This window comes from Streptomyces sp. NPDC047706 (assembly GCF_043204795.1).
GTDB lineage: Bacteria > Actinomycetota > Actinomycetes > Streptomycetales > Streptomycetaceae > Streptomyces.
The window spans coordinates 57672-112832 of sequence record NZ_JBIDCW010000024.1 but is presented as its reverse complement, the minus strand read 5'-3'; the positions used below and the strand labels follow the sequence as shown (position 1 = coordinate 112832).

At 71.8% G+C, this 55161-nt stretch carries 54 protein-coding genes and 5 pseudogenes (1 of these 59 cut by a window edge); 27 read left to right on the top strand and 32 right to left on the bottom strand.

From position 1 onward, the window contains the following. Positions 1-307: 307 nt before the first annotated feature. Entirely contained in the window at positions 308-475 is a 168-nt protein-coding gene (locus ACGF8A_RS26255; RefSeq protein WP_393112228.1) for a hypothetical protein, read from the top strand. Continuing rightward, positions 463-1152: an ATP-binding cassette domain-containing protein gene (locus ACGF8A_RS26250; RefSeq protein WP_344555638.1), complete on the top strand. Its 690-nt coding sequence runs from the start codon at positions 463-465 to the stop codon at positions 1150-1152. Before ACGF8A_RS26255 ends, ACGF8A_RS26250 begins: the two co-directional genes overlap by 13 nt. Positions 1153-1269: 117 nt before the next feature. On the opposite strand, the gene ACGF8A_RS26245 is transcribed toward ACGF8A_RS26250, so the two are convergent. Both ACGF8A_RS26245 and ACGF8A_RS26240 read right to left on the bottom strand, forming a co-directional pair. Beyond that, positions 1270-1569, bottom strand: a complete 300-nt coding sequence (locus tag ACGF8A_RS26245) for a metalloregulator ArsR/SmtB family transcription factor (protein ID WP_344555636.1) — start codon at positions 1567-1569, stop codon at positions 1270-1272. Positions 1570-1727: 158 nt separating this feature from the next. Beyond that, on the bottom strand, positions 1728-2087 hold the full coding sequence (locus ACGF8A_RS26240) for a metalloregulator ArsR/SmtB family transcription factor (RefSeq protein WP_024886038.1): 360 nt from the start codon (positions 2085-2087) through the stop codon (positions 1728-1730). 163 nt (positions 2088-2250) lie between these two features. On the opposite strand from ACGF8A_RS26240, the gene ACGF8A_RS26235 reads away from it, so the two are divergent. The 4 genes and pseudogenes from ACGF8A_RS26235 (at position 2251) to ACGF8A_RS26220 (ending at position 5966) form a co-directional block, all read left to right on the top strand. Beyond that, entirely contained in the window at positions 2251-3636 is a 1386-nt protein-coding gene (locus ACGF8A_RS26235; protein ID WP_393112225.1) for an NAD(P)-binding domain-containing protein, read from the top strand. Positions 3637-3702: 66 nt separating this feature from the next. Then, complete coding sequence (locus tag ACGF8A_RS26230; RefSeq protein WP_393112223.1) at positions 3703-4161, top strand: ArsI/CadI family heavy metal resistance metalloenzyme; 459 nt, start codon at positions 3703-3705, stop codon at positions 4159-4161. Positions 4162-4305: 144 nt separating this feature from the next. Then, a pseudogene (locus ACGF8A_RS26225) lies at positions 4306-5394 on the top strand (MFS transporter); the annotation flags it as partial. Between the two features lie 191 nt (positions 5395-5585). Then, the gene (locus ACGF8A_RS26220) at positions 5586-5966 is read left to right on the top strand and encodes an ArsR/SmtB family transcription factor (protein ID WP_393112221.1); all 381 of its coding nucleotides are present in this window, start codon (positions 5586-5588) and stop codon (positions 5964-5966) included. Positions 5967-6040: 74 nt separating this feature from the next. Here the strand turns inward: ACGF8A_RS26220 and ACGF8A_RS26215 are convergent, their stop codons facing one another. From ACGF8A_RS26215 to ACGF8A_RS26205, 3 genes are all read right to left on the bottom strand, one after another. Beyond that, complete coding sequence (locus ACGF8A_RS26215; RefSeq protein ID WP_393112219.1) at positions 6041-7105, bottom strand: ArsO family NAD(P)H-dependent flavin-containing monooxygenase; 1065 nt, start codon at positions 7103-7105, stop codon at positions 6041-6043. A gap of 196 nt (positions 7106-7301) precedes the next feature. After that, positions 7302-8408, bottom strand: coding sequence for an ACR3 family arsenite efflux transporter (gene arsB / locus ACGF8A_RS26210; protein ID WP_393112217.1), 1107 nt, complete (start codon positions 8406-8408; stop codon positions 7302-7304). Next, complete coding sequence (locus ACGF8A_RS26205; RefSeq protein WP_393112215.1) at positions 8405-8713, bottom strand: ArsR/SmtB family transcription factor; 309 nt, start codon at positions 8711-8713, stop codon at positions 8405-8407. The genes arsB and ACGF8A_RS26205 overlap by 4 nt, the downstream gene beginning before the upstream one ends. Before the next feature lie 92 nt (positions 8714-8805). On the opposite strand from ACGF8A_RS26205, the gene ACGF8A_RS26200 reads away from it, so the two are divergent. Both ACGF8A_RS26200 and trxB read left to right on the top strand, forming a co-directional pair. Further along, complete coding sequence (locus tag ACGF8A_RS26200) at positions 8806-9219, top strand: arsenate reductase ArsC (protein ID WP_393112213.1); 414 nt, start codon at positions 8806-8808, stop codon at positions 9217-9219. Continuing rightward, the gene (gene trxB / locus ACGF8A_RS26195) at positions 9216-10202 is read left to right on the top strand and encodes a thioredoxin-disulfide reductase (protein WP_393112211.1); all 987 of its coding nucleotides are present in this window, start codon (positions 9216-9218) and stop codon (positions 10200-10202) included. The genes ACGF8A_RS26200 and trxB overlap by 4 nt, the downstream gene beginning before the upstream one ends. Here trxB and ACGF8A_RS26190 read toward each other — a convergent pair. Continuing rightward, positions 10192-10803, bottom strand: coding sequence for a hypothetical protein (locus ACGF8A_RS26190; RefSeq protein WP_393112209.1), 612 nt, complete (start codon positions 10801-10803; stop codon positions 10192-10194). The two genes, trxB and ACGF8A_RS26190, sit on opposite strands and share 11 nt — an antisense overlap. A 699-nt stretch (positions 10804-11502) precedes the next feature. Between ACGF8A_RS26190 and ACGF8A_RS26185 the strand changes: the two genes are divergently transcribed. From ACGF8A_RS26185 to ACGF8A_RS26170, 4 genes are all read left to right on the top strand, one after another. Continuing rightward, positions 11503-12312: a helix-turn-helix transcriptional regulator gene (locus tag ACGF8A_RS26185; RefSeq protein ID WP_393112207.1), complete on the top strand. Its 810-nt coding sequence runs from the start codon at positions 11503-11505 to the stop codon at positions 12310-12312. 468 nt (positions 12313-12780) lie between these two features. Then, positions 12781-13773 (top strand): dihydroxyacetone kinase subunit DhaK, encoded by a 993-nt coding sequence (gene dhaK, locus ACGF8A_RS26180; RefSeq protein ID WP_393112205.1) that lies wholly within the window; start codon positions 12781-12783, stop codon positions 13771-13773. Positions 13774-13812: 39 nt separating this feature from the next. After that, a complete protein-coding gene (dhaL, locus tag ACGF8A_RS26175) occupies positions 13813-14412 on the top strand; it encodes a dihydroxyacetone kinase subunit DhaL (protein WP_393112203.1) in 600 nt (199 codons plus the stop codon). Beyond that, complete coding sequence (locus ACGF8A_RS26170; protein ID WP_393112201.1) at positions 14405-14815, top strand: PTS-dependent dihydroxyacetone kinase phosphotransferase subunit DhaM; 411 nt, start codon at positions 14405-14407, stop codon at positions 14813-14815. The genes dhaL and ACGF8A_RS26170 overlap by 8 nt, the downstream gene beginning before the upstream one ends. Positions 14816-15115: 300 nt before the next feature. Here the strand turns inward: ACGF8A_RS26170 and ACGF8A_RS26165 are convergent, their stop codons facing one another. Beyond that, positions 15116-15817, bottom strand: coding sequence for a glycoside hydrolase family 75 protein (locus tag ACGF8A_RS26165; RefSeq protein ID WP_393112199.1), 702 nt, complete (start codon positions 15815-15817; stop codon positions 15116-15118). A gap of 371 nt (positions 15818-16188) precedes the next feature. Between ACGF8A_RS26165 and ACGF8A_RS26160 the strand changes: the two genes are divergently transcribed. Both ACGF8A_RS26160 and ACGF8A_RS26155 read left to right on the top strand, forming a co-directional pair. Next, positions 16189-17169, top strand: a complete 981-nt coding sequence (locus tag ACGF8A_RS26160; RefSeq protein ID WP_393112197.1) for a fibronectin type III domain-containing protein — start codon at positions 16189-16191, stop codon at positions 17167-17169. 168 nt (positions 17170-17337) lie between these two features. After that, on the top strand, positions 17338-17871 hold the full coding sequence (locus ACGF8A_RS26155) for a hypothetical protein (protein WP_393112195.1): 534 nt from the start codon (positions 17338-17340) through the stop codon (positions 17869-17871). 31 nt (positions 17872-17902) lie between these two features. Here the strand turns inward: ACGF8A_RS26155 and ACGF8A_RS26150 are convergent, their stop codons facing one another. From ACGF8A_RS26150 to ACGF8A_RS26140, 3 genes are all read right to left on the bottom strand, one after another. After that, positions 17903-18454: a PadR family transcriptional regulator gene (locus ACGF8A_RS26150; protein ID WP_393112193.1), complete on the bottom strand. Its 552-nt coding sequence runs from the start codon at positions 18452-18454 to the stop codon at positions 17903-17905. A gap of 29 nt (positions 18455-18483) precedes the next feature. Then, a complete protein-coding gene (locus ACGF8A_RS26145) occupies positions 18484-20499 on the bottom strand; it encodes an FAD-dependent oxidoreductase (RefSeq protein WP_393112191.1) in 2016 nt (671 codons plus the stop codon). A gap of 100 nt (positions 20500-20599) precedes the next feature. Continuing rightward, entirely contained in the window at positions 20600-20974 is a 375-nt protein-coding gene (locus ACGF8A_RS26140) for a hypothetical protein (protein WP_393112263.1), read from the bottom strand. Positions 20975-21285: 311 nt separating this feature from the next. Here ACGF8A_RS26140 and ACGF8A_RS26135 point away from each other — a divergent pair, with 311 nt between their 5' ends. Beyond that, positions 21286-23364, top strand: coding sequence for a SpoIIE family protein phosphatase (locus tag ACGF8A_RS26135; RefSeq protein WP_393112189.1), 2079 nt, complete (start codon positions 21286-21288; stop codon positions 23362-23364). Between the two features lie 114 nt (positions 23365-23478). On the opposite strand, the gene ACGF8A_RS26130 is transcribed toward ACGF8A_RS26135, so the two are convergent. Beyond that, positions 23479-24261: a putative protein N(5)-glutamine methyltransferase gene (locus ACGF8A_RS26130; protein ID WP_393112187.1), complete on the bottom strand. Its 783-nt coding sequence runs from the start codon at positions 24259-24261 to the stop codon at positions 23479-23481. Between the two features lie 506 nt (positions 24262-24767). Here ACGF8A_RS26130 and ACGF8A_RS26125 point away from each other — a divergent pair. The 6 genes and pseudogenes from ACGF8A_RS26125 to ACGF8A_RS26100 all read left to right on the top strand — a co-directional run bounded on the left by ACGF8A_RS26125 (position 24768) and on the right by ACGF8A_RS26100 (position 29285). Next, positions 24768-25373: a sulfite oxidase-like oxidoreductase gene (locus ACGF8A_RS26125; protein WP_393112185.1), complete on the top strand. Its 606-nt coding sequence runs from the start codon at positions 24768-24770 to the stop codon at positions 25371-25373. Next, positions 25366-26121, top strand: coding sequence for a ferredoxin reductase (locus ACGF8A_RS26120; protein WP_393112183.1), 756 nt, complete (start codon positions 25366-25368; stop codon positions 26119-26121). Before ACGF8A_RS26125 ends, ACGF8A_RS26120 begins: the two co-directional genes overlap by 8 nt. Positions 26122-26258: 137 nt before the next feature. Continuing rightward, the gene (locus ACGF8A_RS26115) at positions 26259-26843 is read left to right on the top strand and encodes a hypothetical protein (protein WP_393112181.1); all 585 of its coding nucleotides are present in this window, start codon (positions 26259-26261) and stop codon (positions 26841-26843) included. Positions 26844-27090: 247 nt separating this feature from the next. Next, the gene (locus ACGF8A_RS26110; protein ID WP_393112179.1) at positions 27091-28059 is read left to right on the top strand and encodes an acetylxylan esterase; all 969 of its coding nucleotides are present in this window, start codon (positions 27091-27093) and stop codon (positions 28057-28059) included. A gap of 31 nt (positions 28060-28090) precedes the next feature. Then, positions 28091-28387 (top strand): annotated as a pseudogene (locus ACGF8A_RS26105) (serine hydrolase); the annotation flags it as partial. A 151-nt stretch (positions 28388-28538) separates the two neighbouring features. Continuing rightward, a complete protein-coding gene (locus tag ACGF8A_RS26100) occupies positions 28539-29285 on the top strand; it encodes a GntR family transcriptional regulator (RefSeq protein WP_393112177.1) in 747 nt (248 codons plus the stop codon). A 42-nt stretch (positions 29286-29327) separates the two neighbouring features. Here the strand turns inward: ACGF8A_RS26100 and ACGF8A_RS26095 are convergent, their stop codons facing one another. Beyond that, positions 29328-30053 (bottom strand): class I SAM-dependent methyltransferase, encoded by a 726-nt coding sequence (locus tag ACGF8A_RS26095; protein ID WP_393112175.1) that lies wholly within the window; start codon positions 30051-30053, stop codon positions 29328-29330. 345 nt (positions 30054-30398) lie between these two features. Between ACGF8A_RS26095 and rho the strand changes: the two genes are divergently transcribed. Next, positions 30399-31544, top strand: a complete 1146-nt coding sequence (gene rho, locus ACGF8A_RS26090) for a transcription termination factor Rho (RefSeq protein ID WP_393112173.1) — start codon at positions 30399-30401, stop codon at positions 31542-31544. A 119-nt stretch (positions 31545-31663) separates the two neighbouring features. Next, positions 31664-32500 (top strand): annotated as a pseudogene (locus tag ACGF8A_RS26085) (D-alanyl-D-alanine carboxypeptidase family protein); the annotation flags it as partial. An 80-nt stretch (positions 32501-32580) separates the two neighbouring features. Here ACGF8A_RS26085 and ACGF8A_RS26080 read toward each other — a convergent pair. The 8 genes and pseudogenes from ACGF8A_RS26080 to ACGF8A_RS26045 all read right to left on the bottom strand — a co-directional run bounded on the left by ACGF8A_RS26080 (position 32581) and on the right by ACGF8A_RS26045 (position 39750). Beyond that, positions 32581-33939 (bottom strand): glycosyltransferase family 87 protein, encoded by a 1359-nt coding sequence (locus tag ACGF8A_RS26080; protein ID WP_393112171.1) that lies wholly within the window; start codon positions 33937-33939, stop codon positions 32581-32583. Beyond that, entirely contained in the window at positions 33936-35330 is a 1395-nt protein-coding gene (gene mptB / locus ACGF8A_RS26075) for a polyprenol phosphomannose-dependent alpha 1,6 mannosyltransferase MptB (protein ID WP_393112169.1), read from the bottom strand. Before mptB ends, ACGF8A_RS26080 begins: the two co-directional genes overlap by 4 nt. Positions 35331-35420: 90 nt before the next feature. Then, a pseudogene (locus ACGF8A_RS26070) lies at positions 35421-36030 on the bottom strand (glutaminase); the annotation flags it as partial. A 126-nt stretch (positions 36031-36156) separates the two neighbouring features. Continuing rightward, positions 36157-37173, bottom strand: a complete 1017-nt coding sequence (locus ACGF8A_RS26065) for an asparaginase (RefSeq protein ID WP_393112167.1) — start codon at positions 37171-37173, stop codon at positions 36157-36159. A 65-nt stretch (positions 37174-37238) separates the two neighbouring features. Beyond that, entirely contained in the window at positions 37239-37916 is a 678-nt protein-coding gene (locus tag ACGF8A_RS26060) for a FadR/GntR family transcriptional regulator (protein ID WP_393112261.1), read from the bottom strand. Between the two features lie 287 nt (positions 37917-38203). Beyond that, positions 38204-38578, bottom strand: a complete 375-nt coding sequence (gene crcB, locus ACGF8A_RS26055; protein WP_393112165.1) for a fluoride efflux transporter CrcB — start codon at positions 38576-38578, stop codon at positions 38204-38206. 52 nt (positions 38579-38630) lie between these two features. Continuing rightward, positions 38631-39092: a fluoride efflux transporter CrcB gene (gene crcB, locus ACGF8A_RS26050; protein ID WP_393112163.1), complete on the bottom strand. Its 462-nt coding sequence runs from the start codon at positions 39090-39092 to the stop codon at positions 38631-38633. A gap of 349 nt (positions 39093-39441) precedes the next feature. Further along, positions 39442-39750, bottom strand: a complete 309-nt coding sequence (locus ACGF8A_RS26045) for an ArsR family transcriptional regulator (protein ID WP_393112161.1) — start codon at positions 39748-39750, stop codon at positions 39442-39444. A gap of 379 nt (positions 39751-40129) precedes the next feature. On the opposite strand from ACGF8A_RS26045, the gene xerC reads away from it, so the two are divergent. Continuing rightward, positions 40130-40882 (top strand): tyrosine recombinase XerC, encoded by a 753-nt coding sequence (gene xerC / locus ACGF8A_RS26040; RefSeq protein WP_393112159.1) that lies wholly within the window; start codon positions 40130-40132, stop codon positions 40880-40882. Positions 40883-41027: 145 nt separating this feature from the next. Here the strand turns inward: xerC and ACGF8A_RS26035 are convergent. The 6 genes and pseudogenes from ACGF8A_RS26035 to ACGF8A_RS26010 form a co-directional block, all read right to left on the bottom strand. Further along, positions 41028-41297: pseudogene (locus ACGF8A_RS26035) on the bottom strand (redoxin domain-containing protein); the annotation flags it as partial. Positions 41298-41593: 296 nt separating this feature from the next. Beyond that, complete coding sequence (locus ACGF8A_RS26030; protein ID WP_393112157.1) at positions 41594-42310, bottom strand: Crp/Fnr family transcriptional regulator; 717 nt, start codon at positions 42308-42310, stop codon at positions 41594-41596. Positions 42311-42495: 185 nt separating this feature from the next. Further along, positions 42496-42981: a hypothetical protein gene (locus ACGF8A_RS26025; protein WP_393112155.1), complete on the bottom strand. Its 486-nt coding sequence runs from the start codon at positions 42979-42981 to the stop codon at positions 42496-42498. 116 nt (positions 42982-43097) lie between these two features. Next, a complete protein-coding gene (locus ACGF8A_RS26020) occupies positions 43098-43889 on the bottom strand; it encodes a class I SAM-dependent methyltransferase (RefSeq protein WP_393112153.1) in 792 nt (263 codons plus the stop codon). After that, positions 43886-45787 carry a radical SAM protein gene (locus tag ACGF8A_RS26015; protein WP_393112151.1) on the bottom strand — a complete coding sequence of 634 codons (1902 nt, stop codon included), beginning with the start codon at positions 45785-45787 and terminating at the stop codon, positions 43886-43888. The genes ACGF8A_RS26020 and ACGF8A_RS26015 overlap by 4 nt, the downstream gene beginning before the upstream one ends. Further along, positions 45771-46229: a MauE/DoxX family redox-associated membrane protein gene (locus ACGF8A_RS26010; protein ID WP_393112149.1), complete on the bottom strand. Its 459-nt coding sequence runs from the start codon at positions 46227-46229 to the stop codon at positions 45771-45773. Before ACGF8A_RS26010 ends, ACGF8A_RS26015 begins: the two co-directional genes overlap by 17 nt. Positions 46230-46492: 263 nt before the next feature. On the opposite strand from ACGF8A_RS26010, the gene ACGF8A_RS26005 reads away from it, so the two are divergent. Next, entirely contained in the window at positions 46493-47056 is a 564-nt protein-coding gene (locus tag ACGF8A_RS26005) for a DUF3179 domain-containing (seleno)protein (RefSeq protein ID WP_393112147.1), read from the top strand. Positions 47057-47291: 235 nt separating this feature from the next. Here ACGF8A_RS26005 and ACGF8A_RS26000 read toward each other — a convergent pair whose 3' ends face one another. After that, positions 47292-47861: an SRPBCC family protein gene (locus tag ACGF8A_RS26000; protein WP_393112145.1), complete on the bottom strand. Its 570-nt coding sequence runs from the start codon at positions 47859-47861 to the stop codon at positions 47292-47294. Between the two features lie 144 nt (positions 47862-48005). On the opposite strand from ACGF8A_RS26000, the gene ACGF8A_RS25995 reads away from it, so the two are divergent. After that, positions 48006-48296, top strand: coding sequence for an alkylmercury lyase (locus ACGF8A_RS25995; protein WP_393112143.1), 291 nt, complete (start codon positions 48006-48008; stop codon positions 48294-48296). A 213-nt stretch (positions 48297-48509) separates the two neighbouring features. Here ACGF8A_RS25995 and ACGF8A_RS25990 read toward each other — a convergent pair whose 3' ends face one another. The 5 genes from ACGF8A_RS25990 to ACGF8A_RS25970 all read right to left on the bottom strand — a co-directional run bounded on the left by ACGF8A_RS25990 (position 48510) and on the right by ACGF8A_RS25970 (position 54676). Next, positions 48510-49316: an MBL fold metallo-hydrolase gene (locus ACGF8A_RS25990; protein WP_393112141.1), complete on the bottom strand. Its 807-nt coding sequence runs from the start codon at positions 49314-49316 to the stop codon at positions 48510-48512. Between the two features lie 163 nt (positions 49317-49479). After that, positions 49480-49884: an SseB family protein gene (locus ACGF8A_RS25985; RefSeq protein ID WP_393112139.1), complete on the bottom strand. Its 405-nt coding sequence runs from the start codon at positions 49882-49884 to the stop codon at positions 49480-49482. A gap of 960 nt (positions 49885-50844) precedes the next feature. After that, positions 50845-52911: a discoidin domain-containing protein gene (locus tag ACGF8A_RS25980; RefSeq protein ID WP_393112137.1), complete on the bottom strand. Its 2067-nt coding sequence runs from the start codon at positions 52909-52911 to the stop codon at positions 50845-50847. A gap of 237 nt (positions 52912-53148) precedes the next feature. After that, positions 53149-53799: a DUF4360 domain-containing protein gene (locus ACGF8A_RS25975; protein ID WP_393112135.1), complete on the bottom strand. Its 651-nt coding sequence runs from the start codon at positions 53797-53799 to the stop codon at positions 53149-53151. A 475-nt stretch (positions 53800-54274) separates the two neighbouring features. Continuing rightward, positions 54275-54676, bottom strand: coding sequence for a hypothetical protein (locus ACGF8A_RS25970; RefSeq protein WP_393112133.1), 402 nt, complete (start codon positions 54674-54676; stop codon positions 54275-54277). A gap of 264 nt (positions 54677-54940) precedes the next feature. Between ACGF8A_RS25970 and ACGF8A_RS25965 the strand changes: the two genes are divergently transcribed. After that, positions 54941-55161: the beginning of an ABC transporter substrate-binding protein gene (locus tag ACGF8A_RS25965; protein WP_393112131.1), read on the top strand. It continues 1366 nt past the right edge of the window; the window shows 221 of its 1587 coding nt (coding positions 1-221); the start codon lies at positions 54941-54943; its stop codon lies beyond the right edge, outside the window.

The following is a 55161-nucleotide window of genomic DNA, read 5'->3' as shown; positions in this document are numbered from 1 at the left end:
CCCCGTTCCACCTCGTCCCACGTACCGCGGTCACGCACGAAGGAAGGGCTTCAGCAATGTTCAGCAAGAATCGCCGCCGCGCATGCCTCGTCACCTCGGCTCTGGCGGTCGTGTCCCTGGCAGGCTGCGCCGACGGCGGAGCCGGAAAGGGCGGTGCCCTGCAAATCAGCGGGTCGACCACCGTAGCGCCGGTGGCCGCGGACGCGGCCGAGGCCCTCAAGGCCGACGGACTCGACATCACCGTGCCACTCAGGGTGGCTCGGCCGGCGGCATCTCCCAGCTCGCAGCGGGCCAGATCAACATCGCGTTGAGCTCGAAGCCTCTGGCCGAAGAGGACAAGGCCGCATCGGGTGACCCCCAGGCCGTCACCCAGGCATGGGGAAGCGCGATGGTGCTGGTCCTGATCACGGCAGTACTTCTCAGCGCGGCGGTCGCGCTGCGCAACCGCTTCGAGGGGGAGCGATGGACAACATAATCAGCGTGCGCGAGCTCCGCGTACGCAGCCGCGAGAAGACCCTGGTCGGGCCCGTCTCGTTCAGCCTCGAACACGGTTCCACCACCGGGTTGTGCGGACCGTCGGGGGTGGGCAAGTCCACCGTCCTGCGCGCCTTGGTGGAACTGCTGCCCAACGGGCTGAGCCGTGACGGGGAACTGCGGGTGCTCGACCGGACGATCGCGCCCGGCAAGGGAGACGCCGATCTGAGGGCCAAGATCGTACTTGTGCCCCAGACACCGGTCGTCTTCGGCGGCAGCATCCTCGACAACGCCCTGTTCGGTCTCCGCCATGTTCTGCGGGCCTCCCAGGAGGCCCTGCGGGAGCGGGCAGAGCAGGCGCTGGAGGAGGCCGGACTGTGGAAGGAGGTTGCCGACCGGCTCGATTCGCCCGCGCAGAACCTGTCCGCAGGGCAGCGCCAGCGGCTCTGCCTTGCCCGCGCCCTGGCTCTGGAGCCGGCGGCACTGCTGCTCGACGAGCCCACCAGCGCACTCGACGAACGCAGCAGGGACAAGGTCGAAGAGTCCATCGCCGCACTGCACGGCCGCCGAGCGGTCCTGCTCGTCTCCCACGACCCGGCGCAGGTGGAGCGCCTGTGCGACACGACCGTTCACCTGGATCAGCCCACGGTGGCATCCGCGGCTGCCGCCGTGGGCTGATCACCGGCGTTCGGAAAGCGCGCACCACCGGGCTCCCCGGCTCGGCCTTTGGCCTCGGACCGTGGTGTCCGATCTCGGTGGTGCGAAGCCGGAGTGCTGACCCCGCTCGGATGCTGGTCACGCGCCGACCTGGCTGCGCTGATGCAGGATCTGCATCAGCGCAGCGCGTACGCCCTCACCCAGTCGGTAGTAGACGAGGCGGCCTTCACGTCTGCTCTCGATCAGACCGATGCAGCGCAGCCGTTTCAGGTGGTGGCTGACGGTCGCCGGGGACACCCCGACGTCCGCCAGTTCATGCACCGCGGCCTCGGCTCCGGCCCGTTCCGCAAGCTGCATCAGCAGCTGCAGGCGAACGGGGTCCCCGAGGGTTTTGAACACGTTGGACCACCAGACCATGTCGGCTGCGCTCAGCTTCAAGCACGTACCGTCACAAGTGGCGCCGGCCCCTTTCTGACACATGGCGTCTCCCCTCCCAGCGTCCCTTCTGGGATCCGTTACCGGTGGGCATGTCCACGCGCCCGGGAGCCGCTGTATCCGGCCGGAGCATCCACCTGCGGACGGCCGCCGTCGATTGTTCAGGTGCTCTGCGACAGCAGGCCCGCCATGGCCGACAGCACCCCGGGCGCCACGCGGTAGTACACCCAGCTGGCACGGCGCTCGGACTCGAGAAGCCCGGCCTCTCGCAGCTTGCGCAGGTGGTGGCTGACCGTGGGCTGGGAAACGCCGACGTCCTGGATGTCACAGACGCAGGCCTCTCCGGCCGGCTGAGCCGCGATCTTCGAGAACAGCCGCAGTCGGACGGGATCGGACAGTGCCTTGAAGATCATGGCGATCTTCTCCGAGTCCGCAGCGGACAGTTCTTCCTTGCCCAGAGGCTGGCAGCACCATGACGCGGTGGCGTGCAGGTCGGTGGAGCCCATAGCCAGATTAGACATACCTCTATGTTGACAGGCATCTAATCATTTGCCAAGCGGCAAGCGGAACCCCTACGTGCCCGAACGGGCGCAGATTCGATGAACTTCTATGTTGACGGGCGTCGATCTCGGATGCATGCTGGTCGGTATCGACAAACATCGAAGCCGAGGAGTCGTCGCAACCATGTCCACCGCCTCTGTTCCGCCCGTGGTCGTCATCGGCGCCGGTCCCATCGGCCTGGCCGCCGCGACCCACCTCTCCGACCACGGCCTGAACCCCCTCGTTCTCGAGGCGGGCCACACCGCCAGCACCGCCGTGCACGACTGGGCGCACGTACGCCTGTTCTCCACCTGGGGCGAGGTCGTCGACCCGGCCGCCGAGAAGCTCCTCGCCCCGACGGGCTGGAGCAAGCCCGACACCAGCACCTACCCGAGCGGCGGCGACTGGATCGAGCACTACCTGCGGCCACTCGCCGCCGTTCTCGGTGACCGGGTCCGTTACGGCGCCCGGGTCACCGGCGTCTCGAAGGCCGGCCGTGACCGCATCGTGGACGCCGACCGCGACACCCAGCCCTTCGTCGTGCACGTCCAGCACGCCGACGGGCGCGAGGAACGGATCCTCGCCGCCGGCGTGATCGACGCCTCGGGCACCTGGGCCCGGCCCGCTCCGGCCGGGGGCAGCGGTCTGAGGGCCCTCGGCGAGCGGGCGGCGGCCGACCGCATCAGCTACCGCATCCCCGACCTCACGGACCCGGCCGTCCGTGACCGTTACGCGGGCAAGCGCACCGCCGTCATCGGCTCGGGCGCCTCCGCGTTCACCGCCCTCGCCGCACTGGCCGAGCTGGCACGCTCCCAGGACGACACGGCGACGAAGACGGTGTGGGTGCTGCGCCGCGGCATCTCCGGATCCACCTTCGGCGGCGGAGACGCCGACCAGCTGCCCGCGCGCGGTGCTCTCGGCCTCGCGGCCAAGGCCGCCGTCGACGACGGCCACGCCGAGGCGGTCACCGGCTTCCGGACCGAGGCCGTCGAACGCGACGCGGACGGCCGGCTGGTACTGGTGGCCGAGGATGGCCGGCGTCTGCGGGACGTGGACGAGCTCATCGTCCTGACCGGATTCCGCCCCGACCTGTCCTTCCTCTCCGAGGTACGTCTGCGCCTGGACGAACGCCTGCAGGCACCGGTGGAGCTCGCTCCACTGATCGACCCCAACCAGCACTCCTGCGGCACCGTCTACCCGCACGGCCACCGGGAACTGTCCCACCCGGACTCCGGTGTCTACCTGGTCGGCATGAAGAGCTACGGACGCGCTCCCACGTTCCTGGCGATGACCGGCTACGAGCAGGTCCGCTCCGTCGCGGCCGCCCTGGCGGGCGACACCGAAGCGGCCGACCGCGTGGACCTGGTCCTGCCGGAGACCGGTGTGTGCGGCGGCTCCGGACTGTTCGACACCGCCGACGCCTCCGAGACCGACGCGGGCTGCTGCACGACTCCTGCCCCGCAGCCGGTCCAGCTCATCACCGTCTCCCCCAGCCCGGTCACCGCATCCGGCGGTTGCTGCAACGCCTGAACGCCCCGCCCAACGCCGTCACGGCCGCGGGCCGCGTGCACCACCCAACCAGCAGAAGGAGCTCTCATGTCCCGGGTACAGCTCGCCCTGCGAGTACCTGATCTGCAAGCCGCGATCGCCTTCTACAGCAAGCTGTTCGACACCGCACCGGCCAAGTTCCGTGACGGCTATGCCAACTTCGCGATCACCGAGCCTCCACTCAAGCTTGTCCTCATCGAAGGAAAGGACAGCGAGGACACACGCCTGGACCACCTCGGCGTCGAGGTGGCCTCCACCGAAGACGTCCAGACGGCCGCCGCCCGGCTGGCCCAGGCGGGGCTGGCCACCGCGGAGGAGAAGGACACCGCCTGCTGCTACGCCCTGCAGGACAAAGTCTGGGTGACCGGCCCCGGCCAGGAGCCGTGGGAGGTGTACGTGGTCAAGGCCGACGCCGACACCCTCGCCAAGCAGGCCGGCAGCACCTGTTGCAGCCCCGCAACCGCCGCCCGGCCCGAACAGCGGCCCGACGCGGCTGGTTGCTGCTGACGGCACATGAGCTACCTCTCCACGGCCTCTTCCGCGACCGCGGCGTTCAACAGACCGACGCGGCCGCGGAAAGCCCTGCCCGCCCTGTGCCTGACCCAAATCACCAGCTGGGGCATCGTCTACTACGCGTTTCCTGTCCTCAACCCGCAGATAACCAGCGCCACCGGCTGGAGCGCGGCCATGACCACGGCCGCGTTCTCCGCCGCTCTGCTCGTCTCCGCCCTGGCCGGCATCCGCGTCGGCCGCATTTTGGATACCCGCGGCCCCCGCACGGTCATGACCACCGGATCCGTCATCGGCACAGCCAGTCTGGTCATCATCGCGACCGCACCCAACCTGGCCCTGTTCACAGCCGGATGGCTACTGGCCGGGCTCGCCATGGCCTCCACGTTCTACCAGCCCGCCTTCGCCGCACTCACGCGCTGGTGGGCCCCCGACCATGTACGCGCCCTGACCATCGTCACTCTTGCCGGCGGCCTGGCCTCCACCGTCTTCGCACCCCTGACCGCCCAACTGGCCGGCCACTTCAGCTGGCGGCACACCTATCTGATCCTCGCTGCCGTCCTGGCCGCCGTCACCGTACCCGCGCACGCCTTCGCCCTGCGCGGTCCCTGGCCTCCTGCCCCGCCCCCGGCCGCAGTCGGCGCAACCGCCACTACGGCGGTCATCACGCGCAGCCGTCCCTTCCTGCTCCTGGCCACCGCGCTGACTCTTTCGGCGTTCGCGATGTACGCCGTGGTTGTCACCCTCGTCCCCCTGCTGCTCGACCGCGGCTACTCCCCTACCCAGGCCGCCTGGGTTCTGGGACTGGGCGGAGCGGGCCAGACTCTCGGTCGTACTCTGTATGCCGCCCTGGCCCGCCGAAGCTCACCCGCCCTGCGCGCCACCGCCCTCATCGGCCTCGGAGGAGCGACCACCGCCGCCTTTGCGCTCATTACCGGCCCCTACCTTCTGCTGGCAGTCCTGGCCGTCATGGCCGGTACCGTCCGCGGCAACCTGACCCTGTTGCAGGCCACCGCCATCACCGACCGGTGGGGCGCCAACCGCTACGGCCGCCTCTCCGGCATCCTTGCCGCCCCCGCGACGACCGCCTCCGCACTCGCCCCGTTCGCCGGCACCGCCCTGGCCGTTCCCCTCGGCGGATACCCCCACCTGTTCATCGTCCTCGCACTGGCTTCCGCTGCTGCCGCACTCGTCGCCTGGCACACCACGCCAACCGGCGGCACCATCTGACAGCCCCGGCCAGAGGAGCAGGACCATCCCCGAGGCCGTCTCTCCTCGTCCGCGGCGCGCCCCTCCACACCGATCAGCCCGTCCGCCGCCGTGTCGATGCCGTCCCCAACAGCTGTCCAACCTCCGTTGAACGCACGGTGCGGCCACTTTCGATCGTGTCAAAGTGATCACACGGCGTATATGGTCAACGGGTGGCTGTCATAGATCTGCAAGCGTCGGAAAACGGTTTCTTCGAGGGGGGTTCGTGCGGGCCGGGGCTGAACTGCAAGCCTATGGAGCGCTCCGAAGCCGAACAGTTGTCCGCGATGCTGAGAGCCATCGCCGAGCCCACCCGGTTGCAGTTGTTCCGGCTACTGGAGCAGGCGCCTGAGGGTGAGGCTTGCGTATGCGACCTCGCCGACAGTCTGGAGTTGCGGCAATCCACTGTCAGCCATCACCTCAAGATCATGACCGAGGCCGGGCTCCTGGACCGCGAACGGCGCGGCACTTGGGCCTGGTTCTCCGTGAACCACGAGGGACTGCAGCGGATTCGGTCCATCCTGGACCCGGCGCCCCGGACTTCATGCGACTGACCGCCGTACATCAGGACCGCCCATCTCGATGCCCTGCCGGGTGATCAGCGCCCTGGGCCGACGTTTCGCCCGGATCACCCTCCGGCGGCGAGGAGCCCGACGATCTCACGGACAGCGTCGCGGGCCGGTCGTCCGACGCCGATCAGCGTGGCGGAGGCGGGGCCCGTCCAGTCGCCGTAGCCGAGGAGGTGCAGCCGAGGCTCCTGCACGGAGCGGGTGCCCTGGGTGGCGATGTGGCCGCGCGGGCCGCGCAGGCCGAGGGGCGACAGGTGCGAGAGGGCCGGCCGGAAGCCGGTGCACCAGATCACCGCGTCGGCGAACGCCCTCGTACCGTCGGCCCAGACGACACCGTCCCGGTCGAGGCGTACGAACATGGGCGATGCCTTGAGCCGCCCGGCGTCCCTGGCCTCACGCACCGACGGTACCGCGACGATGTCCCCCAGTGAGGCGACGCCTCCGGTGTCGGTGCGGCCCTCGTCGAGGGCGCGGCGGCGGGCGGTGGCCGCATCGAACAGGGCACGGCCGTCGATGTCGTCGGCGAGGTAGCGGGGCGGCCGTTGGGTCACCCAGGTCAGCTCGGTCTCGTGGGCGAGGTCGGCGGCGATCTGCGCGCCCGAGTTGCCGCCTCCGACGACGATCACCCGGCGGCCCGTGAAGTCCTGTGGCTTCCGGTAGGAAACCGTGTGCAGTTGCCGCCCTCCGAAGTCCCCTCGGCCCGGGACGGCGGGGAGGAAGGGGCGCCACCAGGTACCGGTCGCACTGATCACCGCGCGGGCGTGCCACGTGCCGGAGTCGGTCTCCACCCTCAGGAGCCTTCCGTCGTCGTGCACGCCGTGCACCCGGACCGGCCGCAGCACGGGCAGGTCGTACCGCTTCTCGTAGTCGCTCAGGTACGCCACCACGTGCCCGGCGTCCGGGTACTCCTCCCCTGGCTGCGTCGGCATGAGGCGGCCGGGAAGGGAGGAGAAGGCTGCCGGGGAGAACAGGTGCAGCGAGTTCCAGGTGTGCTGCCAGGCCCCGCCAGGGGTGGCCTGGGCGTCGAGGACGACGAAGTCCAGGCCCTGGCGGCGCAGGTGGTAGCCGGCGGCGAGCCCCGCCTGGCCACCGCCGATCACCACCACGTCGGTCCGCTCCGTCATGCCGCCCGCCCTGCCGCGCCGGTGCTGCACAGTACGGTGCGGGCCATGGCCTCGCCGGGGCGTCCGGGAAGGGAACGCTCAGGCGTGTGGCGGTTCGTGAGGCGCGGGTGCTCGTGGCGGACGGCGATCCTGCGATCACGGCGAAGGCCTGCGGCCGTGCTGGTCGTTCCCTCGGCGCGGCAGCCGGGACGGCGCATCAGAGATCCCTTCCCCCGGTGGTCACGGCGGACGGGGCGAACCTGTTGCGCCAGGCCAAGGACACGTAGACCAGGCCGATCAGGACGGGGACTTCGATGAGCGGTCCTACGACGCCGGAGAGGGCCTGGCCGGAGGTCACGCCGAAGGTGGCGATGGCGACCGCGATGGCCAGTTCGAAGTTGTTGCCGGCGGCCGTGAAGGCGAGGGTGGCCGTGCGGTCGTAGGCGAGGCCGATCGCCTTGCCCAGGAGGAAGGTGCCGGCCCACATCACGGCGAAGTACACCAGCAGCGGCAGCGCGATGCGGGCCACGTCCAGCGGCTGCGAGGTGATCGTCCTGCCCTGGAGGGCGAAGAGGACGACGATCGTGAAGAGCAGGCCGTACAGCGCCCACGGGCCGATCTTCGGCAGGAAGCTGGACTCGTACGTCTCACGGCCGAGCTTCTTCTCTCCAAGACGGCGGGTGAGGAAGCCAGCCAACAGCGGGACACCGAGGAAGATGACGACGTTCAGAGCGATCTTCCACATGGAGATGTCCAGGTGCTCGCCGTCGCCCAGACCAAGCCAGCCGGGCAGCAGGTCGAGGTAGAACCAGCCCAGCAGGCCGAACGCCAGCACTTGGAAGACCGAGTTCAACGCGACGAGTACGGCCGCCGCTTCGCGGTCGCCGCACGCGAGGTCGTTCCAGATGATGACCATGGCGATGCAGCGGGCCAGGCCGACGATAATCAGGCCGGTGCGGTACTCGGGCAGGTCCGGCAGGAAGATCCACGCCAGGGCGAACATCACTGCTGGGCCGACGATCCAGTTGATCACCAGTGACGAGGCCATGAGTCTGCGGTCGCCCGTGACGGCGTCGAGCCTGTCGTAGCGGACCTTGGCCAGGACCGGGTACATCATGATCAGGAGGCCGATGGCGATCGGGAGGGAGATACCACCGATCTCGACCTTGGCGAGGGCGTCGTTCAGGCCCGGAACGGCTCGGCCCAGGCCGAGCCCGACGGCCATGGCAAGGAGGATCCACACGGCGAGGAACCGGTCGAGCGTGGACAACTTCGCGACGACCGACGACTCCTGGGTGATCGCGGGGGCTTCGGTGCGGGTCACGGACAGGCCCTCTTGTTGTCGGCGGCGTTGCGGGCGGACTCGGCCAGGTCGGCGAACTGACCGGCGAGGGATGCGAGGACGTCCGGGCGGAGCTTGTAGTACGTGTAGCGGCCGCACGGCTCCGTCTCGACCACACCGGCCTCGCGCAGCACTCTCAGGTGGTTGGAGAGGTTGGTCTGCCGGGCGCCGGTCTCCTCCACGAGGTGGGTGGTGCACAGCGTCTCTTGGGCGAGCAGGGTCACGATCTGCAGCCTGACGGGGTCCGCCAGAACCCGGATCAGGTCAGTGTCGACTGACGTCATCATGCGCTGATACTCTCATATCAGTGGTGACTGACACCACCGGGCGCTGAAGTCATTCGTGCCTGATGTCTTCGTGAGACAAGTGAGACCTCCTGATGTCCGACAAGCCCTCCGTGCTGTTCGTCTGCGTGCACAACGCCGGCAGGTCCCAGATGGCCGCCGCATGGCTGACCCACCTGGCCGGGGACCGTGTCGAGGTCCGTTCCGCCGGCTCCAACCCGGGGGACGACGTCAACCCCGCCGCCGTCGAGGCGATGCGCGAGGTGGGCATCGACATCTCCGCGGAGGTGCCGAAGATGCTGACCGTGGACGCGGTCAGGGAGTCGGACGTCTGCATCACCATGGGCTGCGGCGACACGTGCCCGGTCTTCCCCGGCAAGCGGTACTTGGACTGGCAGTTGGAAGACCCGGCCGGCCAGGGTGTCGAGGCCGTCCGTCCGATCCGCGACGAGATCAAGGTGCTGGTCGAGGGCCTGATCGCGGAGATCGCGCCGGAGCCGCAAGCATGAACACCACCACGGACATCCGCGACGTCATCATCATCGGCTCGGGCCCTGCGGGCTACACCGCCGCGCTCTACACCGCACGCGCCAGCCTCAGCCCCCTCGTCTTCGGTGGCGCGATTTTCGTCGGTGGCTCGCTGACGACCACGACCGAGGTCGAGAACTTTCCCGGATTCCCGACCGGCGTCCAGGGCCCCGAGCTCATGGAGAACATGCGGGCCCAGGCTGAGAAGTTCGGCGCCGAGATGGTCGACGACGACATCGTCGCCGTCGACTTGACTGGCGACGTCAAGACCGTCACCGACACCGCCGGAACCGTTCACCGCGCGAAGACGGTGATCGTCGCGACGGGCTCCGGCTACCGCAAGCTCGGCCTCCCCAAGGAGGACGAACTGTCCGGGCGGGGCGTGTCCTGGTGCGCCACCTGCGACGGCTTCTTCTTCCGCGACCGCGACATCGTGGTCGTCGGTGGCGGCGACACCGCCATGGAGGAGGCCACCTTCCTCACCCGCTTCGCCAGGTCCGTGACCGTCGTGCATCGTCGCTCCACCCTGCGCGCCTCCCAGGTCATGCAGAACCGCGCCTTCTCCGACGACAAGATCTCCTTCGCCTTCGACAGCGAAGTCGCCGGACTCCACGAGGAGAACGGCATGCTGTCCGGCATAACGCTGCGCGACACCCTGACCGGAGAGACACGCAAGCTGGCCGCAACCGGCCTGTTCATCGCGATCGGCCACGACCCGCGCACCGAACTCTTCAAGGGTCAGCTGGACCTCGACTCCGAGGGCTACCTGACGGTTGAGTCACCCTCGACCCGCACGAACGTCCCGGGCGTCTTCGGCGCCGGCGACGTCGTCGACCACACCTACCGCCAGGCCATCACCGCGGCCGGCTCCGGCTGCGCCGCCGCGCTCGACGCCGAACGGTATCTCGCGGCCCTGACCGACGCGTCCGTGGCAGCCGATTCCATGGGGGTCTTTAGCCCCTGACCCGCTCCTTACTCGGCCAACGCCTGGTAGGCCGAGAAGTAACAGTTGCCTGTCTGGTTGGCGTAGCGCTACTTCCGGCCCAGCGCTGTCGATTCTCCATCTGCCGCAGCTCCAGGAACTGGTCCTTGAGCGCGGCAAGCTTGCCCGCGAAGCCCTGAGTGGCCTCGATCTCCGCCCTCCGCTCAGCCAACTCCGCGGCTATGACCTCCTGTTCCACCACCAGGTCCTGGTGCTTGTCCGTCCAACTTCGCAGAGCGGCCACTGCTTCCTCAGCCGCTGGCACCAGCACAGCGGCGTCAGCATGACGCTTGAGACTCGGGAAGGTGTCCATCTGAGCGACTTCGAGCATGATGCTCAAAGTCAGATCCCGGTACTGCTCCTCGTCAGCCATCAATCGGTCGACGAATTCCTCAGCAAAGGCCCGCTTGTAGTCCTCGTAGTCAAGACCCGCTACCAGGGCGGGGCGACCCGCCGCCCGAGTCTCGATGAACTTCTTCAGGTCCTTCTTGTACCAGTAGATGGAGGCGAGCGCCTCTATGAGGGCGTTGTACGCTCCTGGGTGGATTTTCTTGCCTCGCCCTGGCGACTGACTGGTGGTCACGCTGACCAGCCTCCCATCCGCTCGAGACCGCACCGTCGCCACGCCTCGACCAAATGATGTTACCGAGCTGCCCCGACAAACTCTTGGCTTCCAGCTCGGCCAGCGAACATCGCTCTGTGCAAGCAACGTGCGTACTGCAGATGCGGGGCGCCGCCGGTAGAAATCAACGGCACACGACCATCGGCCAACGCACCTCGGTCTGATCGCGCACACGCGTAGCCGGGCAAACCGCCCCGTTCCCCCAGGCCGCGGGCGGCCTCGGCACCATCGGCACCCACCCGTCACACGATCCGTCGAACATGCCTTAGCGCCAGTAGTCTGCCCGGAGCCGAACCCGACCTCCGGCGGCAATAGGCGCCAGTTGATGTCCTACAAGAAGTCCGAAAAGCCGTCGGGTCAGATGATCCAGGCCTTTTACAGCGCCTTCGAGCAGCTCCTCATCGCCGAGGGCGACCAGCGCCGTGTGCGCATCGAACTGCGCAAGCCCGAGCCCGAGGAGCAGTCCGCGACCGTCCTCGCCATCGCCGACTGCAAGAAGGTTTTCGGGCTGAGCCAGGGAGTGCGGCCGCGTCGGGACGTGAGGGGATGCGCCCGGCGCGGCCAACGATCACTTGTTGCCGCTTCGCTTCACTTCATCGCGCACTGCGCGAAGAGAGCGAATGGCCGTGATCATCTTCTACGGTACGAAGGAGAGGACCCATGGAGATCGATCGGGCCGGGCTGGCCGCCTCCCTCCGGCGCCGGCGGGAGCTGCTGCAGCCCGAGGACGTCGGGCTCCCGCGGGGACAGCGCCGCAGGACCAGCGGCCTGCGCCGCGAGGAGGTGGCGGCGCTGTGCCACATGTCGACCGACTACTACGCGCGGCTGGAACGGGGACGCGGCCCGCAACCCTCCGAACAGATGATCGCCTCGATCGCGCAGGGCCTGCATCTGTCACTCGACGAGCGTGACCATCTGATCCGTCTGGCCGGACACAACCCGTCCGTCCGCGGCACGGCCGGCGAACACGTCGGCCCCGGCCTGCTGCGCATCCTCGATCGCCTGGCCGACACCCCCGCCGAGATCGTCACCGAACTCGGGGAGACCTTGCGCCAGACCCCGCTCGGCGTGGCCCTGACCGGCGACACCACCCGGTTCACCGGGCCGGAATGCAGCATCGGCTACCGCTGGTTCACCCTCCCGGCCACCCGCGCGCTGTACGCACCGCAGGACCATGACCTGCTCTCCCGCATGTTCACGTCCGGACTGCGCCAGGTCGCCACACTGAGAGGCCCGGACTCCCGCGCGGCCCACTACGCCGACCTCCTCCTGGAGCACAGCGAGGAGTTCCGGAGATTGTGGGCCACGCATGAGGTGGGCGTCCGCCCCGGCCAGGTCAAACGCTTCCTCCACCCCGAGGTCGGGTCCCTGGAGCTGAACTGCCAGTACTTCCTCGACCCCGACCAGTCACACCACCTCGTCGTCTGTACCGCCTCCCCCGGCATACACGGACCAACGCCCTACCTATAGCTAACCCGACCTTCGCTTTCCCTGGTCGCGATGCCATACATGGCGCACCACCAGCAGCCGAAGAATGTGCTGACGTAGGACCGCGGTTAACCCGAGCGGCTGGGGCCGCCTCACAGGCGCTTCCGACACAAGCAAGGCCTGAAGGATCCCTCATAACAGCTGTCGACGAGGCGCAGCGTGCTAAGACGCCGACATCCGGTACATCCTGGTTCGGGACCGGGGCGCGCCCATGCCGTTCTCGCGCGTGACCTTTGCTGCCGCAAGACCGATACTGCCGACAGCGGCATCCCGACCAAGCCTCACCCAACCGTCCGACCAACCTGACGATCCGTCATCTAAGTCAGCATCAGTACCGTCAGAACCCGCTTCCGGCCGCCATGGACCGCCAAGATCACAAACCTCACACTCACTTTGACCAGCAAAGACGCAGTTCAGTGACTGCCCTGTTAGGCTACCCAGGAGACACCCATGAAGATGCTCATCAACGTCCCGGAGACCGTCGTCGCGGACGCGCTGCGAGGTATGGCGGCGGCGCATCCGGAGCTGACCGTCGATGTGGAGAACCGGGTGATCGTGCGGCGGGACGCACCCGTCCAGGGGAAGGTCGGGCTCGTCTCCGGCGGCGGCTCGGGGCACGAGCCGCTGCACGGCGGATTCGTGGGGCCCGGGATGCTGTCGGCCGCCTGTCCGGGCGAGGTCTTCACCTCCCCGGTGCCCGACCAGATGCTGCGGGCCGCTGCGGCCGTGGACAGCGGGGCCGGGGTGCTGTTCGTCGTGAAGAACTACACCGGTGACGTGCTCAACTTCGACATGGCGGCCGAGCTCGCCGAGGACGAGGGCATCCAGATCGCCAAGGTGCTGGTCAACGACGACGTGGCCGTCACCGACAGCCTCTACACCGCAGGGCGGCGGGGCACCGGCGCCACGCTGTTCGTGGAGAAGATCGCCGGTGCCGCCGCCGACGAGGGCCGGCCGCTGGAGCGGGTCGAGGCGATCGCGCGGCAGGTCAACGAGAGCTCGCGCAGCTTCGGTGTGGCGCTGAGCGCCGTCACCACGCCCGCCAAGGGCACCCCCACCTTCGATCTGCCCACGGGCGAGCTGGAGTTGGGTATCGGCATCCACGGCGAGCCGGGCCGGGAGCGGCGGGCGATGATGACCTCGCGCGAGATCGCGGACTTCGCGGTGAACGCCGTACTGGAGGACCTCGGCCCGCGCAATCCGGTGCTGGTCCTGGTGAACGGCATGGGGGCGACTCCGCTGCTGGAGCTGTACGGGTTCAACGCCGAGGTGCAGCGGGTGCTCACCGAGCGCGGGGTCCCCGTCGCCCGCACCCTGGTCGGCAACTACGTGACCTCCCTCGACATGGCGGGCGCCTCGGTCACCCTGTGCCAGGTCGACGAGGAACTGCTCCGGCTGTGGGACGCGCCGGTGAGCACGCCGGGGCTGCGCTGGGGCATGTGAGACGGGACGATCGACGCACCTACCACGCGAGGAGGCCCAGTGCTCGACGCCGACTTCTTCCGCCGTTGGATGACGGCGACGGCCGCGTTTGTGGACCGCGAGGCGGAACGGCTCACGGCCCTCGACTCCCCCATCGGGGACGCCGACCACGGCAGCAATCTGCAGCGCGGGTTCACCGCCGTGACGGCGGTTCTGGAGAAGGAGGCCCCGGCCACGCCGGGCGCCCTCCTGATCCTGGCGGGACGGCAGCTGATCTCGACGGTCGGCGGGGCCTCCGGGCCGCTGTACGGCACCCTGCTGCGCCGCACCGGCAAGGCGCTCGGCGACGCCGCCGAGGTCGACCGGGCACAGCTCGCCCAGGCACTGCGGGAGGGCGTGGACGCCGTGATGACGCTCGGCGGGGCGGCGCCCGGCGACAAGACGATGATCGACGCCCTCGTACCGGGCGTGGACGCGCTCGCCGACTCCTTCGCCGCCGGGCGCGAGGCCGCCGAGCAGGGTGCGCTGGCGACCACGCCGTTGCAGGCCCGCAAGGGCCGGGCGAGCTATCTGGGCGAGCGGAGCATCGGGCACCAGGATCCGGGCGCCACGTCGTCGGCGTTGCTCGTCGCGGCACTCGCGGAGGCCGCCGGTGAGTGACGGGAAGCTGGTCGGGATCGTGCTGGTGTCGCACAGCGCGCAGGTGGCCGTGTCCGTGGCCGAGCTGGCGCAGGGGCTCGCGGGCGGCGGTACGGCGGTGCCCGTCGCCCCGGCGGGCGGCACCGAGGGCGGTGAGCTGGGCACGAGCGCGGAGCTGATCGCCGCCGCGGCAGCCTCCGTGGACCGTGGGGCCGGAGTCGCCGTCCTCACCGACCTCGGCAGCGCCGTCCTCACCGTGAAGACACTGCTCGCCGAGGGCGACGAACTCCCTGCCCGGACCCGGCTGGTGGACTGCCCGTTCGTCGAGGGCGCCGTCGCCGCGGTCGTCACGGCGAGCACGGGAGCCGACCTGGACGCGGTGGCGGCGGCAGCCTCCGAGGCGTACAGCTACCGGAAGGTCTGAAGCCCGGACCCGGCCTCGCGGGCGACGGCGGAGAGGGCACGGTCGGCCACCCCCGCTCGCCCCGTCGCCGCCGCCCGACCGGCAGCCGCCCGACCGGCTGCCGCCACGCACGCCGAGCCGCCCGCGCGCGAACTCCGCGGCCGGCGGGGCAGGCCCCCGCCGGTGCGGTGGGCGCGGCCCGTGCCGTGGCGACGCGGCCGGTCGAGCGACACGCCGGAAGACGGTCGCCATCGGCAACCCGGCGGGGCCGAAGCTCCAGACGACCGGGCCGCGGCCCCGCTCGTGGGTGAACCCGCCCGCTCAGCCGCCGTCCACGAACCGCCGCGCCAGCCGCTGCCCCTCCGCCACGGCGGCGGCGTGGTCCTCGATGGGCGAGATCCGCGAGCCCTTGAAGACGACGTAGGTGACACCGGAGTCCGTGCCGCCGCCACGGGGGTCGGGCGGGATGCCGAGGGCCTTGGCGGCGGCGTACGACGCCTCGCCGATGACCTCGCGCGGCCCGGTGTCGCCGACGACCGCGTACTGCACCCGGCCGCGGTGGACGAGGGCCACCACCGCACCGCCGCGCACCCCGTGCTCGCGGTGGTCCCAGATACGGCTCGGCACGGGTACGACGACGAAGGGGAGGTGTTCGGCGTTCAGAGGGCGGCCGTCGGAGGCCTGGAAGGCCGTGCCGGCGGAGAAGTACGGGTCGGTGCGGCGGTTGCAGTGACGGCCCGGGCGGCCGTCGCAGTCGATGTCCAGGTCGGCCGTCCAGAAGACGGCGTCGCGGGTTGCGCAGACGCGTACGGTCGCCGGCCGGCCGGCGTCGGTGCGGTAGCGGCCCTGGGACACGGGGTCGCAGTGGCGCACCCTGGCCAGCAGGTCGGCCGCGCGGACGGTGCTGTCGGCGGATCTCTCGTGCCGGGTGCGGGGTTCCTTGGGAGGGTGGGCGGTCGTGGACGTCGCCGGGGCGAGCAGGGCGGCACTTGCCGCGGCCAGCGCGAGGGACTGGACACGCACGATAAGGAGCTCTCTGCTGGGGGACACTGACGGTCACTCAGCACCATCCGATGCTGATTCCGATCATGGGGCCACCCGAGGGGTCCGGACGGCGCACGCCACGCCCGCCCACCTGTGGACCCGGGGGCCCGGGGGCCCGTGCAGGGCTTTCGGGCCGCCGGGCCGCCCCGGCCCGGCGCGGGATCAGCGACGACAGCGGTCCGCACCGGGGAGCACGAACTCCCGCCCTCCCGGGGAGAGTTCGGCCGTGCTCGCTTCAGCATACGGAACGGCGCGAGGTGCTCGGTACGGCCCGCCCTCTTGATGTGATCGCATCAGTGGGCGCATATTGGTCCGGACCATTGCCGCCTGCCGTCCCTGGAGGCCGAGTCGTGCGACGCGTTCCCGTGCCCGCTGCCCTGGCCCTCGGTGTGCTGCTGTCCGTGCCGGCCTGCGGCCGGGGTGGCGCGGCGGACGGCGACGAGGGGCGGCTGCCCGCCGCGCCGACGGGGGTCACCGCGGCGGCCGGGAGCGCGACCAGCGTCCACGTGATGTGGAACGCGGTGTCCTCGGAGGGCGTCGCCGGCTACGAGGTGTACCGCGGCGCCACCAAGGTCCAGGAGGTCGACGCAGCCGCGCACATGGTGGACGTCACCCGGCTCCGGCCCTCGACGACCTACGTCTTCACCGTGCGGGCCCGGGACACCGAGGGGCGGCTCGGGCCGCGCAGCCGTCAGGTGCGGGCACGCACCCCCGCGGCCGTCGCGGCCGACGCCTCGGCCCCCTCCCGCCCCGGCGAGGCACGGGGGCGGGCCGCCGGCAGCCGGGCCGTGCAGCTGTCCTGGGCGGCGTCGACGGACGATCGGGGCGTGGCGTCGTACGACGTCTACCAGGGGGCCGCGAAGATCCACAGCGTGGGCGGAGCACAGACCGCGACGGTGGTGACGGGTCTGCGGCCGGGCACCCGCTACACGTTCACCGTCCGGGCGCGAGACGCCGCGGACAACCTCTCCCCCGCCAGTGCCGCCGTCCGGCTCACCACCGCGCCGGGCACGGACGAGGGGCGGGACACCGCGCCGGCCGCCTTCCGCGCGACGACCCGGCGCGCCGACGGGGCGTACCACATCGACCTCTCGTGGGTGCCGCCGAAGGTGGACGGAGTGATCACCGAGTACCAGGTGCAGCTCGACGGCCGTCCGGCCACCTCCTTGGTCTTCGGCGGGACGGCGCCCCGGGACAAGGCGGCGTACAGCTTCTACATCGGGCAGGAGGCCGGCGTGAGTCACCGGGTGCGGATCCGCCCCCGGCTCCCGGACGGCACCTGGGGCGGCTTCTCGGCGGAACGGACGGTGACGACCGGCGAGGCGCTCTGAGAGCCCTTCCCGTCCCCCGGACGACGGGGTGCGTCACCTGGGCGGGTGCGGTCCGCATGCGGGAGGGGCCGGGGCCGCGTTGGCTTCCTTTGTGAGGCAGCACGGGCGTTCCCCGACCCAGGCGGCGCAAGGGATGTACCGCCAACCGTGCCGCCGGAGGGCAGTCCCATGCGTACTTCTCAGCCTCTCCTCGGGGCGGCCGTGGCAGCCGCCGCGCTGCCGCTGGCCCTGGTCGCAGGGCCGGCCGCCGCGAACACCGGGATCTCCGTGAGCACCAGCGGCTCCACGGTCTCGGTGACCACCAGCGCCTGCACCCAGCTGAACGGCAGATGGGGCACCGCGTCGATCCTCAACAGCAGCCAGACGAACTTCGCCCAGGGCCGCCAGGTGGCGCTGACCGGTTCGAGCGCCCTGCAGGGCTCGGCCTGGACGAACGTCACCCCGGGCACGTACACGGTCATCGTCATGTGCTCCAACGGCAACACCGCCGGCACCCAGTCCGTCATCGTCGCCGCCGGGTCCACGCCGACCATCTCGGCGACGACCACGCCCTCACCCACCCGGGGCGTCGTCGGTGGCGTCGGCGGCGGCACGCGGGACTACGGCGCGCTGACGCTGGTGGGGGGCGGGGCGCTGGTGGGCACCGCGGTGATCGCCACGGTCTGGTTCCTGCGCCGCCGCTCGAAGCCGTACCGCCTCTGAGCCACCGGCTCCAGGACCTGCCGGACAGGCCCTAGCGGTCCTGCTCCGGGGGCAGTTCGGCGAGCTCCGCCAGCGCGTGCTCCAGCCAGCGGGTCCAGAAGGTCTCCAGGTCGATGCCGGCCCGCAGCACCAGGTGCTGCAACCGGTCCTGGGGGCTGTCCTTGCCGGGCGGGAAGTCGCGCCGCTCGATCTCCTCGTACTCCGCCAGCTGGACCCGGTGCAGGTCGAGGTGGCGGCGCAGATCGTCCCGCAGACCCGCCGTGCCGACCACGGCCGCCGCGCGCAGCCGCAGCAGCAGCGTGTCCCGCAGCGGCTTGGGCTCCTGCGCGGCGGCGGTCCAGCGGACCAGTTCGGCACGGCCCGCGGGCAGGACCTCGTAGCTCTTCTTCTGCCCGCGTGCCGGCTGCTCGGCCGGCAGGGCCCGGATCAGTCCGTCGGCCTCCAGCTTTCCCAGCTCGCGATAGATCTGCTGATGCGTCGCCGACCAGAAGTAGCCGATCGACTTGTCGAAGCGGCGGGTCAGCTCCAGCCCCGAGGACGGCCTTTCGAGCAGGGCGGTGAGAATCGCGTGCGGGAGTGACATGGTGGCCATCCTAGGGACGGCCCCGGCGCCTACAGGGCGGCCGCCAGTTCGGTGCCCTGCTTGATGGCGCGCTTGGCGTCCAGTTCGGCGGCGACGTCGGCACCGCCGATCAGGTGCGCGCTGCACCCGGCGGCGACCAGCTCGTCGTAGAGGTCGCGGCGCGGCTCCTGCCCGGTGCACAGCACGATGGTGTCGACCTGAAGGACCGTGCTGGTGTCGCCGACGGTGACGTGCAGTCCGGCGTCGTCGATACGGTCGTAGCGCACGCCGGGGACCATGGTGACGCCGCGGTGCCTCAGCTCGGTGCGGTGGATCCAGCCGGTGGTCTTGCCCAGGCCCGCGCCGACCTTGGTGGACTTGCGCTGGAGCATGTGGACCGTGCGCGGCGCGGCCGGGCGCTCGGGGGCGGCGAGGCCTCCGGGGCCCTCGTAGTCCATGTCGACACCCCACTGACGGAAGTACGTCGCCGGGTCCTCGTGGGCCTTGTCGCCGCCGTCGGTGAGGTATTCGGCGACATCGAAGCCGATGCCGCCGGCGCCGAGGACGGCGACGCTGTCGCCGACGGGCGCCCCGTCGCGCAGGACGTCGAGGTAGCCGAGCACCTTGGGGTGGTCGACGCCGGGGATGTCCGGGGTGCGCGGGGTGACGCCGGTGGCGACGACGACCTCGTCGTAGCCGGCCATGTCGGCGGCCGCCACGCGGGTGTTCAGGCGTAGGTCGACGCCGTGCGCGTCGAGCTGGTGACGGAAGTAGCGCAGCGTCTCGTCGAACTCCTGCTTGCCGGGGACCTTGCGGGCGACGTTGAGCTGCCCGCCGATCTCGCCGGCGGCGTCGAACAGCGTGACCTCGTGGCCGCGTTCGGCGGCGCTCACGGCACAGGCGAGGCCGGCCGGGCCCGCGCCGACCACGGCGACGCGCTTGCGCAGCCGGGTCGGGGACAGGACCAGCTCGGTCTCGTGGCAGGCGCGCGGGTTGACCAGGCAGGAGGTGATCTGCCCGCTGAAGGTGTGGTCGAGGCAGGCCTGGTTGCAGCCGATGCAGGTGTTGATGGCCTCGGGGCGGCCGGCCTGCGCCTTGGCGACGAAGTCGGGGTCGGCCAGCATCGGGCGGGCCATGGACACCATGTCGGCGCACCCGCCCGCCAGCAACTCCTCAGCCAGTTCCGGGGTGTTGATGCGGTTGGTGGTGACGAGCGGGAGCGACACCTCGCCCATCAGGCGCTTGGTGACCCAGGTGTAGGCGCCGCGCGGCACGGAGGTGGCGATGGTCGGGATGCGCGCCTCGTGCCAGCCGATACCGGTGTTGATGATGGTCGCCCCGGCCGCCTCGACCGCCTTGGCGAGGGTGATGACCTCGCCGAGGGTGGAGCCGCCGGGCACGAGGTCGAGCATGGACAGCCGGTAGATGACGATGAAGTCCGCGCCGACCGCCTCACGCACCCGCCGGACGATCTCGACCGGGAAGCGCATGCGGTTCTCGTACGAGCCGCCCCAGCGGTCGGCGCGGTGGTTGGTCTGCGTGGCGATGAACTCGTTGATGAGGTAGCCCTCGGAGCCCATGATCTCCACGCCGTCGTATCCGGCCTGCCGGGCGAGACGGGCGGCGCGGGCGTAGTCGTCGACGGTCCGCTCGATGTCGGCGTCGGTCAGCTCACGGGGCGGGAAGGGGCTGATCGGGGCCTGGAGGGGGCTGGGGGCGACCAGGTCCCGGTGGTAGGCGTACCGGCCGAAGTGCAGCAGCTGCATCGCGATCCGGCCGCCCTCGCGGTGCACGGCCTCGGTGATCTGCCGGTGCCGGCGGGCCTCGTCGCCGGTGGTCAGCTTGGCGCCGCCCTCGTACGGCCGGCCCTCGTCGTTGGGCGCGATGCCGCCGGTGACGATGAGGCCCACTCCCCCGCGGGCCCGGGCGGCGTAGAACTCCGCCATCCGCTCGAAGCCGCGTTCGGCCTCCTCGAGACCGACGTGCATGGAGCCCATCAGGACGCGGTTGGGCAGGGTGGTGAAGCCCAGGTCGAGCGGGCTCAGCAGATGCGGGTAACGGGTCATGGCCCCTCCGTGCGCGGTGACGTGCCTCTGTTGTAGAGGACCGCGCCCGGTTTATGCAACTAGTTGCACAATGGAGGGGCTGTCCGTTGCGCCACACCGGTCAGCGGCTCTCCAGGCGCACGTGCAACTCACGCTCCTGGTCACCGGAGGCCGTGCCGAGGTCGTGGACGTCGAACAGGTCGTGCAGGGTGGTGCGGAAGCGGTCGATCGCCCAGTAGCCACCGTGCGCGTCGGCCTCGACGGAGGCGGAGAGCCGGGGGGTGGGGGGATGCGCGCCCTCGTGCGGCGCGGAGACCTCGAAGGTGCCCAGCCACACCGTCGGCCTGACCTCGTGCCAGTCGCGCGGTACGTCCTCGGAGCAGCGGTCCGAGTCGAAGTAGGCGCACAGGCTGTCGAACACGATCCGGGCGTCTTCCTTGCTGCACCCGCTGATCTCCAGGGAGACCGATTCCGGATGCGCTCGCTCGGTGTCCATCATGGTGGCTCCTCTCGTGGGCGCGCTGCGGTACGGCGGCGAGTTCCCACACGACGCCGTGCCGCACTCCCAGAAAACCACCACATTCCCGGATGTACAGCTCGACATGTGCACGCCAGTGAGGGGCTGCGGCCGCACTCCCCCTCGGATGGACCATTTCGATCCCGTCCCATCGACAGACACCCCCAGTCATGTTGAGGGATGGTGGAGTAGGGCGGTCGTGGCGTAAGAGAGATGGTTGAGCGCGGAACGGCAAGGGGAGTCGGCACGGGACGGCGTGCCGTTGGCGGACGGCGAAGGCGGTGCGTGGGATGGGAGCAACCGGGCCACCGGTGGCCGACGGGACCGAGCCGGGCAGTGGACCGGAGCGGCCCAGCGGCCTGCTCGACGTGCTGGGCGTGGCCTCGGTGGTGCTGGACGCCGAGGGCCGCATCGTGCTGTGGAGCCCCCAGGCCGAGGAGCTGTTCGGCTACCCGGCACAGGAGGCGCTCGGCGCCTACGCCGCCCGGGTGATGGTGCACGAGGAGCACCTCGATCTGGTCAGGAAGCTGTTCGCCGACGTCATGGCCACCGGCCGGGGCTGGGCCGGCGCCTTCCCCGTGCGCCGCAAGGACGGCAGCACCCGCCTGGTGGAGTTCCGCAACATGCGGCTGCTGGACGACCAGGGCGACGTCTACGCCCTCGGTCTCGCCGCCGACCAGTCGACCGTGCGCAAGCTGGAGCAGGACGTCGCCCTGTCCACCCGGATGATCGCGCAGTCACCGATCGGACTGGCCGTCCTGGACACCGGGCTGCGCTACGTGTCCGTGAACGCGGCACTGGAGCGGATCAACGGCGTCCCGGCCGAGGAGCACGTCGGCCGGACCATCGGCGAGGTGCTGCCCATGCTGGACGTGGCCGCGCTGGAGACCGCCCTGCGCCACGTCCTCGAGACCGGGCAGCCGCTGGTCGGCCACCCCGTCACCGGGCGTACCGCGGCCGACCCGTACGAGGACCACACCTGGTCGGTGTCGCTGTACCGGCTGGACGACTCCCTCGGCACGGTGCTGGGCGTCGCCAAGTCGGTGGTGGACGTCACGGAACAGCGCCGGGCGGGCGTCGAGGCGGAGACGGCGCGGCGGCGGCTGGCGCTCATCGCGGACGCGTCGGCGAGGATCGGCACCACGCTCGAGCTGGAGCGCACCGCCAGCGAACTGGCCGACGTCGCGGTGCCGGAACTGGCGGACGTGGCCGCCGTCGACCTGCTGGACTCGGTGATCGGCGGCCGGCGCAGCAGCGCCGATCCGTGCGAGCCGGCCGTGATCCGGGCGCTGGCCGTGCGGGCGGACGACGCGCCCGAGGCGATGCAGGCGGCCGACCCGCCGGGACAGGTGGCCCGCTACGGTCCCGACCGTCTGGTCACGGAGTGCGTACGCTCGGCGCGGCCGGTGATGATCCCGCAGGTCAAGGACGAGGACCTGCCGCGCATCGCCCGTTCGCCGGAGGCCGCCGCCCTGCTCGCGCGCGCCGGCGTCCACTCCTACCTCGCCGTCCCGCTCATCGCGCGCGGGGAGGTGCTCGGCGCCCTCGACCTCAAGCGCATCCACAACCCGCTGCCGTTCGGCGAGGACGATCTGCTGCTCGCCCGTGAGCTGGCCGCACGCGCGGCGGTGCAGATCGACAACGCCCGCTGGTACCAGAACGCCCGCGACACCGCCATCACCCTCCAGCGCAGCCTGCTGCCCACTCATCCGTCGGTCACCGGCGGCCTGGAAGTCGCCTCCCGCTACCAGCCGGCCGGCGCCGCCACCGAGGTCGGCGGCGACTGGTTCGACGTCATTGCCCTGGGCGAGGGCAGGACCGCGCTCGTCGTGGGCGACGTGATGGGCAGCGGCATCACGGCCGCGGCGACCATGGGACGGCTGCGCACCGCCACCAACACCCTGGCGTCCCTCGGCCTGGACCCGGCGGTGCTCCTCGAACACCTCGACCGGATCACCTCCGAGCTGGACCACTCCATCGCCACCTGCCTGTACGCCGTCCACGACCCCCGCCGTCGGCGCTGCCTGATCGCCAACGCGGGTCATCTGCCGCCGGTCCACATCCGGCGGGACGGCGGGCGGGAGCTGCTCGACCTGCCGACCGGGGCGCCGCTGGGCGTGGGAGGCGTCGAGTTCACCACGACCGTCTTCACCTTCGGCCCCGGCGACGAACTCGTCCTCTACACCGACGGCCTGGTCGAGACCCGCAGTCACTCCCTCGACGAACGCCTGGACACACTGCTCGGCCTCCTCGACGACCCGGCCCGCCCCCTGGAGGAGGTCTGCGACCTTCTCGTCCGCACCCTGCACCATCCCGACAACCACGACGACGTGGCGGTCCTCATCGCCCGGGCGCGGACGGGGGACTGACGGCGGCGCGCGGACGGCCACGCGCCGCCGGCCGGGCCCACCGGGGCCCGTCAGCCGGTCCCTCCGCCGCGCGGGAACCGGTACCCGCCCCGGGCTGCCCCGCCGCGAGCCCGCTCAGCCCGCCCCGATCACCACATGGGCGCACAGCTCCTCCGACGCCGCCAGACGGGTCGTCAGGCCCGCGCGGAGGAAGATCTCCACGGCTTGCGGAGCCTGGCGCTCGCTGGTCTCCGTCAGCAGGCAGCCCCCCGGAGCCAGCCACTCGCGTGCCCCGGCGGCGACCCTGCGCAGCACGTCGAGTCCGTCGGCGCCGCCGTCGAGCGCGGCCGCCGGTTCGTGGTTGCGTGCCTCGGCGGGCAGGAGGGCGACCTCGGCGCTGGGGACGTAGGGGACGTTCGCGGCGAGGATGTCGACGCGGCCCCGCAGCCGGCCGGGGAGGGCCGCGTAGAGGTCGCCCTGATGGACCCGGCCACCGTGCCCGGCGACGTTGCGCCGGGCGCAGCCCACCGCGGCCGGGTCCAGGTCGGCGGCGTGGAGTTCGACCCGGCCCAGGGCCGTGGCCAGCGCGGCGCCCACCGCGCCCGAGCCGCAGCACAGGTCGACGACGACGGAGGCGTCCGGGGCGGCGGCGAGGGCCTCGGCGACGAGGAACTCGGTGCGGCGGCGGGGCACGAAGACACCGGGCTCGACGGCGATCCGCAGACCGCTGAACTCGGCCCAGCCGACGACCAGTTCGAGGGGAAGCCCGTCGGTGCGGCGGGCCACCATGGCGGCGGCCTCGTCCGGCGTCCGGGCGGCGCCGAGGATCAGCTCCGCCTCGTCCTCGGCGAAGACACAGCCGGCGGCGCGCAGGGCGGCCACCACCGAGGGACGGGAGGGGTGAAGCGGCAGGGGCATGCGGGTCGAGAGCCTTTCGGAGGCGAAGGGCGCTCTCGTGGTCGTCTACTGCCGGTGTTCCGCGCCGGCATGAGGAGAGAGCACCCGAGCTGACACAGCGGTAATGGGACTCACCTCCTCGGTCGCGCACGGCTGGGCCCACCCGCAGCCGGACGGCCACATTACCTCAACGGGAATGCCCCGAAGGGGCGGCCACCCGTCCATGGGAGAACGCCGTGGAGGCCGTCCAGCGGGAGACGACGGCCGGGCGGCACGCCCTCGGCAGGCCGGCCGACAGCCGGCGCATACCGGGCCCGTCGCGCGCCGCCCGAACTCGCGGACGGGTGCGGACCGGGTACCGCGGGAGGCGGAGCTGCGGCGGTCCGTCAGGCGTCGCGGCGGTACGGCGCCCGGGGCGCCGAGGGGCCGCGGTGAGCCGGCGGCGTACCACGTACGGTGGTACGCGTACGCATTGGTCAGGCTCTATCCGCGGGCCGCCGCACCGGCGGTCTGGAGGCACCACCCGCATGAACGTCACCCGAGGCTTCACCGGGCGCCCACGCGTCGACAACCCGGGGCTGCCGCCCGGGCAGTACGACGCCGGCGACGACTGGCCCGTCCTGTCCGCCGAGGTCACCCCCCACCTCGCGGCCACCGACTGGACCTTCCGCGTCGACGGCTTTGTTCAAGCGCCCCGCACCTGGGACTGGGCGCAGGCGCACGCGCTGCCCGCCTCGGCCTACGAGGGCGACATCCACTGTGTGACGGGCTGGTCGAAATTCGGCGTCCGCTTCGCGGGCGTCTCGCTCGACGCCTTCCTGGAACAGGTGCGCCCGCTGCCGACGGCGACGCACGCCGTCGCCTACACGCACACCGGCTACACCACCGGCCTCCCGCTCGCGGACCTGACCGGGGGCCGGGCCTGGATCGCCTGGGAGTACGACGGCCTGCCGCTCACGCCTGAGCACGGCGGCCCGGCGCGGCTGCTGGTGCCGCATCTGTACTTCTGGAAGAGCGCGAAGTGGCTCGCCGGCATCCGCCTGCTCGACCACGACGAGCCCGGCTTCTGGGAGCAGAACGGCTACCACGCGCGGGGCAACCCGTGGGAGGAGCAGCGGTACTCCGGTGACTGACACGTTCACTGACCCGACGGGGTTCGCCGTGCCCGGCCGGATCGCCGTCGGCGACGGCGCCGCCGGCCGCTGGCAGACCGCGACCCTCACCGAGATCCGCCGCGAGACGCCGCGCGCGGCGACCTTCCGGTTCGCGGTGCCCGGCTGGGCGGGGCATCTGCCCGGCCAGCACCTGTCGCTCCGGCTGACCGCCGCGGACGGTTACACCGCCCAGCGCCACTACTCCCTGGCGTCCGCGCCGGACGACTCGGGGCACATCGAACTGACGCTGGACCACGTCGAGGCCGGTGAGGTGTCCGGCTGGTTCCACGGCGAGGCGCGGCCCGGTGACCGTGTCGAGGTGCGCGGGCCGCTGAGCGGCTTCTTCGCCTGGCCGGGCGACCGGCCCGCGGTGCTGATCGGCGCCGGATCCGGGGTCGTACCGCTGATGTCGATGGTGCGGCACCGTCGGGCGCGTGGCCTGTCCGTGCCGCTGCGGCTGCTGGTGTCCGCGCGCGGCCCCGAGGATCTGATCTACGCGCGGGAGTACGGCGCCGAGACGACGCCCGTGTTCACCCGCACGGCCCCACCGGGCGTACCGGTGGGGCGGATCACGGCTGCACATGTGGCGCGGCTCCTGGACGCCGCGCCCGACGGTGGGTGGGAGGCCTATGTGTGCGGCTCCAACGCCTTCGCCGAACACGCTTCGCGCCTGCTCGTGGCGGCCGGCCAGCCGGTCGACCGGATCCGGATCGAACGCTTCGGCTGAGCGTCCCCGCCTTCTCGCCGCCGGGTGAGCGAACTGCGTGGGACGGGGTACGAGTCTCATGTGGCACTCGCACGCATGCACGGGCCGGGGGTCGGCGTTCACGCTCCCCGGCTCCGGTGACGGCGAGGAGGGCGAAGATGCGAACCCGGATGCGCGGCCGAAGCCGGCGGTGCAATCCGCTGCGGCGCAGGTCGGACGTCGTCGAGGCATGGACGGCGGTGGCTGTCGCCGTCCTGCTGTTCCTGGGCGCGCCGCTGGCCGGGGCGCTGTCGGGCTGGTGGGCCCATGGCGAGGCGCGGCGGACCGCGGCGGCCCAGTGGGAGGACAGGCGGCACGTGCGGGCCGAGATCGTGGGCAGAACCCCCGACACGCTGCCCGCGGTACAGGGCGGACGGGAGTACACCTACCGCGCGACGGTGCGCTGGACCGAGCCCGGCGAGGGTGACCGGACGGCGACGGCGCGGGTGCCGGCGGGGAAGCGGTCCGGTGAGACGGTCGACGTGTGGTTCGACCGGCGGGGCCGCAGCGTGGCACCGCCCCCGAGCGACACGATGGTCTGGCAGCACAGCCTCACCCTGGGCGTCTGTGCCACGGCCGGCACGGCCGCCCTGGTGCTGCTCGGCAACGCGGCCGTCCGCCGGGTGGCGAACCGGCACCGCATGGCCGAGTGGGAGCGTGATTGGGCGCGTACCGAACCGGAGTGGACCCGCCGGCGGGCCTGACAAGCCGTTGGCGGCAACCCGTCGGAACCTGCCGGCAATGCCCCTGCGGGGCCACCCCTCCTCCCTCGGCCGCGCGGTCTGCGACCCGGTGATCGCCCTGTGGCGCCTGGCCGGCGGTCCCGCTCCGGGCGCGCTGGCCCGGCGCCCGGCAGGCGACAGGGCAGGGTCCGGCGCGCGCCCTGGCGAGCGGCCGGAGCCCGCGCGTACGGTGTGATCATCGACGTCTTCGCACCCGAGGTGGTCCCGTATGGCTCTGTTCGACCTCCCCCTCGACGAGCTCCGTGAGTACCGCGGTGCCGCCACCGAACCCGAGGATTTCGACGCCTTCTGGTCCAAGACCCTGCAGGAGGCGCGCGAGCACGAGCTGGACGCCCGGTTCGAACCGGTGGACACGGACCTGGCCACCGTGCAGGTGTTCGATGTGACGTTCGCCGGGTTCGGCGGGCACCCGGTGAAGGGCTGGCTGCTGCTGCCGGCCACCGCGACGGGGCCGCTGCCGCTGGTGGTCGAGTTCGTCGGGTACGGGGGCGGGCGCGGGCTGCCGCACGAGCATCTGCTGTGGGCGTCCACGGGCCGCGCGCACTTCGTGATGGACACCCGAGGCCAGGGCAGCGCCTGGGGTGGCGGTGGCGGCACCCCGGACCCGGTCGGCGGCGCACCGGCGTACCCCGGTTTCCTGACCCGTGGCATCGACGCGCCCGAGAACTACTACTACCGCCGCGTGTTCACCGACGCCGTGCGCGCCGTCGAGGCCGCCCGCTCGCATCCGCTCACCGACCCGGCGAGGACGGTCGCGCTCGGCGCCAGCCAGGGCGGCGGCATCGCCCTCGCCGTCGGCGGCCTGGTTTCCGACCTGGTGGCGGTGGCGCCCGACGTGCCGTTCCTGTGCGACTTCCCGCGCGCCACCACGCTGACGGACCGTCACCCCTACCGGGAGATCGGGCTCTACCTCAAGACCCACCGCGGCCGGGCGCAGGACACGCTGCGTACGCTGTCCTACTTCGACGGGGTGCACTTCGCCGCGCGCGGCCGCGCTCCCGCCCTGTTCTCGACGGCGCTGGAGGACCAGACGTGCCCGCCGTCCACCGTCTTCGCGGCGTTCAACGCCTGGGCGCACGAGGAGAAGACCATCGAGGTGTACGACTTCAACGACCACGAGGGCGGCGGCCCGTTCCACAGCGCCGCCAGGATGCGCTGGCTGCGGTCGTACGCCTGAGAGACAGGGGATGGGGACGGTGGAGACACAACAGGCCGCCGAGCGGTTCGTCCGCGTGTGGGAGCGGGGCAGCTGCCGGGACCTGGTGCTGGGCGCCGGGTTCCGCAGGGAGACCGAGATCGGTCTCGGCCTGTGGCTCAGCGGCCCGCACGGCTCGTACGGGCCCAACCCGCGCGCGGTGGGGCACGACGGATTCGGCGGGTCCGCCGGACTCGCCGACCCGGAGGCGGGCGTGTCGCTGGGGTATGTGATGAACCGCATGGGACCGCACGTCGCCGACGACCCCCGGAAGACGGCGCTGGTGAACGCCGTGTACGACGCCCTCTGACGCCCCCGCGCGCCGCCCGCGGCCACTTTCCGCCCGGTCTGTTTCGGCCGAACCGCCGGGCCGCTCTTCCCTGGTGGTTTAGACCAATGCTAATTCTGGTGGCGCAATGAGCCCGCACGGCTACGGCACGTCACCAACAGGAGGGCGCGGCATGGCCCGCACCACCCCGCACGACCGCCCGCACACCGACGAACAGCCCCTGTACTGGCGGATCGCGACAGAACTGCTCGGCGAACTACGCGACGGCACAATCCCGCCCGGCGAGAGGCTGCCGGGCGAACGGCAGCTGGCCGAGCACTTCCGGGTCAGCAGAGAGACCGTACGGCAGGCGCTGGAGGTGCTGCGCCGGGACGGACTGGTCGCCACCGACCGGCGCGGCAGCCACGCCACCCTGTGCGGCACGCCGGTCGAGCACCCGACCTCGCTGGCCTTCCCGCTCGGCGTCAGGCGCGGCCCCGAGGAGCGCGCGGTCGACCGGGCGACCGTCACCTGGGAGACACCCCCGCCCGCGCACGCGACGGCCCTCCGGCTCGCCCCGCACCGGCCGACCCTGATGCACCACTACCGCTCCGCCTGCGCCGACGGCCGTGGCCTGCGCAGCGCCGTCAGCTCCTTCTCTGCCGTGGCCCTGGCCGAGGTGGAGGAGCTGGGCCGCTACCGTGACCGCGCCGACGGCGCCGCCGCGGCCCAGCTGCGCCGCGCCTACGACTGGATGCGCACGGCGGGACTGACTCTGCACCACCGCGACGCCATCACCCGCCTCCCCGACAGCCCCTCGGTCCGGGTGACCCGCCTGGTGCACGACCAGCACGAGCGGCCACTGGAATTCACCGAACTGGTCGTGGACGCCCAACGGGACGCACTGGTCTACGAGTTCACCCTCCCCGCAGCGGTCTGAGCCCCGGCGGCGGGACAGGCAATCCCCTCCAGGGCCGAGTCCTCACCCCAGGCGCCGGGCCACGACCATCCGCACGCGCGGGCTTCCGTCCCGCCGCCGCCCGAACTCGGGCAGCGGGTGCAGCTCCACCCGGAACCCGGCGCCTTCCAGTGTCCGCAGCAGCAGCCCGAACCGTAGCGCCCGGTAGTACATGACGAAGGGCGGCCGCCACACGGCGTTGCGCACCCGCATCACCAGGTCGAAGCCCAGCAGCATGCAGTGCGCGAGGGTGCCGGTGCGGGGCGGGGCCACGACCGGGAACGCGAAGCACCCGCCCGGCCGCAGCACGGAGCGCACCTCGGTGAACAGTCCCGGCAGCTCGCGCGGCAGGAAGTGCCCGAACGCCCCGAAGCTGACCGCCAGGTCGAACGCGGGACGGAACGGCAGGGCCCGGGCGTCCGCCCGCACCCAGGACACCCGGGGCACGCCGGAGGGGACACGCTCCCGCGCGACCGCCAGCATTCCCGCGCTGAAGTCGACCCCCGTGACGCTCCCCGCGCAGACGTCCCGCAGCACGTCCGCGCCCGCGCCCGTACCGCAGCACACGTCGAGGCCGTCCTCGAACGGCCCGATCCGCCGCAGCGCCTCCGCGACGGCGTCGAGCACCGAGTCCGGCGTGCGGAACGGCGTGTGGTCGAACTTCGGCGCGAGCAGGTCGTAGCCACGCTCGACCGACGACAGCGCCTGGACGACGAGTTCACGAAGGCTGGGGCCTTGGGGGCTGAACATCGGCCTCAGCTTAGCCCCGCCCTCGTGAGACGGGCATCACAGCACCGATCCGGTTGCAGGTGGTAGGGTGCCGACAGCACTTGTGTACGCCTCGTTGTGGCGCCGGTGCCAGTTCCCTCCCTCAGCCCGCGCATCACCGCCGTTCCCGGCCGGTGCAGCGGCATTTCCCGCACCACCTCGTTCGCGGATCCGTCCGCGCGTCACCGAGGTGCGTCTTCCGCCGCCCGTCGGGCCTGTACCTGCGCCTCGTCCGCGGCCCCTCCCTGCCCCTCTCCCCCTCCCTTCCTCACGGCCTCGTGCCCGCCTTCGCCCGCAGGCCTGCGAGTCCTCGAAAGGACCGACACCATGACCACCACACTCGAAGCCCCTCCCCTCCAGCTCGAGGCCCCCGCGGCTGAGGTCGTCACCGGCATCCTGGACATCGACGCGGGCGGCAAGGGGCACCTGCGCGGCCTCGACTGCGTGCCCACGCCGTCCGATCCCCAGCTCCCGGCCGGCCTGATCCGCGACCACGGGCTGCGCAAGGGCGACCTGGTAGAGGCCGTACGCGGATCCCGGCGCACCCTGACCGCCGTCGGGCGCGTGGGCGGCCACGCGCCCGGACAGCTCCGGGGCCGTCGCCACTTCCGTGACCTCACACCCCTCCACCCCCGCGAGCGGATCCGTCTCGCACACCCGGCGGGCGGCCTCGCGGGACGCGTCGCCGATCTGCTCTCCCCCGTCGGCAAGGGGCAGCGCGGGCTGATCGTGGCCCCGCCCAAGACCGGAAAGACCGTGCTGCTCCAGCAGATCGCCGCCGCACTCGCCGGCAACCATCCCGAGTGCCGGGTGATGGTCGTGCTGCTCGACGAGCGCCCCGAGGAGGTCACCGACATGCGGCGCTCGGTGCGGGGCGAGGTGTACGCCTCGCCCTTCGACCGGACTCCCCGGCAGCACATCGCCCTCGCCGAGCTGGTCGTGGAGCGTGCCAAGCGGCTCGTGGAGGCCGGTGAGGACGTCGTGATCCTGCTGGACTCGCTGACCCGGCTGTGCCGGGCGCACAACAACGCGGCGGGCTCCGGCGGCCGTACTCTCTCCGGCGGTGTGGACGCGGCCGCGCTGCAGGAGCCCAAGCGGTTCTTCGGCGCCGCACGGGCGGCCGAGGAGGGCGGTTCGCTGACCATCCTGGCCACCGCCCTGGTCGGGACCGGCTCGCGGGCCGACGACTTCTTCTTCGAGGAACTCAAGAGCACCGGGAACATGGAGCTCCGGCTGAGCCGCGAACTCGCCTCGCGCCGCGTCTTCCCCGCCGTCGACGTCACCGGATCCGGTACCCGCCGCGAGGAACTGCTGCTGTCTCCGGCCGAGTTGGCCGCCGTGCACGGCCTGCGCCGGGCGCTGTCGGCCCGGGAGGGCGGGACCGGTCTGGAGACGCTGCTGGAGCGGATGCGGCAGACCCCGGACAACGCCGCGTTCCTGCGCCGGATCCAGCCGACGCTGCCGGCCGGCTGACCTGCTCGGGCTCGCCGGGAAGGCGCCACGCCGGGCGCGCGTGTGGCATCCGGGTGCACGCCGGCACCGCTCGGCCCGGCCAGCACCGATCGAGGCCGGTCCGTTTCTAGGTTGATCATATGACGATCGGATTCGCTTCTCGGGTGGCCGTGTCGACCTGCGGTCTCTGCCTGGCCGGTGCCCTGACCTTCGCGCCTGCCGCCGCCGCCCCGGCCGGGGCGGACCCCGGAGCGCCGGGCGGGCCGCGCGGAACGGCCCCGGTGCCGGCCGTGCTGTACCGCCCTGGCACGCAGGTGCGGCCGCGCCCCGGCGCGCCGGAGGTTCCGGACGTCTCCGCCCTGTCGTGGCTGGTGGCCGACGCCCGTACCGGCGAGGTGCTCGCAGCACGGGACGCGCACCGCAGGCTGCCGCCCGCCAGCACCCTCAAGACCCTGTTCGCCCTCACCGTGCTGCCCGTGCTGCCCGGCGGCATCCAGCACCGCGTCACGTACGGCGAGCTCGCGGAGGTCGGTGAGGGCAGCAGCCTCGTCGGCGTCAGCGAGGGCCACTCGTACCGCGTCTCGGACCTGTGGCGCGGGGTCTTCCTCAACTCGGGCAACGACGCCGTGCACGTGCTGGCCGGGCTGAACGGCGGCTGGGACGTCACCTCCCGGCAGATGGAGGCCAAGGCCAGGGCCCTGGGCGCCCGCGACACGCGGGTCCTGTCACCCGACGGATACGACGCGGAGGGCCAGGTGTCCTCGGCGTACGACCTGGCCGTCTTCGGCCGGGAGGGATTGCGCAACACCGAGTTCGCCCGGTACTGCGCCACCCTCGAGGCCGAGTTCCCCGGTGCGGACGGCTGGGCGTACGACATCCGCAACACCAACCGGCTGCTGACCGGCGACGACGGCGTGGACCGCTACCCGGGCCTGATCGGCATCAAGAACGGATACACCAGCAGGGCCGGACACACCCTCGTCGCCGCCGCCCGGCGGGACGGGCGCACCCTCGTGGTGACGGTGATGAACCCCCAGACGGACGGCCCCTTCGACGTCTACGAGGAGGCCCGGTCGCTGCTCGACTGGGGCTTCGCGGCCGCCGGCCGGGTGGACCCGGTCGGTTCGCTGGACGCCTTGCGCAGCACGCCGCGCCCCGGCCCCGAGACCGCGCCCGCCCCGGTGGCCGCGCTCGTCACCGCGGAGCCCGGTCCCGGCTGGCCGGAGACGGCGGCAATCGCGGCGGCCGCCTGTCTGGGGGCGGCCGCCGTCGCGCTGGTCCTGCGGCTCAAGGTCTTCCACATCGAGGACTGACAGCCCACCGGCAGCCCCAGCAGCAGCCCGAGCGTGATCCAGGCGTACAGGTTGCTGCCGAGGAACCCGTCGATCCCGGACGCGTCGTCGAACCAGAGCCACACCACGCTGGTGCACATCGCCGCGTACAGCACGGCGGCGACCCGCGGCTGCCCGGCGCGGACCAGCAGCACGAAGGCCGGCAGCAGCCAGACGAGGTGGTGCACCCAGGTGATCGGGCTGACCAGGCACGCCGTCAGGGCGGTGAGGGCGAAGGCCGCGTACCAGTCGCCGGCCGCCGCGGCCCTGCGGGACCGCCACGCCCACACCCCGAGCACCAGCAGCACGGCGACCGCCCAGACCGCGCGGCTGTCGACGTCCAGCCGGGCCAGGATGCCCTGCAAGGACTGGTTGGAGACGTAGTCCAGCCGGCCCACCCGGGTGGTGTCCCACATGGCGTGCGTCCAGTAGAAGCGCGAACCCTCCGGGGTCACCAGGGCCGCGAGTCCCGTCGCCGCCAGGGCCACGCCCGTCGCGACGCCGGCCGCGCGCCGGCGTCCGGCGAGCAGCAGCAGGCCGATGAAGAGGGCGGGCGTGAGCTTGACGGCCGCCGCGAGGCCGATGCCGATGCCGGCCCAGCGGCCCCGGCCGGTGGCGAGCAGCCAGGCGTCGACCAGGACGAGGGCCAGCAGCAGGACGTTGACCTGCCCGAAGCTGAAGGTGTCGCGCAGCGGTTCGTACAACGCCAGGGCGCAGGCGGCCAGGGCACACCCGTACCAGCCATGGCGGCGCCAGGCCCGGCCGGTCAGCACGCGCATCGACACGGCGAGGGCGGCGAGGTTGAGCAGCAGCGCGATCACGATCGCGGTGCGCATCCCGACCAGGGCCATCGGCAGCATGGCGACGGCGGCGAACGGCGGGTAGGTGAAGCCGTACATGGTGCCAGGCACCCGGTAGTCGTAGAGCCGGCCGCCGTCATGGATCCAGTGGTGGAGGGCGCCGTGGTAGACGCGCAGGTCGAACCAGTCGCGCAGCAGCGGCACGGTCGCGGTGAACACGGTCAGGGCGGCGGCCAGGACCAGCACGAGCAGCAGCCGCCCGCGGTCGGTGCGGGGTGTTCTCACGCCGTCCGCCCCAGGGCCGGGGCCTGCGCGGCCTGGTGAACCTGCCACAGCACGACCACGGCGAGTACGCCGCCGGAGACGGCCAGCATCAGCTGCCCGAGGTCGGCCGGTCCGCCACTCGGCATGACACCGAGCGCGAGCACACAGGTGACGGCCGCGACCCGGTGCCGTACCGAGGCGTTGGGAGCGGCAGCGGCGATGAGGAACAGTCCCCACAGCGCGTACCAGGGCCGGATCGCCGGGCCGAAGGCGGCCACCGCGGCCAGGCTGAGGCCGAGGGCGTACACCGGGCGCGGGCGCAGCCGTACCCATATGACGAGCAACGCGACGGCGGTGATCACCAGGCCGATCGTGTGCCAGACGGGCACGGCGAGCGGGGCGAGGTCGCTGCCGAGCCGCTCCAGCAGGGCGCCGGTGGCGCGGCCGAGCAGGCTGGTCAGGGCCCAGTTGTGCGGAGAGACGGGGGTGTTGAGGGCGGCGATCCAGCCGTATCCCGTACCGGCGGCTGCGGTCGCGGCGACCGTCGTCGCGGCCGCCGCGGCAGCGGTCGTCAGCACCGCGCGCACGGCGCCGCGGCCCGCGCGCATCTGGAGGACGACGATCGCGGCGAGCCCGAGCACGGCGGGAGCCTTGACAAGGGCGGCGAGCGTGACGAGGACCGCGCCCAGGACCGGCCAGCGGCCCAGCGCCGCGACCAGGCCCACCCCGAGCAGGCCGAGCATCATCGCGTCGTTGTGCGCCCCGGCCACCAGGTGCAGCAGCACCAGCGGATTGAGGGCACCGAGCCACAGGGCGGCGCCGGGGTCGGCGCCGCTGTGCCGGGCGAGGCGGGGCAGCGCCGCCGCCATCAGGGCCACGCCCAGCAGCGCCAGCAGCCGCATGCCCATGAGTCCGGCGGGGATCTCGCCGCGGGTCAGGCCGGACAGCGCGGAGGCGGCGGCGAGGAACACCGGGCCGTAGGGGGCGGCCGTGTGCTGCCACACCGGGGACACCTCGTCGGCGAGCGGGCCGCCGAGCCGGGAGGGGCCGTGCGCGTACACGTCGATCTGCGCGCCGACCATGGCGCCCTGGGCGAGGTAGCTGTAGACGTCCCGGCTGAAAAGCGGCGGGGCCAGCAGCAGCGGGGCCGCCCAGAGGGCCAGGACCATCAGCAGCGAGCGGGGCGTGGGGGGCTCGGGGCCGCGGAGCAGCCGGCCGAGCAGCGCCCAGGCCGCTATCAGCAGGACGACGCCGAAGTAGGCGCCGACCAGTCCGAGCGCGGCGCCGGCCGAGGACGGCGAGAGCAGCTCGCGGACCGGGAGGGCTCCGGCCGTCTCACCGCCCAGCGCGAGAAAGGCTGTACCGGCCAGACCGAGCATCTGGCAGCGGCGGAGATCGACGGAGGAAGCCATGGCCAACACTCGGTCAGGGTGTCAACGCCGGGTGGCCGGAAGACGACGCGCCGCCCTCGCGGGGTTGGCCTGCGCATGACCTCCATGTGATCAGAAGACCGACGGTCCGGTGAGCGTCGTGAAACGGTCCAGGGCAGCGACCCCGGCCACCGAGCTGCCCCGCTCGTCGAGCCCCGGGCTCCACACGCACAACGTTGAGCGGCCCGGCGCCACGGCGACGATTCCTCCACCGACCCCGCTCCTGCCGGGCAGGCCGACGCGGTACGCGAAGTCTCCCGCCGCGTCGTACGGCCCGTAGGTCAGCATCACGGCGTTGACCTGCTTGGCCTGGCTGCGGCTGAGCAGCCGCGAGCCGTCGGCACGCACCCCGTGCCGGGCCAGGAAGGCGGTGGCGAGGGCGGGATCGGCGCAGGAGGCACGGATCGAGCACTGCCGGAAGCACTGGTCGAGCAGCAGCGGCACCGGGTTGTCGATGTTGCCGCAGGAAGCCATGAAGTGGGCAGCGCGGCGATGGGGGTCCCCCTGCTCGAGCGAAGCCGAGAGCTTGCGGGAGGTCGCCGTGCGCGGTCTCGGTCGCCGCGGCCTCGGGGTCGAAGTCCAGTCCGGGGTTTCCGCTCTCGTCCCGCAGGAACTGAAGCAGCGTGCCCGCCGCGTCGCCGGTCCGGGTCTGCAGGCGGTCGGTGACGACGAGCGCACCGGCCGCTGCCGGGGGTGTGACGCTCCGGAGGAAACGCCCTGGGGACACGAGGAACTGCGCGACGGGCGACAGCCGGCCCGCTGCCGCGGGCGGACCGGCGCCGGCCCCGCGCAGCGCGGCGGCCGGCTGTCAGGCGGAGGCCGCAAGCGTCTGCGGATCCAGCGCGACCACCGGCCGCACCTCACCCACCGGCTTCCCGCCGCCCAGCAGCGGTTCGCCCGCGAACTCGGCCAGCAGGGCCGGGGCGACGCCGGCGCGCGCCAGCGCGGCCGCGGTGACCGGGACCCGGGCCCGGTTCGCGCCGTCGGCGATCTTCACGGCGAGCGCCCGGCCGTCGGGCAGCGCGGCGACCTGGACGCCCTCGAAGCCGTCCTTGGCGAGCAGTCCGGGCACCGCCCGCATCAGCGCGGCCACGTCCCGGCCGGAGCCGGAGGCCATCTCGGCGTGCTCGCGCATCGCGTCGGCGACCCGCGCCTCGGGGGTGCCGGGCCCGGCGGTGACGATCCGGGCGGCGGCGCGGGCCAGGCCGTGCAGGGACACGGAGAACAGGGGTGCGCCGCAGCCGTCGACGGTCACCTGGGCGACGCGCTGGCCGGTGAGGTCCTCGACGATCTCGGCGATGGCCTGCTGGAGGGGGTGCGCGGGGTCGAGGTAGTCGTCGAGGGACCAGCCGTTCAGCTTGGCCGTCCAGAGCATGGCGGCGTGCTTGCCGGAGCAGTTCTGGGCGAGCCGGGAGGGCATCCGGCCCTCGCGTACCCAGGCGTCCCGGACCACCGGGTCGAACGGCATGTCGGGAACGTTGCGCAGGTCGCTCTCGGTGACTCCGGCGGCCTCCAGGATGCGGCGGGCCCCGGCCAGGTGGCGTTCCTCGCCGGAGTGGCTCGCGGCGGTGAGGGAGAGCAGCTCGCCGTCGAGCGGCAGCCCGGCGCGTACCATGGCCGCCGCCTGCAGGGGCTTGAGCGCCGAGCGCGGGTAGAACGCCGCCTCGATGTCGCCCAGCTGGAACTCGACGTCGCCGTCCGCGCCGAGGACGACGACGGAGCCGTAGTGGATGCCCTCGACGACGCCGGCGCGTATCAGGTGGGCGACGGGGGCGTGGAGGGGCTCTCGGACGAGGGGGGCGTCCGCGACGGAACTGCTGTACATCACTGCCTGGTTCACTGGGGGCACTGCCTCGTTCACTGGGGGGCCGGGGGCGGCCGGGGTGCGGGTCACGCGTCGGTTCCGCCTTGCGTGGGGATGTCCGCGCGCGCGGGGCGCACGATGGCGGTGAGGGTGGTCTCGACCCGGTCGAGGTGGTGGGACATGGCGTCGACCGCGTCCTGCTCGGACCCTTCGGTCAGCGCCTCGACGATCGCCCGGTGCTCACGGTTGGACTGCTCACGGCGTCCGCCCAGTTCGTTGAGGAACTCCGACTGGCGGGCCAGTGCGTCCCGGATCTCCTCGATGACCCTGCGGAAGACGGGGTTCTGCGCGGCCTCGGCCACGGCCAGGTGGAAGAGGGTGTCCATCGCGACCCACGCGGTGGTGTCCGTCTCTTGCTCCATCCGGTCCAGGATGTGGGTGAGCCGGTCGAGGTTCTCGGGGGCGCGGCGCAGCGCCGCGTATCCGGCGACCGGGATCTCCACGTGCCGGCGCACCTCCAGCAGGTCGCTGGCCGAGTAGTCGCCGAAGGTCGGGTCCTCGACGCTGGTGGCGACGACGAAGGTGCCCTTGCCGGTCCTGGCCACGGTCAGCCCCATGGTCTGCAGGGCGCGCAGGGCCTCCCGCAGCACGGGCCGGGAGACTTCGAGCGTGCGGCAGAGCTCCGCCTCGGAGGGCAGTTTGTCGCCGATCGCGTACTCGCCGCGCTCGATGGCGCCGCGGAGGTGGGTGAGCACCGCTTCCATCGCGCTGACGCGCCGCGGGGCCACTCCACCTGTCTGGCTGTCTGACAGGTTCACGGGAGTGATACTCCGGTTGGGGCCGGGGCGGTGTCAAGCGACGGGAGCACCCGGGAGTACCGCCGGAGCGCACGCAAACCGGTGGGCCCCCTTTCCCGCAGCGGGGTTACCTCCAGTCGGGGAGCCGCTGCGCGGGGCCGGTCGCTGACAGTCGGCGGAGGGTGGGCGGGGCGAGCCCTGCCGGGGGCGGGTGCCCGGGAGCGACAGGGCGGCCGGTGCGCGCCCGCCGCGCGCTACGACCACACCGCCTGGGCGATCCACACCCCCGCGAACGCCGCGCCGAGACCCACGCCCACGCTCCCCACGACATTGGCCGCGGCGTACAGTTTCGCCCCCGTCTCGGCCAGCCGCAGGGTCTCGTACGAGAAGGTCGAGTAGGTGGTCAGGGCCCCGCACAGACCGGTGCCGAGCAGCAGTAGCAGCGGGGAGCCGGCGGCGCCGGCGGCTACCGCGCCGGTCAGCAGGCCGAGGGCGGCGCAACCGACGACGTTGACGATGAAGGTGCCCCACGGGAAGACGGAGTCGTGCCGGGACCGCACCGCCCGGTCGGTGAGGTAGCGGAGCGGGGCGCCGACCATGGCGCCGGCCACGACCAGCAGCCAGTTCACCGGGCTCTCCCGTTCTTCGTGCCGGCGGCGCCGCCGGTGCGGGTGGGTGGTGTCATCGCTGCCTCCGAGCCAGGAAACGGCGGGTCGCGCTCGCCCCGGCCCAGACGGCGGCGAGCGCCGCGAGGACGGTCGTGGCCAGGTAGGCCAGGGCGGGGCCCGGGTGGCCGGTGCCGACCAGGCGCTCGATCTCGACCGCGTACGCCGAGAAGGTGGTGAAGCCGCCGAGCACTCCGGTGCCGAAGAAGGGACGGACGAGCCGGTGCGGGACCCGGAGTCCGGTGACCAGCACCATGAACGCGCCGATCACCACGCAGCCGCAGACATTGACCCAGAAGGTCGCCCAGGGGAAACCGCCCGCCTGCGCGGGCCACCACAGGGCGGCGGCGTACCGGGCCGCCGCACCGATCGCACCGCCGACGGCGACCACCGCGACCACGGGCACCTGCTCGCTCCGCCCGGACCACCATGACGGACGCCGGGAGGGGCAGACGTTCTCGGTCTCCGGGGCTGTCATGGCCGTACGTCTCCTACTCGCCCGGGGCCCGCGGCCCCCTGGGCACCCGCCCTCGCGAAGAGGGACCGCCCGCGGCACCGGTGCCGCGGTGCGGGTACGGCGGGCGCCACCGCCACGCCGCAGCGGGGACGCGGCCGGAGCCCAGGCTAACGCCGCGGCCGCGCCGGCGTCACCTCGGAGCCGGCGCCTCGCGGACCGCGACGCCGCGCTCGCGGACGCTGCCCAGGATCACCCGGCCGCCCGCTTCGCACACGCTGGTGATCATGCGCAGGCCGGAGCGGTGCACGAGCGGCGTGGGGGTCTGCGTCGGCCGTCGCCCTTCGCGGTCGCAGGCGGGATCTCCTGGTGGTCACCCGGTGCGTGCTCTCCCCTGCCAGCCCTTCTCGAACATCCGCGCCACCTCGGCGATGCGGACCTCGTCGCGGCGGTAGTAGGTACGGCACCGGACGCGCTTGGCACGCAGCATGCCGAGGTCGGTGAGGAGAGTGAGGTGGGTGCGGGCCACCGTGCGGCGGACGCCGAGCTTCGCGGCGACGGCGTGCGCGGGCACCCCGTCCGTGGCGAGGTCCGCGTGCCGTTGGCGTGGGAAGTGGGCGACCGGATCCTTCAGCCACTCCAGGATGCGCAGGCGAGTGTCGCCGGCGGGAGTCCTCAGCATCGCGTCCCCCTTGTTCCGGACCCTCTACGTGGCGTTTTTCCCACTGTGCCGCCGGGCAAGCGGCCGCGCCCGGGACGCCGCCGGACTTGACCGGATCGAACGGGCCTTCGCCTCAATGTCGCGGAATGCCAAGTGCTCCCGCACGACCGGCGGACGGTCGACAGGAAGGCCGGCCGCACACCGGCGGACACCCGGCACAAGGACTCGGCCGACCACCGGCTGACGGCCGAAGGAAGCACCCGGCCGGGATCGAGCGAAGGCCGGCAAGAGGGCCCGGCCGAACAGGAGCGGGCAGTCGCAGGGGCCCGGTGACGGGGATCGCGCCGGCGTTTCCGGCGCGGCGGGTGCCTGGCGCGGGTCGGTCAGGATCGAGAACTACGTGGCCGCCATCTTGAACACGCTCGAAGCGTGGATCGCCGACGTGCTCGCCGATCCACGCGAGATCACCAAGAAGCACATCGAGGATGCCCTGGACCCGCTTCTCGGCGACCAGGCCCGCCGCCTGCACACCGCGCTGCGCTCCTTCTTCGGAGCACTCAAGCGCGAACGCCTCGTCTTCCGCGATCCCGCCCGCACGATCTCCCTCGCCAGCACCCGATCCGTGCCGACCGCGCTGCCCTCCGACCGCATCGCCGGCCTCCTCGACCGCCTCGACGACCCCCGCGACCGCCTCATGGTCGCCCTCGTCGCCATCTACGCCCTCCTCCCCGGACAGCTCGTCCACCTCCGGCGCACCGACCTCGACCGCAGCAAGGGCCGACTACGCCTGCGCCGGGCGGGACGCCTGGATCACGTCATCCACCTCGACTCCTTCACCCTGCAGCTGGTCACAGCGTGGGAGCTCCAGCGCCACCGGCGCTGGCCCGACAGCTCCAACCCCCACCTCTTCGTCACCCACAACACTGCCGTCGACGACTCCGGCCCGCCCATCAGCGCCGGCGTGGTCCAGCAGCTATTCCAACGAGTCGGCCTGCCAGCCGGCCGCCTCCGCGTCGACCGAATCGTCGACGAGGCCCGTCACGGCGCCGACCCGGTCCGGCTGATGGAGCTCTTCGGCCTGTCCAACGTCTTCGCAACCCGGTACGTCCTGTCGGCACACCCAGAGAAGAAGAACGGCCCCATTGCCCCGTGAGGCCCGGCCCACGGCTCGGCCGCGCCCGGAGCCGGGCACAGTCGCGTCGGCGACGACGGGGGCAGTCAGTTCGAGACCTTGCCGCCGGGCAGACGCCTTCGTAGACGGTTTTGCCGGTCTGGTCGAGGATCACGTAATGGCTCTGCTGGGTGACCTCGAACCGCTTCCGCACCTCGCCGTTCTCGTCGGACAGGTGGGGGAAGGAGGCGGTGCCGGTGTCGGAGACGAAGTCGCGCATGGCGGCGTTCTTGTCGAGGCCGGCGACGCCGACGACGTTCACCCTGCCGGCGCTGTCGGCGGCGACCTTCGCGGTCTCGGCGGCCTGCCCCTTGCAGGTGGGGCACCACGGTGCCCAGAACCACAGCACCGTCGCCTTGCCCGCGGGCATCTTCGCGTCGAACGGCTTGCCGTCCACGGTGGTCGCGGAGAAGTTGAGCACCTTCGGCACCTGCGCCCCCTCCGCCCCGCTGCCGTTCGAGGCCGCCGGCTGAGCGGGGATGACGCCCCCGACGTGGCGGCAGCACCCGCGCCGCTGTCGGACGTGGAGCCTTCGCCGGATCCGCAGGCGGTGAGGGTGAGGAGGGCAGCGGCCAGGGTGGCCGGGAGGAGGGTGCGGGCACGCAAGGAGGACTCCTGTGGGCTGGTCCTGGTGGCGAAAGTAGTTGTTGGGCGCTCAGGGGGCAGCGGATCGCTTCTTACGGTTCGGTGACGTCAGCCCGCGGCGTCCCTGAGCCGTTCGGGGTCGAGGACGGTGATACGTCCGCGGGTTAGTCGGAGCAGGCCGTGGTCGGCGTAGTCGCGCAGCACCTTGGTGCAGGTCTCGCGGGAGGTGCCGGCGAGCGCGGCGAGCTGTTCGTGGGTCAGAGCGATCTGCGGGTGGCGTCCGACCGGCCGGAGCGGGCCGGCCGGGGGCTGGGCGCTGGTGAGGGTGGTCAGGGTGGTGGCGATGCGCTGGGCGACGGTCTTGAAGACGCTGTCGGACAGGCGCTGTTCGAGGTCGGCGAGGCGGCGGCCGAGGATCGCGGTGATCCGGGCGGCGATCCGGGCGTCCGAGAGCAGGAACTTGTGTACGTCCGCGCGGCTCATGACGCACACGACGGTGTCGTCGAGGGCTTCGGCGTAGTTGTCGTACATGTGCTGTCCGAGCAGGACCATTTCGCCGAAGATGGTTCCGGGGGAGATGATCGCGGTCGTCAGGGCGCGGCCGTCGGCGGAGACCCTGAAGACGCGGATCCGGCCCTTTTTGAGGATGAAGAGCACCTCGGAGGGCTGGGTGGGCGAGTAGAGGATCTCGCCCGCGTGGTAGGTCTTCATTGGTGCCGCGGCGGCGATGGCTTCCATCTCCGCTTCGTTCAGGTCGCAGAAGATGTCGACCTCGGCCAGGCACCAGGTCCGCTCGGCGTCGTCGTCCGATGTGGCGTGGTTCATGTGGTGCGTTTCCTCGCGTCGTCCCGGGGCCCATGGTGGGGGTGCGGCGCCCCATGCCGGGCCGGCCAGCGCCTCTTCGTTGTTGGCCAGACAGTAGGGCACTGCCGCGCGGTCGATGGTGATGCGGCGTGGCGCCGCGCCCGGTGGGGCGGTGGGGCCGGGTGTTGACGCGGGAGCTTCGCGGTTCATCGGCGGGCCGGGCTGGTGTGCTTGCCCATCGCTTGGGCGATGGACGCGAAGGTGGCTCCGGCGAGGAGGCCGAAGACGAGGTGTGCGCCGAGGCTGGAGGCGGTGACGTCGTTCCAATCGAAGACGGGCATGCCCATGTTGGCGGGCATGATCCACAGCGCGCCGACGGTCCACCACACCACGCCGTAGACGAGGCCGAGGACGACGGCGGGCGCGAGGCTCTGGGCGAACTGCCCCAGCACCACGCCGAAGGTGATGCCGGCGAATATGGCGATGGCCAGGTGGATCAGCCAGCCGACGAAGGCGTTGGTGGAGCCCAGGAGCCCCGCGACCATGGTGATCATGGCGGTGTCCATCATCGGCCTCGACACCGACATCCAGATGCCCATCCCGATGCCGCCGACGAGCCCGGCCGCGGCACCCCAGACCGCGTACATCGGGATCGCGGCTGTTTTCGGGGATGCCTGCACGGTGGTGGCCATGGTGATCATCCTCTCTCTTGCGCTTGTCTTTCCTTTCTCGTCGCTGACGCTAGGGCGCAGGGCACATGCAGGTATGTGAGGGCGCTTACGTACCCGGCGGTAGATCGCCGGGGCCGTCAGGGTGACGACTTCACGGCGGTCAGCAGGGCGTAGCCGAGTACGCCGTCGGTGACGGCGGCGCGGGCCGCGTCCAGGACGGCCGGGGCCGCGGTCAGGTCGACGCCGGCGTCGGCGAGCCGGGCTGGGGCGGTGATGCGGAGCAGGTCCAGGCGGGCCTGGACCTGGTCGATCATGCGGATCATCGCCTCGTCGTGGCGTTCAGTGGTGAGGGTGCGCAGCCCGGCAGCGGCGAGGGCCTTGGCGTAGTCGTCGAGCGGGCGGGCGTCGGCGATGCAGGCGATGCGGGCGGTCAGCCCGCGCAGTTCGGGCGGGAGGCGGTCGGTGTCGGCGGTGACGTCGGTGATGCCGAGGCGTCCGCCGGGTTTCAGGACGCGGGCGACTTCGGCTGCGGCCCTGGGCTTGTCGGGGAAGGTGCACAGCGCGCACTCGGACACCACCGCGTCGAAGATGCCGTCGTCGTATGGGAGGTGCTCGGCGTCGCCGGTGGTGAAGACGGCCCGGTCGGTGAGCCCTGCGGCTTCGGCGGCTCCCTGGGCGAGGGCGGTGTTGGCGGGCGCGTAGTCGATGCCGTCCGCTCGCACCCCGTAGACGTCGGCGAGCAGCAGCGCGGTGGTGCCGCGGCCCGAGGCGACGTCGAGGACCCGCCCGCCGGGGGCGAGGGCGAGCCGGTCGGCGAGGCGGCGGGTCAGGGCGGTGCCGCCGGGGTGGTAGGAGTCCCCGAGCAGTAGCGCGACGATGTCCTTGGAGTAGGCGTCCGCGCAGCAGGACTTGATCTCCTCGTGGTTCACGGCCGGCGCTCCTCGCTCCGGGGGCGGGTGGTCTTCGAGCCGTACGGGGTCGTCGTCAGCCGGCCCGCGAGGGGTAGCGCGTTCGGGGCGACCGGGGCGACGGGTACGCCGGACATCTGCTCGCGGACCTGTTCGCGGTAGCCGACGGAGTTGTAGGCGCAGAAGGGGATCAGGCGGCCGTCGGGGGTGATCTCCTCGACGCAGCACTTCATCAGCTGTTTGACGTTGAGGGTGTAGGGGTCCTGGAAGTCCTGTACGACGATCATGAACGCCTTGTCGTTCAGCTGCTTCACGGCTTCGGGCAGGTCGATGCCGCACGTGTCCGCGCAATCCAGCGCCTCGGCGGTGGCCCGCAGCTTCTCCTCGGTCGTCTCGGTGCCCATGAACGCCGAGGCCGACCAGAGCTTCTCCAGGGCCTCGCGAATACCGGCGTCGGGCATGACGCGGTTGGTGACGTAGTCGAGGTAGTCCTCCACGTTCAGCAGCCGCGGGATGGGCAGGACGGTGCGGTTGCCCGGTTCGCCGTCCACCAGGAGGTAGGTGATGGAGCGGCAGGTGGGGAAGCAGCACGGTACGGGGAAGAAGTCGCCCTTCTGGAACCAGTCGGGGCGCTGGGCGTTGATCAGCCGGATGACGTCGGGGTTGGTGAGCCGCTGCAGCGGGTCGAACTCCACGTGTCGGCCGGAGTGGGTGACCGGCTGGAAGGCCACGGACCGGACGGCGGGGTGGTCGATGCCGTACTCGATGATCGCCCCGAGCTCGTGCTCGTTCAGACCGCGCTCCACGGCCGCGACGAGGGTGACGGTCAGCCCCGCCCCGGCGCAGTTGTCCAGCGCCCGCTGCTTGAACGTGCGCAGGTCCCGGCCCCGGATCTCCAGATGGGTGCGCTCGTCGAAGCCGTCGAACTGGAGATAGACGTTCACCGAGCGGCCCGGCACCTGGTTGCGTTTGCCGAGTTCGGCGACGAAGTTCTTGTCGGTGGCCAGGCGGATGCCGTTGGTGTTGAGGTTGACGTTCTTGATGGGGCGGGCCTGGGCGAGGTCGATGAAGTCGAGGATGTGCTTGTGGATGGTGGGCTCCCCGCCGGAGAACATCACCACCTCCGCCTCGCCCTCGGAGGCCACGAAGGCGTCGAGCATCCGCTCGCACTGCTCATGGGTGAGGGAGTAGCCGTCGCTCTGGTGCCCGGAGTCGGCGAAGCAGATCGGGCAGTCCAGGTTGCAGCCGGTGTTGACCTCGATGATGCCCAGGCAGGCGTGCTGCTTGTGCTCCGGGCACAGCCCGCAGTCCGACGGGCAGCCGTCCTTCACCTCGGTCTGGAAGGTCAAGGGGATCGTGCCGGGCTTGTTGAACCGCGCCGAGGACAGGTACTCCTCCGCGTCCCCGTACACCAGCGCCTCGAACTCACCGTGCTCGCGGCAGCGTTTGCGCAGATACACCTTGTCCGCGCGGATGTTGACCTGCGCGTCGACGGGTGTCTTACACAAGGGACAGATGGACTTGGTGAACTCCACGAACACCTCGTCCCGGTCCGCCTTGCGCCTCGGCGCCTGGGTCATAGCGGAACTCCTCTTCCATGGGGGCCCGGGTTCAGCGGACGTCGCCGCCCGGATCGACTTCTTCGTGCGGCTGGGGGCCGCGGGGACGGTCGTGCAGCACTCCTCCGGCCCGGCGCCCCGGCGGCGACGCGCTCGGCAGCGCAGGACGTGGCCGGCGCCGGCGAGCAGCACGACCGCACCGACAGTGATCAGACACGGGGTGGCGAGGGCACCTCCGACGGCGCCGAGTGCTCCACCGGCCACGAGCAGCGGGCCCGCGCAGCACACCACCATCGGCAGCCCTGCACCTGCGACCGCCGCGAGGACGCCGGAACCGGACCGTTCACGGGATGCGGACATCACGGCTCGCCTCCTCCCCTTCGTGGGAGGGCAGAGGGGTGGGCGACCGGCGGGCGGAGCGGATCAGGATGCCCGCGTAGAGCAGTGTCAGGGCGTCCTGCAGCAGCACGAACCAGCTCAGCCGTTGCGTGAGGTAGAGGCCGAAGCAGCCGCAGTTGTCCACCGCCAGCCCCCGCGCGTACGCCTGCACGGCCAGCACCGTCCACACCACCGATACACCCGTGTACACCCACACCGGCGCCAGGGCCTTCGACCGCGGGCGGGCCAGGAACCAGACGCCCGCCACCAGCTCGCCCGCGATCAGTGCCACGGCCAGCGCGGTCGCCCCGGCGCCGTCCACCAGCCCGTACGCGGCCAGAATCCCGGGCATGTGCCCGAAGGAGGCGAGCTGGCCGATCGCCATCGCCGTGTACACCGTCCCGAGCACGATCCGCAGCACCATGATCCGACCGTAGGCCGCCAAGGAGGGCGAGAACTGTAAGCGCGCTCACCGAAGCGCCGCCCGACACGGGGCACGATCGGCAGTACGAATCCCAGGAGGGGTCGGGAGGTGAGCCAGGTGGATGGCCAGAACGATCGGAAGCCTTCTCGCCCGTCGCGGCGGCAGGTCCTCAAGGGCGGGGCCGTGGTCTGCGCCATCAGCCTCGTCCTCGCGGGCGGGGCGATCCTCGGCGGGAACTGGCCTCAGACGGGCCCTCCGACCCGGTGACGGCCGTACAGCCCGGCCAGGACCCTTCGCTGGAGGCGCTCGCCGGAGCCGTCGTGTCCGGCGGGCCCGGCGGGCCCGGCGGGCCCGGCAAGGACGGCATCCCCTCCATCGACAAGCCCCGGTTCATCCCGGCGAGCAAGGCCGGTTTCCTCGACGACGACGATCCGGTCTTCGGCCTGGAGTACCAAGGTGAGGTGAGGGCCTATCCGCAGCTGGTGCTGGTGTGGCACGAGATCGTCAACGACACCGTCGGCGGCGAACCTCTCGCGGTCACCTACTGCCCGCTGACCGGCACGTTCATCGCCTTCTCCGCCCCGCCCGGCGTCCAGGGCCTGACCACCGGCGGCGCGGCGGCGCGGCGGCGCGGGCGCCCTCTGTCGTCCCGGATACGCCGGATACGCAATGACCAAGACCCTCGAACTCGGTTGATCAAGGAGGCCCTCATGGTGCGGGTTCAGGAAGTCGATGCCGGCCGGACGCACCACAGCGGGGCGGCCGACCCCGCGCCCGGGCCGGTCAACGGTGGGGAGGAGGCAGCCAGCAGAACACCGCCCGCGTGAGCGCCCTGGTCAGCCAGTCGCCCACTCGATCACGCACCCGCACCGGACCGGGCACCGCGGGAGGCGGCCAGCCCCTCAGGCGCCGGCCTCAACTCATGCTGCGTCCCGGCCCGCCGGGCCAGCCCGCTCGGCCGCTCCACCATGTCTCATCGCCGCCTTCCCTCTCGATGCGAACGGACACGCCGCCCGCACTCCACCGCGTCCGTCGGCTCGCCGTGCGGTACCGGCGAGCCGCTCACCTCAGAGTCGAGCGCCGCTCTGCCTCTCGCCGGACCGTGCCCAGGGAGGCCGCGACGGTCGCTTCCCACCGGGGGGCGACCAGGCCGCCCCACCACTGTCCGGCCCGCCACAGATCCGTGGCGAGCTCACCCTCGTAGACCAGCCGCGTACCGGACTCGTGCTCGGTCAGGGTGAAGGATTCGGTGACCGCCGGGACGGGCCCGCGCACCAGGCGGAAGTCGACCCTTTCTGGGCGGGTGAACCGCACCGTCTCCACCGTCGTCGCCGTCAGCCGCCCGCCCGCGACCGGGGTGCGATGGGCGGCGAGCACCATGTCGCTGCCCTGTTCCAGCACCGTGACCTTCTCGCGCATCGCTCGGGTGGCCCTGCCCAGATACGGCTGGGCGATGACGTCGAACACCACCCCACGCGGCGCCGCGATGTCGAGGGTTTGAGGCCCCAGCGGCCGGGTGCGCCGCCCGACTCCCACATCCAGCGGCAGTGCCCCGGTCACCAGCCCCAGATACCCAGCCGCCGCGCCTGCGCCCGCTACGGTCACCGCTCCCAGAGCACCGATCCACGCCATTGCCCGACCTCTCCACGCGTGTCTGTCCCCGTCTCACCTATGACGCTAGGCCGGGCATGTAAGCAGATCAGTGAGCGCGCTCACCTTCCTCCCGGCGCGTCGACCCCTACCCTGACTGAGACGTCGCGTCTTACGGTGCTGACCGTGCCGGACTGCCCGAACGCCCCGCTCATCCCCGAGCGCATCACCGAAGCTCTCCAAGGCTGGGTCGTACCGGTGGAATGGATCGAGGTCAACGACGCGGACGAAGCTCGCCGGCAGAGGATGTCGGGCTCGCCCACCCTCTTGCTGGGCGGAGTTGACCCGTTCTTCGTCCCTGACGGCGCTGCGGCGAGCCTGTCGTGCCGGCTCTATCGGCACGCCGACGGCACCACGGACGGCGCCCCGTACGCCACCGACCTGCGCCGTGCGCCAACAGCGAGCGGCCCGTGCTGAACCTAGCGAAGGGGTGCGGCCGCAAGTCCGCCGAGCCACGCTGACCGGATTGGCGAACCCACGGCAGACTCAACGTCGTGGTAGGCAGCAGTGCCACCGGTTCACAAGAACGGTCCCCCGAGATTCGGCGAACTCGCCGTTCTCCCGACGCGGGCAACACCACCGCCGCCGACCAGCTCCTGGAGCTCACCACCGAGTGACGGTCCCGGAGGTTCACAGCGCGAACTCGGCCCCGTCCGGAAGAACCTCGGCACCCGCCTCGGCGGACTGCGCGCAGTCGGTGCCGAGCAGAGGGCCGGCGTGGTCGAGGCGGGTGGGGACGACGCGGAGCCCCGGTGGCGGTAAGAGGGCGGTCGCGTCCTCGCCGGTCACGGGGCAGCAGCTGCCGTCCAGCAGCGCGCGGTCGGCGCCCGCGAGCAGTTCGTCCAGTTCCGGGCCCGGGGCGGCCAGCCGGGGAGCGTAGACAAGGACGCCACCGGTGGCCAGATCCTCGATGCGGTACGCCACCACCCAGCTCGCGTCGGCGGGGCGCCGCGGCAGATACGACGGCGCCGACGTCCCGACGGGGTGGGCGGTGACGACCAGGCCGCCCGAGAGCACGAACCCGCCCGGGGTGAGGTTGTCGCACCACTCCCAGGGCTGATACCGGTCGACCATGGCGCGGGCGGGGGTGAGCGCGGCGAGGACCGGCGGCGCGGCGTAGACCTTCAGGCCCGGCTCTCCGCGCAGCTCGGTCAGCCCGGACACGTGTTCGGGTTCGGCGTCCGTCAGGAGCACCCCGCGCAGCGGCGCGGGTCCGGTGCCGGGCGCCGGCCACAACGCGGAGGTGGCGGTGAGCTGGGCGCGGATGTCCGGCGAGGCGTTGAGCAGCCACCAGTCGCGGGAGTTGCCCGTGACGGCCGCCGCTTCCTGGGTGCGGGCGGGCAGCTTGCCGTCACGGGCGGCGGCGCACGGCGCACAGCCGCAGTTCCACCGCGGGAAGCCGCCTTCGGCCGCGGTGCCGAGCAGGACGACCCTCAAGACGACCCCCGACGCTCTTCGCTGCGGATCCTTCCGCTGGGGTCTTCCCACCGCGCGGGGCGTTGACCACCCGGCGCGGGGCAGAAATCAGGCCGACCTCGGTATGCGTCGGCGGGGCGGACCCCGCGTGACGTGGGCGTCCACCCGAGGTGAACGCCCAGGCTCAGTGCTGCGGCCGCGCCAGCAGGGCGCGCACCCCGTCCGAGGTGAGCGTCAGGCCGTGCGACGAACTGCCGTCGATGGTGAGGGACAGGTCGTCGGACGGCCACTGCGAGGCGAGGGCGCCGAGCGGCACGAGCCGGTAGCGGGACACGAACGGCAACAGCTCCGCCATCTCCAGCTCGGAGGTGAAGACGGGTACCACCGGTCGGCCGTCCGGTTCCTCCAGCACGGGCAGCGCCACCGCTCCCGGGTCGGCGGCCTCCTCCTCGGCGTCGTCCGGCACGGGGATCAGCACCTCGCTGCTCGCGAGCGTGTCCAGCGCCGCCTCGTCCTCGGTGTTCACGACGAGCGCGTCAAGCGCCCGCTGGGCCGGTGTGGGGGTCGGGTCGTTCGCGGGTGTCTCCATGGCGGATTCCCTGGTCGTGGGGTTCGGGGGGCCCGCCCGGGCCAAGATCGGTCTCCGGTGCGGCCCTCGACGCGTACCCCGGCGGGGCGCGGGCCATGCCCCACCGGGGCGAGCAATCCCGGGAGGGGCCGGGCCGCCCTGACCCTATGTGCCGTACCGGCTGCGGTCCGGATCGGCGCAGCCCGCGCAGGGGACGGGCCGGGTGCGCCGAACGAGACCGGAGGCGGACGGGCGCGCCGAACGAGGCACGGAGGCGGGCCGACCGGCAGCTGCCCGGCGCCGGTCCCGGTCCCCCGTGGTCGGGGAGATCACGCGTGGTCCACGTGGGTCCTCTCCATGGTGTGCGCCTCGTCACCGAGGGTCACCGGCCCGGCGGGAGCCGACAGACCTGAGCGCTGATCATGTGCGGGGAAGCAGGGATGACCGTCCGGACCGAGCCCCATGACGGACCGGCCGCCGGGTGACCCGAGGGCCACCCGTCCGGCCCGGGATGCCGCGGCTCTACCGCTTATGGTCGTCTCCTGTCGCCCCACCGGCACGGCCGGCTCCGTAATCCAGCTGCTGCGCGGTCCTGACCAGCGCGGCGAGCGGGTCACTCGAAGGAGTGCGCGGCACCACCCGGATGCCGCGGGTTCTCCTCACCCGGAGACGGACCAGCCATCGTGCGACCGTGATCCCTGCCAACCGTCCTCCCCTTTCCAGCACTTCGGGGACACCAACGCCCGGCGGCGCCGTGCGCCAGGGTAATTCGCCAGGGCCCGCCACCCTTTCCACTACGTAGAAATATCCACCGGCACGGGCACGGCGAATCCAATCAGACCACCGGAAATTCGCACAAGATGCGTGTAATTCGTGCATACGTGCGTGGTGTCGGGGGCGCGAACAGCCCGTGCGGGTCCCCGGACGTACAGCGGGCCCCGCCGGAGCGGACCGGCGGGGCCTGCGGGGGATCCGCTGTCGTCAGCCGCTGTGGACGCCGACCTCGTACAGCGAGTAGCCCCAGTCGGTGGCGCGGTCCACACCCTGGACACGGACGTACCGGGCGGGCGTCGGGGTGAACCGCGCGGTGTCCAGCCCGCCGTCGCCCGTGCTGGTGGACCAGGCGGTCTTCCAGATCACACCGTCGGTGGAGAGCTCGACGCGGTACGAAGTCCCGTACGCACGCTCCCAGTCGAGCGTGACGCGGCCGACCAGGTTCGTGGCGCCCAGGTCGATCCGCAGCCACTGGTCGTCACTCCAGTCGCTGGCCCAGCGGGTGTTGCGGGAGCCGTCCACGGCCCGTCCGGGCGCGTAGCTGGTGAACGGGTTCCACTCGGACGAACTGGCGGTGACGGAGGCTCCCGAGGCGAGGTTCCGGCCCGAGTGGTGCCGCTCGGACGCCCCCCAGGTGCCGAGGTAGGACTCGGCACCCCGGAAGAGGTCGTCTACCACATGCCGGCCGCCGACCCGCCGGATGTCCTCGATCCAGTCCGGGACGAGGCCGTAGTGCGCTGCGCCGTCGGTGTTCAGGTCCCAGGTGCGCTGCCCGGTGGTCTGACGGTCCAGGACCGAGCCGCCGTCGGCGCTGCGGAAGGGGTACTGCACCGGGTTCGGCGCGTCCGCGCCGCGCGGGGCGGGCCAGCCGCCGACGCCGTTCATGTCGGTGCCGTAGGCGTAGCCCACGTCGTACTTCTCGCGGAGCGCGGCCGTGCGGTCCGCCTCCGCGACGAACCCCTCGGAGCCGTGCATGTACTGGGCGATGAAGCCGCCGAGGGAGTACACCCGCTCCGTCCAGTTGAGGTCCATCCAGCTGTGCGAGGACAGGACTCCCGGGTACGACTCGGACTCGAAGATGTCGAGCACCCGGCCGGTGGCCTTGACGCTCATGTGGTCGATCTCGAGCATCATCTTGCGTTTCATCATGCCGCGCACGGCGTACTCACCGAGTTCGGTGAGCCCGCGTACGTTGCACCGGGCGTCCGCGTTGTACGAGGGGACGTCCACTCCGGCCGGGAGCTTCTTCTCGGCCGCGGGTGCCGCCGCCCCGCCGATGGGGTTGTCGTGCTGCGGGCCGGTGCACTTCTCCGTCTTCCAGAACGTGCCGGTCGACAGGAACTGGCCGACGTTGATCGCCGTCCCGAGGGTGCCGGAGTCGAAGCGGACGCCGCAGAGGGCGTTGTCGAACTTGTGGCACAGGAACATGCTGCGCACGCCGAGGGCGTACAGCTCGTCGAGTCCCTTGTCGATGTCCTCCTTGCTGCACTGCGCGATGTCCAGGATCTGCTTGCAGCCGAACGGCTCGGAGGTCTCCACACCCATGACGACCGCCAGCTTGCCCTGCTCGATGACCTGGCGGGCCTGCGCGCTGTCGGTGACGACGCGGAACCAGCCCTTGCCGGGTCCGCCGTACATCGTGTCGACGTAGGCCTGCAGGTCGTACGTCAGCTTGGCCTGCAGCCTGATCGACGTCATCTCGTCGCAGCTGCGGTCCTTGAAGAAGTAGACGGAGCAGATCACGCCGTTGGTGACCAGGTCGTTGACCATGACGCGCTGGCCGCCGCGCCAGGCCCGCTCGACCCAGGCGTAGTAGTTCTGCTGGTGGGTCAGCGAGTCGTGGGCGGGCCAGTCCTCGAACGTGGGCCAGCCCACCGGGTCGTGCTTGCCGTCGCCGCCGTTGGTGATGAAGTCGAAGATGGCCAGCGAGCCGTCGGGGTAGTGCTCGGGGCAGTCCTTGAGCGCGTCGGCGACGCCGGCCTCGGAGAACGTCCTGCCGCAGATGAGCCTGCCGCCGAACGCCTCGTTGGAGAAAAGGTGGTTGTGGGCGTCGACGAACCCGCGCACCTCGCCCTGGGCGTCGGTGCCGGTGAACGGCTCACCGGTGACGTTGATCGCGGAGTCCGGGGCGGGGCGCGCGACGGGGTTCCACCAGTCGGTTCCCGCGGCCGAACTCGGCGCGGGGCCGAGCACGGTGGCGAGCACGAGGAGCAGCAGCGACACGAGGGTGACGTGTCGGCGGCGGCGGTTCGGGCTTCGTGGAGCAGGGGTCATTACCCACGTCCCTCGGTCGGCGCGATGGCACGGTCACCCGGGCCCTCCCGGGGGCCGCTACTGACGGGTTGTCATGTACCGCATGATATGCGAACGAGGATGGCCAGAGGTGCTGTGGACGTCAAGAGCCGTGCATGGTGCAGCTGTTGAGCTGTAGTGGCGCACCCGTGCCCCGTTTCGCCGGATGTCTCGCGTCGTCTCGGCGGCACGGGGCACGGGGCACGGGCCGGTATCAGGTCACCTGCCGGGGCACTCCTTCCACGCCAGGTGGTAGACGGTGCTGATGTCCCCGTCGGTCGAGTCCATCGTCATGAAGCTGGTCTCGGCGGGGTTGGAGCTGCCGGCGCTGACCCGCAGCTCGGTGTTGATGTTGAAGTTGCGCTGGACACCGCACGGCGCCCAGACCAGCTGGGCCCAGTCCGTGGTGTCGGTGGCCTGCCAGTTGTCGTTGTAGGGGCCGCGGAAGGGGTGACTCCTGAACTCGGTGTTCGGGGAGCCCTGGAAGTAGTACGAGGCACGCTGGACGCTGCTCGCGCCCGGCTGGAGGGAGGCGAAGCCCCGGTAGTCGGCGCTGGCGACGGCGTACGTGAAGCCCTGCGGCACATGAACGATGAGGTTGAGCTGGCAGTTCTTGCGGAACGCGGTCGGGTCCGAGCCGCCGCCGACCTGGGCGAGGTAGTCGCTGTAGGTCACCGTGAAGGCCGTGTTGTCCGGCGAGACGGCGACGGCGGCGGTGCCTTGCGGGCAGCCGGAGCCGTTCACGGTGGCGACCTTGATGACGATGCGGTCCGGGGGCGGGTCGACGATGCCGGTCGACGGATTCTGCGCGGGTACCGCGGCGGCGAGCAGCGCGCCGATCGCGCTGCTCATGAGCAGGCCAACAGCCATGGTTCTCCGATCTCTGCTTCTTCTTCGAGGCGCTCGCGCGGCCTCAGGGCGGGGGGTGGCACCACGATGGTTTAGTCATGAACATGTCAATCCTGCACATGTTCATGTCGAGCCGATCGCGCTCCCGACCCGGGAGGCAGGCGACTGTGAAGACGCTGTGAAGGTCGGGAGCGCTCGCATCGTAGGCGGCCTGCCGATCGGGCGGCCAGGGCTGGATCCGGACATCCCCGCCGACATGACGGGCCGACACTCCGTGCGGGGCGTGCGTGCGGGGCGTGCGGGCGTGCGGGCGTGCGGGCGTGCGGCGAACGTTCCCGCAACGGCCCGCGTCATGGCCGTAGCCCCTCGAAGGGACAGCCGCATCGCCCTGGACCGGGACGAGCGCGCGCTCGACGGCGAGGCCGTGTGCGTGATCAGCGCGTACCGACCGGTGGGCGAGGAGGACGCGGATGACGTGAAGTGGTCGCTCCGGCCGCTACGGAGCCGGAGTCGGGCCCACCCCCCGCAGCTGCTCGATGGTGCCGCCGAGCTTGCTGCGCAACGACTCCAGCATCTCCGGCGTCGCACTGACCACCCAGCGCGCTCCCACCAGGTACTTCCCCCCGTACACGGCGGCCTCGTCGAGCCACGTCCGCTGGAACCGCTCCTCGGGGAAGGTGGTGATGAGGTAGTCGGCCTTCGGGGTGTGGCACAGGCCTTGGCGCAGCTGGTCCGCGTCGACACGGATCTGCGCCCTGCAGCCGGTCAGGCCGGCGATCACCTCCACCTTGGCCGGCGCGACGACCCCGGCCGCCGGGGCGGCGGACACCGGCGGCGGCTTGGCGCCCCCGGCCTCCCGGTCCTGCCCCCCGCCACATGCCGTGGCCAGGGGCAGCACGGCCAGACTCCCTACGACCGCCCGCCTGACCGACGGGCTGACCGGTCCTCGGCCGCTGGATCCTCGCCGCCGCTGGGTCACTTCGCCTCTCCCTCTGCGTGCCGGTGCCGTGGGTGCTCGGACCGGGATACGGATGGAGGACGGGGATCGTTCAGCGAAAACGAGCTCCGGTCCGCGGCGGACTGACAGGCCGCGCACATGGGTAGCTCTCCGGTCGCACATAATGTGCAAGTACGATCGGCCAGCAACAAGAGTGTGAGGCTCATGACGACCCGTCGAACAAGAGGAGCCGCCGTCGTGGCGGCGATGGCGGCAGCGGCCGCCGCCTGTTCCGCCCCCAGCGAGGGCGGCGCCGGCGGCAGCGCGGCCGACTCGGTCGTGATCGGCGTGGGCTACGAGCCGGACACCTTCAGCCCGCTGCTCGGCTACGGCAAGGACGGCAATTCCAAGATATTCGACGGGCTGCTCGCCCGGGACGCCGGCCT

What these genes read in the sequence shown, in the direction of transcription:
- ACGF8A_RS26250 (WP_344555638.1), top strand. Translation starts at nt 463, where the DNA reads ATGGACAACATAATCAGCGTGCGCGAGCTCCGCGTACGCAGCCGCGAG.
- ACGF8A_RS26240 (WP_024886038.1), bottom strand. Translation starts at nt 2,087, where the DNA reads ATGTCTAATCTGGCTATGGGCTCCACCGACCTGCACGCCACCGCGTCA.
- ACGF8A_RS26235 (WP_393112225.1), top strand. Translation starts at nt 2,251, where the DNA reads ATGTCCACCGCCTCTGTTCCGCCCGTGGTCGTCATCGGCGCCGGTCCC.
- ACGF8A_RS26230 (WP_393112223.1), top strand. Translation starts at nt 3,703, where the DNA reads ATGTCCCGGGTACAGCTCGCCCTGCGAGTACCTGATCTGCAAGCCGCG.
- ACGF8A_RS26215 (WP_393112219.1), bottom strand. Translation starts at nt 7,105, where the DNA reads ATGACGGAGCGGACCGACGTGGTGGTGATCGGCGGTGGCCAGGCGGGG.
- ACGF8A_RS26205 (WP_393112215.1), bottom strand. Translation starts at nt 8,713, where the DNA reads ATGATGACGTCAGTCGACACTGACCTGATCCGGGTTCTGGCGGACCCC.
- ACGF8A_RS26200 (WP_393112213.1), top strand. Translation starts at nt 8,806, where the DNA reads ATGTCCGACAAGCCCTCCGTGCTGTTCGTCTGCGTGCACAACGCCGGC.
- trxB (WP_393112211.1), top strand. Translation starts at nt 9,216, where the DNA reads ATGAACACCACCACGGACATCCGCGACGTCATCATCATCGGCTCGGGC.
- ACGF8A_RS26185 (WP_393112207.1), top strand. Translation starts at nt 11,503, where the DNA reads ATGGAGATCGATCGGGCCGGGCTGGCCGCCTCCCTCCGGCGCCGGCGG.
- dhaK (WP_393112205.1), top strand. Translation starts at nt 12,781, where the DNA reads ATGAAGATGCTCATCAACGTCCCGGAGACCGTCGTCGCGGACGCGCTG.
- ACGF8A_RS26155 (WP_393112195.1), top strand. Translation starts at nt 17,338, where the DNA reads ATGCGTACTTCTCAGCCTCTCCTCGGGGCGGCCGTGGCAGCCGCCGCG.
- ACGF8A_RS26150 (WP_393112193.1), bottom strand. Translation starts at nt 18,454, where the DNA reads ATGTCACTCCCGCACGCGATTCTCACCGCCCTGCTCGAAAGGCCGTCC.
- ACGF8A_RS26145 (WP_393112191.1), bottom strand. Translation starts at nt 20,499, where the DNA reads ATGACCCGTTACCCGCATCTGCTGAGCCCGCTCGACCTGGGCTTCACC.
- ACGF8A_RS26140 (WP_393112263.1), bottom strand. Translation starts at nt 20,974, where the DNA reads ATGGACACCGAGCGAGCGCATCCGGAATCGGTCTCCCTGGAGATCAGC.
- ACGF8A_RS26135 (WP_393112189.1), top strand. Translation starts at nt 21,286, where the DNA reads ATGGGAGCAACCGGGCCACCGGTGGCCGACGGGACCGAGCCGGGCAGT.
- ACGF8A_RS26130 (WP_393112187.1), bottom strand. Translation starts at nt 24,261, where the DNA reads ATGCCCCTGCCGCTTCACCCCTCCCGTCCCTCGGTGGTGGCCGCCCTG.
- ACGF8A_RS26125 (WP_393112185.1), top strand. Translation starts at nt 24,768, where the DNA reads ATGAACGTCACCCGAGGCTTCACCGGGCGCCCACGCGTCGACAACCCG.
- ACGF8A_RS26115 (WP_393112181.1), top strand. Translation starts at nt 26,259, where the DNA reads ATGCGAACCCGGATGCGCGGCCGAAGCCGGCGGTGCAATCCGCTGCGG.
- ACGF8A_RS26110 (WP_393112179.1), top strand. Translation starts at nt 27,091, where the DNA reads ATGGCTCTGTTCGACCTCCCCCTCGACGAGCTCCGTGAGTACCGCGGT.
- ACGF8A_RS26100 (WP_393112177.1), top strand. Translation starts at nt 28,539, where the DNA reads ATGGCCCGCACCACCCCGCACGACCGCCCGCACACCGACGAACAGCCC.
- ACGF8A_RS26095 (WP_393112175.1), bottom strand. Translation starts at nt 30,053, where the DNA reads ATGTTCAGCCCCCAAGGCCCCAGCCTTCGTGAACTCGTCGTCCAGGCG.
- rho (WP_393112173.1), top strand. Translation starts at nt 30,399, where the DNA reads ATGACCACCACACTCGAAGCCCCTCCCCTCCAGCTCGAGGCCCCCGCG.
- mptB (WP_393112169.1), bottom strand. Translation starts at nt 35,330, where the DNA reads ATGGCTTCCTCCGTCGATCTCCGCCGCTGCCAGATGCTCGGTCTGGCC.
- ACGF8A_RS26065 (WP_393112167.1), bottom strand. Translation starts at nt 37,173, where the DNA reads ATGTACAGCAGTTCCGTCGCGGACGCCCCCCTCGTCCGAGAGCCCCTC.
- ACGF8A_RS26060 (WP_393112261.1), bottom strand. Translation starts at nt 37,916, where the DNA reads ATGGAAGCGGTGCTCACCCACCTCCGCGGCGCCATCGAGCGCGGCGAG.
- crcB (WP_393112163.1), bottom strand. Translation starts at nt 39,092, where the DNA reads ATGACAGCCCCGGAGACCGAGAACGTCTGCCCCTCCCGGCGTCCGTCA.
- ACGF8A_RS26045 (WP_393112161.1), bottom strand. Translation starts at nt 39,750, where the DNA reads ATGCTGAGGACTCCCGCCGGCGACACTCGCCTGCGCATCCTGGAGTGG.
- ACGF8A_RS26030 (WP_393112157.1), bottom strand. Translation starts at nt 42,310, where the DNA reads ATGAACCACGCCACATCGGACGACGACGCCGAGCGGACCTGGTGCCTG.
- ACGF8A_RS26025 (WP_393112155.1), bottom strand. Translation starts at nt 42,981, where the DNA reads ATGGCCACCACCGTGCAGGCATCCCCGAAAACAGCCGCGATCCCGATG.
- ACGF8A_RS26015 (WP_393112151.1), bottom strand. Translation starts at nt 45,787, where the DNA reads ATGTCCGCATCCCGTGAACGGTCCGGTTCCGGCGTCCTCGCGGCGGTC.
- ACGF8A_RS26010 (WP_393112149.1), bottom strand. Translation starts at nt 46,229, where the DNA reads ATGGTGCTGCGGATCGTGCTCGGGACGGTGTACACGGCGATGGCGATC.
- ACGF8A_RS26000 (WP_393112145.1), bottom strand. Translation starts at nt 47,861, where the DNA reads ATGGCGTGGATCGGTGCTCTGGGAGCGGTGACCGTAGCGGGCGCAGGC.
- ACGF8A_RS25985 (WP_393112139.1), bottom strand. Translation starts at nt 49,884, where the DNA reads ATGGAGACACCCGCGAACGACCCGACCCCCACACCGGCCCAGCGGGCG.
- ACGF8A_RS25980 (WP_393112137.1), bottom strand. Translation starts at nt 52,911, where the DNA reads ATGACCCCTGCTCCACGAAGCCCGAACCGCCGCCGCCGACACGTCACC.
- ACGF8A_RS25975 (WP_393112135.1), bottom strand. Translation starts at nt 53,799, where the DNA reads ATGGCTGTTGGCCTGCTCATGAGCAGCGCGATCGGCGCGCTGCTCGCC.